The organism is Pseudomonas fluorescens (genome assembly GCF_018614655.1).
In the GTDB taxonomy this organism is placed as follows: domain Bacteria; phylum Pseudomonadota; class Gammaproteobacteria; order Pseudomonadales; family Pseudomonadaceae; genus Aquipseudomonas; species Aquipseudomonas fluorescens_BX.
Map to the genome: position 1 here is coordinate 1 of NZ_JAGGOG010000036.1, position 57,671 is coordinate 57,671.

At 58.5% G+C, this 57,671-nt stretch carries 49 protein-coding genes, 2 tRNA genes and 3 rRNA genes (1 of these 54 running past the window's edge); 25 read left to right on the forward strand and 29 right to left on the reverse strand.

The genetic code is table 11. The annotated features are described in order from the left end of the window. Positions 1-176: 176 nt before the first annotated feature. From rrf to tyrS, 6 genes are all read right to left on the reverse strand, one after another. Positions 177-292 (reverse strand): 5S ribosomal RNA (gene rrf, locus J7E41_RS26785). A gap of 162 nt (positions 293-454) precedes the next feature. Further along, positions 455-3,346, reverse strand: a 23S ribosomal RNA gene (locus J7E41_RS26790). Between the two features lie 249 nt (positions 3,347-3,595). Next, positions 3,596-3,671, reverse strand: a tRNA-Ala gene (locus J7E41_RS26795). 30 nt (positions 3,672-3,701) lie between these two features. Beyond that, positions 3,702-3,778 (reverse strand) — tRNA-Ile (locus tag J7E41_RS26800). Between the two features lie 83 nt (positions 3,779-3,861). Further along, a 16S ribosomal RNA gene (locus tag J7E41_RS26805) occupies positions 3,862-5,398 on the reverse strand. Together the 16S, 23S and 5S rRNA genes with 2 tRNA genes alongside form the textbook arrangement of a ribosomal RNA operon. Positions 5,399-5,950: 552 nt before the next feature. Further along, complete coding sequence (gene tyrS, locus J7E41_RS26810) at positions 5,951-7,150, reverse strand: tyrosine--tRNA ligase (RefSeq protein ID WP_169356626.1); 1,200 nt, start codon at positions 7,148-7,150, stop codon at positions 5,951-5,953. Positions 7,151-7,361: 211 nt separating this feature from the next. Here tyrS and J7E41_RS26815 point away from each other — a divergent pair, with 211 nt between their 5' ends. Continuing rightward, a complete protein-coding gene (locus J7E41_RS26815) occupies positions 7,362-8,780 on the forward strand; it encodes a peptidoglycan DD-metalloendopeptidase family protein (protein ID WP_214997261.1) in 1,419 nt (472 codons plus the stop codon). 3 nt (positions 8,781-8,783) lie between these two features. Next, complete coding sequence (locus tag J7E41_RS26820) at positions 8,784-9,875, forward strand: anhydro-N-acetylmuramic acid kinase (protein WP_214997262.1); 1,092 nt, start codon at positions 8,784-8,786, stop codon at positions 9,873-9,875. Between the two features lie 67 nt (positions 9,876-9,942). Here J7E41_RS26820 and erpA read toward each other — a convergent pair whose 3' ends face one another. Further along, entirely contained in the window at positions 9,943-10,293 is a 351-nt protein-coding gene (gene erpA / locus J7E41_RS26825; protein WP_003176443.1) for an iron-sulfur cluster insertion protein ErpA, read from the reverse strand. Between the two features lie 164 nt (positions 10,294-10,457). Then, positions 10,458-11,492, reverse strand: a complete 1,035-nt coding sequence (gene argC / locus J7E41_RS26830; protein WP_169356629.1) for an N-acetyl-gamma-glutamyl-phosphate reductase — start codon at positions 11,490-11,492, stop codon at positions 10,458-10,460. A 136-nt stretch (positions 11,493-11,628) separates the two neighbouring features. On the opposite strand from argC, the gene hemJ reads away from it, so the two are divergent. The 6 genes from hemJ to coq7 all read left to right on the forward strand — a co-directional run bounded on the left by hemJ (position 11,629) and on the right by coq7 (position 16,137). Then, positions 11,629-12,057, forward strand: a complete 429-nt coding sequence (hemJ, locus tag J7E41_RS26835; RefSeq protein ID WP_214997263.1) for a protoporphyrinogen oxidase HemJ — start codon at positions 11,629-11,631, stop codon at positions 12,055-12,057. 24 nt (positions 12,058-12,081) lie between these two features. Next, the gene (locus tag J7E41_RS26840; RefSeq protein WP_214997264.1) at positions 12,082-13,050 is read left to right on the forward strand and encodes an NAD(P)H-dependent flavin oxidoreductase; all 969 of its coding nucleotides are present in this window, start codon (positions 12,082-12,084) and stop codon (positions 13,048-13,050) included. Positions 13,051-13,136: 86 nt separating this feature from the next. Further along, entirely contained in the window at positions 13,137-14,102 is a 966-nt protein-coding gene (locus J7E41_RS26845; RefSeq protein ID WP_214997265.1) for a DUF805 domain-containing protein, read from the forward strand. Positions 14,103-14,165: 63 nt separating this feature from the next. Continuing rightward, positions 14,166-14,954 carry an SDR family NAD(P)-dependent oxidoreductase gene (locus tag J7E41_RS26850; RefSeq protein ID WP_214997266.1) on the forward strand — a complete coding sequence of 263 codons (789 nt, stop codon included), beginning with the start codon at positions 14,166-14,168 and terminating at the stop codon, positions 14,952-14,954. Positions 14,955-15,033: 79 nt separating this feature from the next. After that, positions 15,034-15,372, forward strand: a complete 339-nt coding sequence (locus J7E41_RS26855) for a histidine triad nucleotide-binding protein (RefSeq protein ID WP_003194682.1) — start codon at positions 15,034-15,036, stop codon at positions 15,370-15,372. A 117-nt stretch (positions 15,373-15,489) separates the two neighbouring features. Then, the gene (gene coq7, locus J7E41_RS26860; protein ID WP_214997267.1) at positions 15,490-16,137 is read left to right on the forward strand and encodes a 2-polyprenyl-3-methyl-6-methoxy-1,4-benzoquinone monooxygenase; all 648 of its coding nucleotides are present in this window, start codon (positions 15,490-15,492) and stop codon (positions 16,135-16,137) included. 84 nt (positions 16,138-16,221) lie between these two features. Here the strand turns inward: coq7 and J7E41_RS26865 are convergent, their stop codons facing one another. Then, positions 16,222-16,644 carry an OsmC family protein gene (locus J7E41_RS26865; RefSeq protein ID WP_003176451.1) on the reverse strand — a complete coding sequence of 141 codons (423 nt, stop codon included), beginning with the start codon at positions 16,642-16,644 and terminating at the stop codon, positions 16,222-16,224. 250 nt (positions 16,645-16,894) lie between these two features. Between J7E41_RS26865 and crp the strand changes: the two genes are divergently transcribed. Further along, entirely contained in the window at positions 16,895-17,539 is a 645-nt protein-coding gene (gene crp, locus J7E41_RS26870; protein WP_214997268.1) for a cAMP-activated global transcriptional regulator CRP, read from the forward strand. Here crp and J7E41_RS26875 read toward each other — a convergent pair. From J7E41_RS26875 to J7E41_RS26890, 4 genes are read right to left on the reverse strand one after another with little or no spacing between them, the layout of a single operon-like run. After that, entirely contained in the window at positions 17,536-18,231 is a 696-nt protein-coding gene (locus tag J7E41_RS26875; RefSeq protein WP_214997269.1) for a lipoate--protein ligase family protein, read from the reverse strand. The two genes, crp and J7E41_RS26875, sit on opposite strands and share 4 nt — an antisense overlap. Positions 18,232-18,233: 2 nt before the next feature. Next, positions 18,234-19,070, reverse strand: a complete 837-nt coding sequence (trpC, locus tag J7E41_RS26880) for an indole-3-glycerol phosphate synthase TrpC (protein ID WP_214997270.1) — start codon at positions 19,068-19,070, stop codon at positions 18,234-18,236. Beyond that, positions 19,067-20,116, reverse strand: a complete 1,050-nt coding sequence (gene trpD / locus J7E41_RS26885) for an anthranilate phosphoribosyltransferase (RefSeq protein ID WP_214997271.1) — start codon at positions 20,114-20,116, stop codon at positions 19,067-19,069. The genes trpC and trpD overlap by 4 nt, the downstream gene beginning before the upstream one ends. 9 nt (positions 20,117-20,125) lie before the next feature. Further along, on the reverse strand, positions 20,126-20,719 hold the full coding sequence (locus J7E41_RS26890) for an aminodeoxychorismate/anthranilate synthase component II (protein WP_214997272.1): 594 nt from the start codon (positions 20,717-20,719) through the stop codon (positions 20,126-20,128). Between the two features lie 425 nt (positions 20,720-21,144). Here J7E41_RS26890 and estP point away from each other — a divergent pair, with 425 nt between their 5' ends. After that, positions 21,145-23,085 (forward strand): esterase EstP, encoded by a 1,941-nt coding sequence (gene estP / locus J7E41_RS26895; RefSeq protein WP_214997273.1) that lies wholly within the window; start codon positions 21,145-21,147, stop codon positions 23,083-23,085. 152 nt (positions 23,086-23,237) lie between these two features. Here the strand turns inward: estP and trpE are convergent, their stop codons facing one another. The 10 genes from trpE to J7E41_RS26945 form a co-directional block, all read right to left on the reverse strand. Next, on the reverse strand, positions 23,238-24,719 hold the full coding sequence (gene trpE / locus J7E41_RS26900) for an anthranilate synthase component I (protein WP_214997274.1): 1,482 nt from the start codon (positions 24,717-24,719) through the stop codon (positions 23,238-23,240). 68 nt (positions 24,720-24,787) lie between these two features. Beyond that, a complete protein-coding gene (locus J7E41_RS26905; RefSeq protein ID WP_214997275.1) occupies positions 24,788-25,606 on the reverse strand; it encodes a phosphoglycolate phosphatase in 819 nt (272 codons plus the stop codon). Further along, positions 25,603-26,277: a ribulose-phosphate 3-epimerase gene (gene rpe, locus J7E41_RS26910; RefSeq protein WP_155584435.1), complete on the reverse strand. Its 675-nt coding sequence runs from the start codon at positions 26,275-26,277 to the stop codon at positions 25,603-25,605. Before rpe ends, J7E41_RS26905 begins: the two co-directional genes overlap by 4 nt. An 83-nt stretch (positions 26,278-26,360) precedes the next feature. After that, complete coding sequence (locus J7E41_RS26915) at positions 26,361-27,509, reverse strand: iron-containing alcohol dehydrogenase (RefSeq protein ID WP_214997276.1); 1,149 nt, start codon at positions 27,507-27,509, stop codon at positions 26,361-26,363. A gap of 224 nt (positions 27,510-27,733) precedes the next feature. After that, entirely contained in the window at positions 27,734-28,558 is an 825-nt protein-coding gene (locus tag J7E41_RS26920) for an ABC transporter permease (RefSeq protein ID WP_214997277.1), read from the reverse strand. Between the two features lie 13 nt (positions 28,559-28,571). Continuing rightward, positions 28,572-29,819 carry an ABC transporter permease gene (locus tag J7E41_RS26925; RefSeq protein WP_214997278.1) on the reverse strand — a complete coding sequence of 416 codons (1,248 nt, stop codon included), beginning with the start codon at positions 29,817-29,819 and terminating at the stop codon, positions 28,572-28,574. 153 nt (positions 29,820-29,972) lie between these two features. Continuing rightward, complete coding sequence (locus J7E41_RS26930) at positions 29,973-31,013, reverse strand: ABC transporter substrate-binding protein (RefSeq protein WP_214997279.1); 1,041 nt, start codon at positions 31,011-31,013, stop codon at positions 29,973-29,975. 43 nt (positions 31,014-31,056) lie between these two features. Then, a complete protein-coding gene (locus J7E41_RS26935) occupies positions 31,057-32,169 on the reverse strand; it encodes an ABC transporter ATP-binding protein (protein ID WP_214997280.1) in 1,113 nt (370 codons plus the stop codon). A 216-nt stretch (positions 32,170-32,385) separates the two neighbouring features. Next, complete coding sequence (locus J7E41_RS26940) at positions 32,386-33,015, reverse strand: response regulator (protein ID WP_214997281.1); 630 nt, start codon at positions 33,013-33,015, stop codon at positions 32,386-32,388. A 24-nt stretch (positions 33,016-33,039) separates the two neighbouring features. Then, the gene (locus J7E41_RS26945) at positions 33,040-35,427 is read right to left on the reverse strand and encodes a PAS domain-containing sensor histidine kinase (RefSeq protein WP_214997282.1); all 2,388 of its coding nucleotides are present in this window, start codon (positions 35,425-35,427) and stop codon (positions 33,040-33,042) included. A gap of 77 nt (positions 35,428-35,504) precedes the next feature. Here J7E41_RS26945 and J7E41_RS26950 point away from each other — a divergent pair, with 77 nt between their 5' ends. Beyond that, positions 35,505-36,539 carry an alpha/beta hydrolase family protein gene (locus J7E41_RS26950; protein WP_214997283.1) on the forward strand — a complete coding sequence of 345 codons (1,035 nt, stop codon included), beginning with the start codon at positions 35,505-35,507 and terminating at the stop codon, positions 36,537-36,539. Here the strand turns inward: J7E41_RS26950 and J7E41_RS26955 are convergent. Genes J7E41_RS26955 through J7E41_RS26965 form a run of 3 tightly spaced genes read right to left on the reverse strand, consistent with a single transcriptional unit; the run spans position 36,503 to position 38,968 of the window. Continuing rightward, positions 36,503-37,270, reverse strand: coding sequence for a GTPase-associated protein 1-related protein (locus J7E41_RS26955; RefSeq protein ID WP_214997284.1), 768 nt, complete (start codon positions 37,268-37,270; stop codon positions 36,503-36,505). The genes J7E41_RS26950 and J7E41_RS26955 overlap by 37 nt on opposite strands. A gap of 1 nt (position 37,271) precedes the next feature. Next, positions 37,272-37,946, reverse strand: coding sequence for an N-acetylmuramate alpha-1-phosphate uridylyltransferase MurU (gene murU, locus J7E41_RS26960; protein ID WP_214997285.1), 675 nt, complete (start codon positions 37,944-37,946; stop codon positions 37,272-37,274). Further along, positions 37,943-38,968 (reverse strand): aminoglycoside phosphotransferase family protein, encoded by a 1,026-nt coding sequence (locus tag J7E41_RS26965; RefSeq protein WP_214997286.1) that lies wholly within the window; start codon positions 38,966-38,968, stop codon positions 37,943-37,945. Before J7E41_RS26965 ends, murU begins: the two co-directional genes overlap by 4 nt. A gap of 130 nt (positions 38,969-39,098) precedes the next feature. Between J7E41_RS26965 and J7E41_RS26970 the strand changes: the two genes are divergently transcribed. From J7E41_RS26970 to J7E41_RS27020, 11 genes are all read left to right on the forward strand, one after another. Continuing rightward, positions 39,099-41,873, forward strand: coding sequence for an LPS-assembly protein LptD (locus J7E41_RS26970; protein ID WP_214997287.1), 2,775 nt, complete (start codon positions 39,099-39,101; stop codon positions 41,871-41,873). After that, positions 41,854-43,188, forward strand: coding sequence for a peptidylprolyl isomerase (locus J7E41_RS26975; protein WP_435304145.1), 1,335 nt, complete (start codon positions 41,854-41,856; stop codon positions 43,186-43,188). The genes J7E41_RS26970 and J7E41_RS26975 overlap by 20 nt, the downstream gene beginning before the upstream one ends. Beyond that, complete coding sequence (gene pdxA, locus J7E41_RS26980; protein ID WP_214997289.1) at positions 43,185-44,174, forward strand: 4-hydroxythreonine-4-phosphate dehydrogenase PdxA; 990 nt, start codon at positions 43,185-43,187, stop codon at positions 44,172-44,174. Before J7E41_RS26975 ends, pdxA begins: the two co-directional genes overlap by 4 nt. Then, positions 44,171-44,983 carry a 16S rRNA (adenine(1518)-N(6)/adenine(1519)-N(6))-dimethyltransferase RsmA gene (rsmA, locus tag J7E41_RS26985; protein WP_214997290.1) on the forward strand — a complete coding sequence of 271 codons (813 nt, stop codon included), beginning with the start codon at positions 44,171-44,173 and terminating at the stop codon, positions 44,981-44,983. The genes pdxA and rsmA overlap by 4 nt, the downstream gene beginning before the upstream one ends. A 106-nt stretch (positions 44,984-45,089) precedes the next feature. After that, on the forward strand, positions 45,090-45,470 hold the full coding sequence (gene apaG, locus J7E41_RS26990; RefSeq protein WP_214997291.1) for a Co2+/Mg2+ efflux protein ApaG: 381 nt from the start codon (positions 45,090-45,092) through the stop codon (positions 45,468-45,470). Then, the gene (locus tag J7E41_RS26995) at positions 45,470-46,321 is read left to right on the forward strand and encodes a symmetrical bis(5'-nucleosyl)-tetraphosphatase (RefSeq protein WP_214997292.1); all 852 of its coding nucleotides are present in this window, start codon (positions 45,470-45,472) and stop codon (positions 46,319-46,321) included. The genes apaG and J7E41_RS26995 overlap by 1 nt, the downstream gene beginning before the upstream one ends. A gap of 33 nt (positions 46,322-46,354) precedes the next feature. Next, the gene (gene glpE, locus J7E41_RS27000; RefSeq protein ID WP_214997293.1) at positions 46,355-46,684 is read left to right on the forward strand and encodes a thiosulfate sulfurtransferase GlpE; all 330 of its coding nucleotides are present in this window, start codon (positions 46,355-46,357) and stop codon (positions 46,682-46,684) included. 285 nt (positions 46,685-46,969) lie between these two features. Then, positions 46,970-48,892 (forward strand): PrkA family serine protein kinase, encoded by a 1,923-nt coding sequence (locus tag J7E41_RS27005; protein ID WP_169356661.1) that lies wholly within the window; start codon positions 46,970-46,972, stop codon positions 48,890-48,892. Between the two features lie 137 nt (positions 48,893-49,029). Next, complete coding sequence (locus tag J7E41_RS27010; protein ID WP_169356662.1) at positions 49,030-50,301, forward strand: YeaH/YhbH family protein; 1,272 nt, start codon at positions 49,030-49,032, stop codon at positions 50,299-50,301. Next, the gene (locus J7E41_RS27015) at positions 50,298-51,860 is read left to right on the forward strand and encodes a SpoVR family protein (RefSeq protein ID WP_214997294.1); all 1,563 of its coding nucleotides are present in this window, start codon (positions 50,298-50,300) and stop codon (positions 51,858-51,860) included. The genes J7E41_RS27010 and J7E41_RS27015 overlap by 4 nt, the downstream gene beginning before the upstream one ends. A gap of 63 nt (positions 51,861-51,923) precedes the next feature. Then, the gene (locus tag J7E41_RS27020; protein WP_214997295.1) at positions 51,924-53,153 is read left to right on the forward strand and encodes a multifunctional CCA addition/repair protein; all 1,230 of its coding nucleotides are present in this window, start codon (positions 51,924-51,926) and stop codon (positions 53,151-53,153) included. An 18-nt stretch (positions 53,154-53,171) separates the two neighbouring features. On the opposite strand, the gene folK is transcribed toward J7E41_RS27020, so the two are convergent. Continuing rightward, positions 53,172-53,690, reverse strand: a complete 519-nt coding sequence (folK, locus tag J7E41_RS27025; RefSeq protein ID WP_214997296.1) for a 2-amino-4-hydroxy-6-hydroxymethyldihydropteridine diphosphokinase — start codon at positions 53,688-53,690, stop codon at positions 53,172-53,174. Then, positions 53,681-54,034, reverse strand: a complete 354-nt coding sequence (gene folB, locus J7E41_RS27030; RefSeq protein ID WP_214997297.1) for a dihydroneopterin aldolase — start codon at positions 54,032-54,034, stop codon at positions 53,681-53,683. Before folB ends, folK begins: the two co-directional genes overlap by 10 nt. Before the next feature lie 74 nt (positions 54,035-54,108). Here folB and plsY point away from each other — a divergent pair, with 74 nt between their 5' ends. Beyond that, positions 54,109-54,678 carry a glycerol-3-phosphate 1-O-acyltransferase PlsY gene (gene plsY, locus J7E41_RS27035; protein WP_214997298.1) on the forward strand — a complete coding sequence of 190 codons (570 nt, stop codon included), beginning with the start codon at positions 54,109-54,111 and terminating at the stop codon, positions 54,676-54,678. Positions 54,679-54,711: 33 nt separating this feature from the next. Here the strand turns inward: plsY and tsaD are convergent, their stop codons facing one another. Further along, positions 54,712-55,737, reverse strand: a complete 1,026-nt coding sequence (tsaD, locus tag J7E41_RS27040; protein ID WP_214997299.1) for a tRNA (adenosine(37)-N6)-threonylcarbamoyltransferase complex transferase subunit TsaD — start codon at positions 55,735-55,737, stop codon at positions 54,712-54,714. A 203-nt stretch (positions 55,738-55,940) separates the two neighbouring features. Between tsaD and rpsU the strand changes: the two genes are divergently transcribed. Continuing rightward, the gene (rpsU, locus tag J7E41_RS27045) at positions 55,941-56,156 is read left to right on the forward strand and encodes a 30S ribosomal protein S21 (protein WP_002551877.1); all 216 of its coding nucleotides are present in this window, start codon (positions 55,941-55,943) and stop codon (positions 56,154-56,156) included. Between the two features lie 460 nt (positions 56,157-56,616). Next, positions 56,617-57,671 carry the 5' portion of a DNA primase gene (dnaG, locus tag J7E41_RS27050; RefSeq protein WP_214997300.1) on the forward strand. Its footprint extends 907 nt past the window's final position, so the window shows 1,055 of its 1,962 coding nt (coding positions 1-1,055); it begins with the start codon at positions 56,617-56,619; its stop codon lies off the right edge, out of view.

The window sequence follows — 57,671 nt, forward strand, 5'->3', positions numbered from 1 at the left end:
AAGTCTCAACAACGTCAGCATGCAGGTCTCGCCTCACAATGAGGCACGCATGATAGCTATGCGCGGGGTCATTGCATAGAAAGCCGGGGCTTTAGACAGACAGGCGCCCCCGGATACTTTTCGATCGCCCAAAACAAAACCCCATCTGCTTTCGCAAATGGGGTTTCGGAATTTAATCTTGACGATGACCTACTCTCACATGGGGAAACCCCACACTACCATCGGCGATGCATCGTTTCACTACTGAGTTCGGGATGGGATCAGGTGGTTCCAATGCTCTATGGTCGTCAAGAAATTCGGGTACCGAGTCGTGACCTGTTGGCCTCGCTTCAGCAAATTGGGTATGTAATAGATTTGTGTGTTATGCAAACTTTCGGTTTGTATCGTCTTCACACACCGCAATCTGGTCTCTTGGGCTTTTCAGCTCAGAGCATGCAAATTGCTTGGGTGTTATATGGTCAAGCCTCACGGGCAATTAGTATTGGTTAGCTCAACGCCTCACAGCGCTTACACACCCAACCTATCAACGTCGTAGTCTTCGACGGCCCTTCAGGGGACTCAAGGTCCCAGTGAGATCTCATCTTGAGGCTAGTTTCCCGCTTAGATGCTTTCAGCGGTTATCTATTCCGAACATAGCTACCCGGCAATGCCACTGGCGTGACAACCGGAACACCAGAGGTTCGTCCACTCCGGTCCTCTCGTACTAGGAGCAGCCCCTCTCAAATCTCAAACGTCCACGGCAGATAGGGACCGAACTGTCTCACGACGTTCTAAACCCAGCTCGCGTACCACTTTAAATGGCGAACAGCCATACCCTTGGGACCGGCTTCAGCCCCAGGATGTGATGAGCCGACATCGAGGTGCCAAACACCGCCGTCGATATGAACTCTTGGGCGGTATCAGCCTGTTATCCCCGGAGTACCTTTTATCCGTTGAGCGATGGCCCTTCCATACAGAACCACCGGATCACTAAGACCTACTTTCGTACCTGCTCGACGTGTCTGTCTCGCAGTCAAGCGCGCTTTTGCCTTTATACTCTACGACCGATTTCCGACCGGTCTGAGCGCACCTTCGTACTCCTCCGTTACTCTTTAGGAGGAGACCGCCCCAGTCAAACTACCCACCATACACTGTCCTCGATCCGGATAACGGACCTGAGTTAGAACCTCAAAGTTGCCAGGGTGGTATTTCAAGGTTGGCTCCACGCGAACTGGCGTCCACGCTTCAAAGCCTCCCACCTATCCTACACAAGCAAATTCAAAGTCCAGTGCAAAGCTATAGTAAAGGTTCACGGGGTCTTTCCGTCTAGCCGCGGATACACTGCATCTTCACAGCGATTTCAATTTCACTGAGTCTCGGGTGGAGACAGCGCCGCCATCGTTACGCCATTCGTGCAGGTCGGAACTTACCCGACAAGGAATTTCGCTACCTTAGGACCGTTATAGTTACGGCCGCCGTTTACCGGGGCTTCGATCAAGAGCTTCGCGTTAGCTAACCCCATCAATTAACCTTCCGGCACCGGGCAGGCGTCACACCCTATACGTCCACTTTCGTGTTTGCAGAGTGCTGTGTTTTTAATAAACAGTCGCAGCGGCCTGGTATCTTCGACCGGCATGAGCTTACGGAGCAAGTCCTTCACCCTCACCGGCGCACCTTCTCCCGAAGTTACGGTGCCATTTTGCCTAGTTCCTTCACCCGAGTTCTCTCAAGCGCCTTGGTATTCTCTACCCAACCACCTGTGTCGGTTTGGGGTACGGTTCCTGGTTACCTGAAGCTTAGAAGCTTTTCTTGGAAGCATGGCATCAACCACTTCGTTACCTAAAAGGTAACTCGTCATCAGCTCTCGGCCTTAGAATCCCGGATTTACCTAAGATTCCAGCCTACCACCTTAAACTTGGACAACCAACGCCAAGCTGGCCTAGCCTTCTCCGTCCCTCCATCGCAATAACCAGAAGTACAGGAATATTAACCTGTTTTCCATCGACTACGCTTTTCAGCCTCGCCTTAGGGACCGACTAACCCTGCGTCGATTAACGTTGCGCAGGAAACCTTGGTCTTTCGGCGTGGGTGTTTTTCACACCCATTGTCGTTACTCATGTCAGCATTCGCACTTCTGATACCTCCAGCAAGCTTCTCAACTCACCTTCACAGGCTTACAGAACGCTCCTCTACCGCATCACTTACGTGATACCCGTAGCTTCGGTGTATGGTTTGAGCCCCGTTACATCTTCCGCGCAGGCCGACTCGACTAGTGAGCTATTACGCTTTCTTTAAAGGGTGGCTGCTTCTAAGCCAACCTCCTAGCTGTCTAAGCCTTCCCACATCGTTTCCCACTTAACCATAACTTTGGGACCTTAGCTGACGGTCTGGGTTGTTTCCCTTTTCACGACGGACGTTAGCACCCGCCGTGTGTCTCCCATGCTCGGCACTTGTAGGTATTCGGAGTTTGCATCGGTTTGGTAAGTCGGGATGACCCCCTAGCCGAAACAGTGCTCTACCCCCTACAGTGATACATGAGGCGCTACCTAAATAGCTTTCGAGGAGAACCAGCTATCTCCGAGCTTGATTAGCCTTTCACTCCGATCCACAGGTCATCCGCTAACTTTTCAACGGTAGTCGGTTCGGTCCTCCAGTTAGTGTTACCCAACCTTCAACCTGCCCATGGATAGATCGCCCGGTTTCGGGTCTATTCCCAGCGACTAGACGCCCTATTAAGACTCGCTTTCGCTACGCCTCCCCTATTCGGTTAAGCTCGCCACTGAAAATAAGTCGCTGACCCATTATACAAAAGGTACGCAGTCACCCAACAAAGTGGGCTCCCACTGCTTGTACGCATACGGTTTCAGGATCTATTTCACTCCCCTCTCCGGGGTTCTTTTCGCCTTTCCCTCACGGTACTAGTTCACTATCGGTCAGTCAGTAGTATTTAGCCTTGGAGGATGGTCCCCCCATATTCAGACAAAGTTTCTCGTGCTCCGTCCTACTCGATTTCATGACTAAGAGATTTTCGCGTACAGGGCTATCACCCACTATGGCCGCACTTTCCAGAGCGTTCCGCTAATCTCAAAGCCACTTAAGGGCTAGTCCCCGTTCGCTCGCCACTACTAAGGGAATCTCGGTTGATTTCTTTTCCTCAGGGTACTTAGATGTTTCAGTTCCCCTGGTTCGCCTCTTACGCCTATGTATTCAGCGTAAGATAACCATCTTATGATGGCTGGGTTCCCCCATTCAGACATCTCCGGATCAAAGTCTGTTTGCCGACTCCCCGAAGCTTTTCGCAGGCTACCACGTCTTTCATCGCCTCTGACTGCCAAGGCATCCACCGTATGCGCTTCTTCACTTGACCATATAACCCCAAGCAATCTGGTTATACTGTGAAGACAACATTCGCCGAAAATTCGCATTCTTACTCATAAAGAGTAACTCACAAATTTTACCTTAGCCTGATCCGTTACCAGTGAAAGTAACGTTCAGTCTATCTTTCTATCACATACCCAAATTTTTAAAGAACGATCTAATCAAAGACTAGAAATCAACATTCACCATCATCACAATGGAATGCTCATTTCTAAGCTTTACCTGACAGAAGCAGTAGTGGTGGAGCCAAACGGGATCGAACCGTTGACCTCCTGCGTGCAAGGCAGGCGCTCTCCCAGCTGAGCTATGGCCCCGTATTTCTACAGGCGTTTCCCACACAAAATTGGTGGGTCTGGGCAGATTCGAACTGCCGACCTCACCCTTATCAGGGGTGCGCTCTAACCAACTGAGCTACAGACCCAATTTCGGGCTGCTTCTTTATCGTCTTCTTCAATGAATCAAGCAATTCGTGTGGGAACTTATGGAGCAGCTGATGTCGTCGATTAAGGAGGTGATCCAGCCGCAGGTTCCCCTACGGCTACCTTGTTACGACTTCACCCCAGTCATGAATCACACCGTGGTAACCGTCCTCCCGAAGGTTAGACTAGCTACTTCTGGTGCAACCCACTCCCATGGTGTGACGGGCGGTGTGTACAAGGCCCGGGAACGTATTCACCGCGACATTCTGATTCGCGATTACTAGCGATTCCGACTTCACGCAGTCGAGTTGCAGACTGCGATCCGGACTACGATCGGTTTTGTGGGATTAGCTCCACCTCGCGGCTTGGCAACCCTCTGTACCGACCATTGTAGCACGTGTGTAGCCCAGGCCGTAAGGGCCATGATGACTTGACGTCATCCCCACCTTCCTCCGGTTTGTCACCGGCAGTCTCCTTAGAGTGCCCACCATAACGTGCTGGTAACTAAGGACAAGGGTTGCGCTCGTTACGGGACTTAACCCAACATCTCACGACACGAGCTGACGACAGCCATGCAGCACCTGTCTCAATGTTCCCGAAGGCACCAATCTATCTCTAGAAAGTTCATTGGATGTCAAGGCCTGGTAAGGTTCTTCGCGTTGCTTCGAATTAAACCACATGCTCCACCGCTTGTGCGGGCCCCCGTCAATTCATTTGAGTTTTAACCTTGCGGCCGTACTCCCCAGGCGGTCAACTTAATGCGTTAGCTGCGCCACTAAGAGCTCAAGGCTCCCAACGGCTAGTTGACATCGTTTACGGCGTGGACTACCAGGGTATCTAATCCTGTTTGCTCCCCACGCTTTCGCACCTCAGTGTCAGTATCAGTCCAGGTGGTCGCCTTCGCCACTGGTGTTCCTTCCTATATCTACGCATTTCACCGCTACACAGGAAATTCCACCACCCTCTACCATACTCTAGCTCGTCAGTTTTGAATGCAGTTCCCAGGTTGAGCCCGGGGATTTCACATCCAACTTAACGAACCACCTACGCGCGCTTTACGCCCAGTAATTCCGATTAACGCTTGCACCCTCTGTATTACCGCGGCTGCTGGCACAGAGTTAGCCGGTGCTTATTCTGTCGGTAACGTCAAAACAGCAAAGTATTAATTTACTGCCCTTCCTCCCAACTTAAAGTGCTTTACAATCCGAAGACCTTCTTCACACACGCGGCATGGCTGGATCAGGCTTTCGCCCATTGTCCAATATTCCCCACTGCTGCCTCCCGTAGGAGTCTGGACCGTGTCTCAGTTCCAGTGTGACTGATCATCCTCTCAGACCAGTTACGGATCGTCGCCTTGGTGAGCCATTACCTCACCAACTAGCTAATCCGACCTAGGCTCATCTGATAGCGCAAGGCCCGAAGGTCCCCTGCTTTCTCCCGTAGGACGTATGCGGTATTAGCGTCCGTTTCCGAACGTTATCCCCCACTACCAGGCAGATTCCTAGGCATTACTCACCCGTCCGCCGCTCTCAAGAGAAGCAAGCTTCTCTCTACCGCTCGACTTGCATGTGTTAGGCCTGCCGCCAGCGTTCAATCTGAGCCATGATCAAACTCTTCAGTTCAAACATCTTTGGGTTTTTAAGAAACCCTAAACTTGGCTCAGCAATCGTTGGTTACATCTTTGATTTCTCGCGGAGTAACTTGTGATGCTGATAATCTTGTTGACTATCAGTCTGACTCCACAAGCACCCACACGAATTGCTTGATTCAGTTGTTAAAGAGCGGTTGGTTAAGATCTTTCGTCTCAACCGAGGCGCGCATTCTACAGCAGCCTCTGTTGCTGTCAAGCGGTTTGTTTAAGAAGTTTTCAAAGTTTCCTTTGTAACTTCAACCACTTGCGCTTCCGATCTCTCGTTAGCGGGAGGCGAATTCTACAGCGTTACACGCTGCTGTCAACACCTCTTTTTCTCCGCTTTCGACCGAGAAGATCGAACCGTTGATAGGGCTAAACAACACCGCCTTATCAACTCCTTCTGGGCTTCGATGATCTGAAGCAGCTCGCTGTCGAAACCTGCATAACTCTTTGTTTACCAAGGAGTTTTCCGTTTCGACTGCGCCGGAAGTGGGGCGAATTATAGACAGATATAAATCGCCGTCAACAGTTAATTTCAGGTTTATTCGGATTTAAGCGTAATACGCGCAAATGCCTTCTTCCCCGCTTGGCAAACATGAGTAGCGCCCAGCTCGTATATAAAGGTGCGATCCACCACCTCACCATCTATACGCACGCCACCGGAACCCAGAAGGTCCCGCGCCACTGCCGAGTTCTTCACCAGGCCCGCCTTATTAAGGACAGCGGCAATCGGCATGGCTTCGGTAGCAGCCAGCTCAATCTCAGGCAGATCATCTGGCAGCTCGCCATCCTTCATACGGTTACCCGCAGCACGGTGAGCATTGGCCGCAGCCTCTTCACCATGGAAGCGCGCAACGATCTCTTCAGCCAACTTGATCTTGACGTCCCGCGGGTTGGCGCCAGCTTCGACATCAGCACGCAACGCATTGATCTCATCCATCGAGCGGAAGCTCAACAGCTCGAAGTAACGCCACATCAACGCATCAGGGATGGAAACCAGCTTGCCGTACATCACACCTGGCGCCTCCTGGATACCCACATAGTTACCCAGGGATTTGGACATCTTCTTGACGCCATCCAACCCTTCCAGCAGCGGCATGGTCAGGATGCACTGAGCCTCCTGCCCATACGCACGCTGCAGCTCACGCCCCATCAAGAGATTGAACTTCTGATCGGTACCGCCCAGCTCGACATCTGCACGCAATGCCACCGAGTCATACCCCTGAACCAATGGGTAGAGGAACTCATGAATAGCGATCGGCTGGTTGGTGGAGTAGCGCTTATCAAAGTCATCGCGCTCGAGCATGCGAGCAACAGTGTATTGGGACGTCAGACGAATGAAATCCGCCGGCCCCATCTGATCCATCCAGGTGGAGTTGAATGCGACCTCGGTCTTGGCCGGATCCAGAATTTTGAACACCTGAGTCTTATAGGTCTCGGCATTATCGAGAACCTGCTCACGAGTCAGCGGCGGGCGCGTAGCACTCTTGCCGCTCGGGTCGCCGATCATCCCAGTGAAGTCACCTATAAGGAAGATCACCTGATGCCCCAGTTCCTGGAACTGGCGCAGCTTATTAATAAGTACCGTATGCCCCAGGTGCAGATCCGGCGCCGTCGGATCGAAGCCGGCCTTAATACGCAGGGGCTGGCCGCGCTTGAGCTTCTCGATCAGCTCGGCCTCGACCAACAGTTCTTCCGCACCACGTTTGATCAGCGCTAGCTGCTCTTCAACCGACTTCATAACAGACCCGCAAGGCTCAGATTCAAAAGGGAACCAACCATACAAGATCGGGGACTAATTACAAGTTTTGCCCTGCATACAGGCACCGTTCAGCAAGCCCAGCGTTCGCAGGCTTGCACCACGGATGATTTGGTTATATTTTATACAGTTATTTCATCTTCATCATGTCATTCATCTTTTCCATTTCATCTTTTCAAAGTCAAAATTACTTATGACCACTGAACCGTCTAAAGCGCCGCCGCTTTACCCGAAGACCCACTTGCTCGCCGCAAGTGGTATCGCCGCCCTTCTCAGCCTGGCACTCCTGGTATTCCCTTCCAGTGACGTAGAAGCCAAACGAACCACCTTAAGCCTTGACCTGGATAGCCCGGTCGAGCAACTGACACAAGATCAAGACGCATCCGACACGCTCCAAGCCACAAATGCTGCAACCGAGTCGCCGTTCGCGCAGATAGAAAACAGCACCGAAGACACCAAGGAAGCCGCCCAGCCACAGCCTGTACCCGTGGTAGAAACCGCCAAAGGCCCTCAGCATCGGGAAGTACTTGTTGCCAAAGGCGACACCCTTTCGACCCTGTTCGAGAAAGTCGGCCTGCCGTCATCCACTGTTAATGAGGTGCTGGCCAGTGATAAACAAGCCAAGCAGTTCACCCAGCTCAAACGCGGCCAGAAGCTTGAGTTCGAACTGACGCCCGATGGCCAGTTGAACAAGCTGCACAGCAATGTCAGCGACCTGGAGAGCATCGCGCTGACCAAAGGTGCCAAGGGGTTTGCCTTCAATCGAGTAACCTCCAAGCCTGTCATGCGCTCGGCCTATATCCACGGCGTAATCAACAGTTCGCTATCACAATCCGCCGCCCGTGCTGGTTTGTCCCACAGCATGACCATGGACATGGCCAGCGTATTTGGCTACGACATCGACTTCGCCCAGGATATTCGCCAAGGTGACGAGTTCGACGTGATCTACGAGCAAAAGGTCGCCAACGGTAAAGTCGTCGGCACCGGCAATATCCTTTCCGCGCGCTTCACCAACCGTGGCAAGACCTACACCGCCGTTCGCTACACCAACAAGCAAGGCAACAGCAGCTACTACACGGCCGACGGCAACAGCATGCGCAAAGCCTTCATCCGCACCCCGGTGGACTTCGCCCGTATTAGCTCGCGTTTCTCGATGGGTCGCAAGCATCCAATTCTGAACAAAATTCGCGCCCATAAAGGCGTGGACTATGCCGCCCCCCGTGGCACGCCGATCAAGGCAGCCGGTGACGGCAAGGTATTGTTGGCCGGTCGCCGCGGCGGTTATGGCAATACTGTGATCATCCAGCACGGCAATACCTACCGTACGCTCTATGGCCACATGCAGGGGTTCGCCAAAGGCGTCAAGACGGGCGGCAACGTCAAACAGGGCCAAGTGATTGGTTACATCGGCACCACCGGCCTGTCCACCGGTCCGCATTTGCACTACGAGTTCCAGGTCAACGGTGTGCACGTCGACCCACTGGGCCAGAAACTGCCAATGGCTGACCCCATCGCCAAGGCAGAGCGCGCGCGCTTCCTGCAGCAGAGCCAACCGCTCATGGCACGCATGGATCAGGAACGGTCCACCCTGCTGGCCTCGGCGAAGCGCTGAGCCATGGCTCTCTATATAGGTGTGATGTCCGGGACCAGCCTTGATGGCCTGGACATTGCACTAATTGAGCAGGATACAGCGATCAAACTGATCGCCACCCACTACATCCCCATGCCTGAATCCCTTCGTACCGAGCTGCTCGGCCTTTGCGCCAGCGGCCCGGACGAGATTGCCCGCTCGGCGATTGCCCAGCAACACTGGGTGACGCTCGCCGCCCAAGGCATTCACGCACTACTCGACCAGCAGAAACTAAAGCCCCAGGACATTCGAGCGATTGGTAGCCACGGGCAAACCATTCGCCACGAGCCTGCACGCGGATTCACGGTACAGATCGGTAACCCGGCGCTGCTTACGGAGTTGACCGACATAACCGTTGTCAGCGACTTCCGCAGCCGCGATGTCGCCGCAGGGGGCCAAGGTGCACCGCTGGTGCCAGCCTTCCATGAAGCACTGTTTGGCGAACACACAGGCAACCGCGCCGTATTGAATGTCGGCGGTTTCAGCAACCTCAGCCTGATTGAGGCCGACAAGCCTGTCGCCGGGTTTGACTGCGGCCCGGGCAATGTCCTGCTGGATGCCTGGATTCACCAGCAACGCGGTGAAAACTTTGACCGCAGTGGCCAGTGGGCTGCCAGCGGACAGGTTGAGCCGGTCTTGCTCAAGGCTTTGCTCAGCGACCCATTCTTCCTGACTCAAGGCCCGAAAAGCACAGGCCGCGAAGTCTTCAACCTGGGATGGCTGGAGCGCCACCTCGACCGGCTGCCAGGCTTCGTCGCCCAGAACGTGCAAGCCACACTGCTGGAGCTGACGGCGCAGACGATCGTCGAGTCCCTGCAAACTGCCCAGCCCCAGACTGAAACCTTGCTGGTCTGCGGAGGCGGCGCTCATAACACCACCTTGATGAACCGCCTGGCCAGCCTACTGCCTACCACCCAAGTCAGCAGCACTGCCACTTACGGCGTAGATCCCGACTGGGTCGAGGCCATGGCCTTCGCCTGGCTGGCCCACTGCTGCCTTGAAGGCATCGCCGCCAATCGCCCCAGCGTCACCGGCGCCCTCGGGCTTCGAGTACTCGGCGCGATCTACCCCGCCTGAACCCCAGACAGCAAAACGCCGCTTGGTCCTATCAAGGCCAAGCGGCGTTTTGCAAACTCGCTGACGATCAGATCGAGAACGAAGACCCGCAACCACAGGTTGTAGTCGCATTTGGGTTCTTGATCACGAAACGCGAACCTTCCAGACCTTCCTGATAATCCACTTCGGCTCCTGCCAAGTACTGGAAGCTCATCGGATCAACAACCAGGCTTACGCCTTCGCGTTCAACGATGGTGTCGTCATCGGCCACATCTTCATCGAAGGTGAAACCGTACTGAAACCCTGAACAACCGCCGCCCGTCACAAATACGCGCAGCTTCAAGCGATCATTACCCTCTTCATCGACCAGGCTCTTCACCTTGTGCGCAGCACCGTGGGTGAATTGCAAAGCCGTGGGGGTGAAGGATTCAACGCTCATGCTGATTATCTCCCGGCGTAGCGCCGCCATATGCGTGATGGTCGGCATTATCCGCTTCTCCTAGAAAAGCGGTCAACTATTGTTACGGTATATCAGTCTGCACAGCCGCCATTAAAAATACAAAAGGCCCGATCAACGGGCCTTTTGCGCATCTGCAGAAAACCTTAAGGCAGCATGCCTGCATGGGACAAGCCCATCTTTTCATCCAGACCAAACAAGATGTTCAGGTTCTGTACCGCCTGGCCCGATGCACCTTTGACCAGGTTATCGATGACCGACAGCACCACCACCAGATCACCATCTTGCGGGCGATGCACAGCAATACGGCACACGTTGGCACCGCGCACGCTACGGGTTTCCGGATGGCTGCCCGCCGGCATCACATCGACGAACGGCTCGTTGGCATAGCGTTTTTCAAACAACGCCTGCAAATCCACCGAGCGATCCACAACGGTCGCGTACAGCGTGGAGTGGATCCCGCGGATCATCGGCGTCAGGTGCGGCACAAAGGTCAAGCCGACGTCCTTGCCAGCGGCGCGACGCAGCCCTTGGCGAATTTCCGGCAGATGGCGATGCCCTTTGACCGCATAGGCCTTCATGCTTTCCGACGTCTCGGAGTACAAAGACCCAACCGCAGCACCACGACCCGCGCCACTGACACCCGACTTGCAGTCGGCGATCAACCGAGAAGTATCAGCCAGCCCCGCCTCCAGCAACGGCAGGAAACCCAGCTGCGTAGCCGTCGGATAGCAACCCGGCACCGCAATCAGACGTGCCTGCTTGATTTGCTCACGATTGACTTCCGGCAGACCATACACCGCCTCTTCAAGCAGCTCGGGAGCACCGTGAGGCTGGCCGTACCACTTGGCCCACTCATCGGCGTCCTGCAAACGGAAGTCCGCCGACAAGTCGATCACCTTGGTGCCGGCAGCCAGCAGTTCACCCGCCAGGGCATGGGCTACACCGTGGGGCGTGGCGAAGAACACCACGTCGCAAGCACCCAGGGTCTTGATGTCCGGAACCGAGAAAGCCAGGCCGTCGTAGTGACCGCGCAGGTTCGGGTACATATCGGCGACGGCCAGTCCGGCCTCGGATCGGGAGGTGATGACCACTACCTCAGCTTGCGGATGCTGAGCCAACAGACGCAGCAATTCGACACCGGTGTAACCCGTGCCGCCGACGATACCGACCTTGACCATAAACCTGCCCTCAACGAACCCACTGGAAAGCCGTCGATAATAGGGGCCGCATCGTCCTGCGACAACCGTCAACGTGACGTGCGGGCGCTTGAGCCACTACTATCTTCAGCTACCGTGAACCTGGGAATAACTAAAAATGCTTTATCTATGGGTCAAAACCTTTCATATCGTCAGCATCGTCTGCTGGTTTGCCGCACTGTTTTACCTGCCGCGCCTGTTCGTCTACCACGCCCAAAGCGAGGACACCATCAGCAAGGAACGCTTCTGCACCATGGAGCGCAAGCTGTACCGCGGCATCATGGGGCCGGCGATGATTGCCACCCTCGTGTTCGGCATCTGGCTGATTGCCCTCAACCCCGGCGTCTTCGCCCAGGGTGCCTGGATGCATGCCAAGCTGACGCTGGTAGTGCTGCTTATTGGCTACCACCATATGTGTGGCGCTCAGGTAAAACGTTTCGCTCGTGGCGAAAACACCCGCAGCCATGTCTTTTATCGCTGGTTCAATGAAGTGCCAGTTCTGATATTGCTGGCTATCGTAATTTTGGTCGTGGTCAAACCGTTCTAACTTCTATTACTCGGGGTACTTCCAATGTCGCTGCCCGCTTTGCTTGAACAACGTCTGCGCCTGCCCGTGGTGGTTGCGCCGATGTTCCTGATCTCCAACCCGCAACTGGTCCTGGCCTGCTGCCGCAACGGGGTGGTCGGCAGCTTTCCGGCGCTCAATCAGCGGGAAAGCAGCGGCTTCAAGGCGTGGCTGGAGGAGATCGAAGCGGGCTTGGCGCTGCTGGACAACCCGGCGCCCTATGCCGTCAATCTGATCGTGCATAACAGCAACCCGCGCGTGGAGGCCGACCTGGCGATTTGCGTCGAGCACAAGGTGCCGATCGTCATCACCAGCCTGGGCGCGGTGAAAGAACTGGTGGATGCCGTGCATAGCTACGGCGGCCTGGTATTCCACGATGTCACCACCCGACGTCATGCCGAGAAAGCCGCTGAAGCCGGCGTCGACGGTCTGATCGCGGTCGCCGCAGGGGCTGGCGGCCATGCTGGCACCTGGAGCCCCTTCTCGCTGATTGCCGAAATTCGTCAGTTCTTCGATAAAACCCTGTTGCTGGCCGGCTGCCTGAACCACGGCCACGAAATCCTCGCAGCCCAACTCCTCGGGGCGGACCTGGCATATTTTGGCACCCGGTTTATCGGCACTACCGAAAGCCACGCACCGGATGCCTATAAAGAGATGCTGCTCACATCCCGCGCCGCCGACATCGTGCACACCCCTGCCGTCTCGGGCGTACCCGCCAGCTTCATGCGCCAGAGCCTGGAAAACGCCGGTTTCGATCTTGCCGCCCTGCAAGGCAAAGGTGAAGTCAACTTCGGTTCCAAGCTCAAGCCCTTGAGCGACGAAGCCAAAGCCTGGAAGACCGTCTGGTCGGCCGGCCAGGGCGTCGGTGAGATTGATGACTTGCCCAGTGTCGATGAGCTCGTTGCCCGTCTGGATGCCGAATACCGCAAGGCACTCGAACATGCAGCTCAGTTGCCAAAACGATGGCCCCGCTGAATAAGTGGCGATGTATGGCCTGCTGAGCGCATCAGGCCTTACACTCCCTGTAACACCTACCTATTTCAAGTGACAAGGATGCCCGCATGAGCGACAACCGCTTCAAGATCGTGTTTGACGGAGCCCTGCGACCGGGTGTCGAACTCACCACCGCCAAACTGAATCTCGCCGAGCTGTTCAAGAGCGACGTGGACGCGGTCGACAAGCTATTCACCGGCCGCCCTGTCGCCCTCAAGCGCGACCTCTCCCACGCCGACGCCGAAACTTACCTGCAAGCCCTGAAAAATACCGGCATCGATGCGCGAATCGAAACCGAGCAGCCGGTAGCCTTCAGCCTCGCCGAGACTCACGAAACAAACGCTGGCAACTCCAGCGATTACAATCGCCCCACCGAATCACCTTACGCCCCGCCTCGAGCTGCTGTTGGCGACAACCTGCCAGAGTTCTCCACCCTCAAAGTCTTTACGATCAACGGGCGTATCGGCCGGCTGCGCTACCTGGCCTGGACACTCGTACTGACCGTGGCAATGCTCGCCATAACCGGCACCCTGTTTGTCGTAGGCCTTGGCATCGCTGCCGTGTCCCCATCGACTGCAACAGTCATTGGTTTGCTGGTGGGTATCGCGGTATTTGTGGCCTTTTTCTGGGTCAGCGTACAGATCACCGTACAACGCCTACACGACCTTGGTTGGTCCGGTTGGCTGTGGTTCCTGCATCTGGTGCCTTTCGTGGGCAGCATCTTCCCGATCCTGCTGGTGGTGTTGCCTGGCAATGCCGGTGCCAACCAGTACGGCGCGCCGCCTCCACCCAACAGCACGGCAGTCAAGGTGCTCTCCACCCTGTGGCTGGCTCTCATTCCGCTGATGATTGTCATCGGTCTGACCCTGGGGATGAACGGCTACCTGGATCAACTCGAAACCGACGCGGACAACACCTACGACAGCAGCTCCATCACCTCCGATGAAGCAGACGATCAGGGCGTCGTCATTGATGAAGAATCCCCGCAAAGTGCTGACGACACTGCCGAACCTGTAGACTCTCCGGAAGAATGAAGAAACGCCAGGCGCCTGTGATGCCTCTGTCACAGGCTCGGCGGCGTTGCGATGGAGAAGCGCATGACCCGTTACGCTCTGATCACCGGTGCCTCCAGCGGCATCGGCCTGGCCCTGGCTGAAGCATTGGCCCGCCGGGGCCGCAGTTTGATTCTGGTGGCCCGCCAGCGTGATCAGTTGGAAAGCATTGCAATCGAATTGACTCAGCGCTTCGGCGTCGAAGTGTTGTTCCGTGCCTGTGACCTCGGCGAGCCCTTGCGGCTTTCCGGGTTTCTGTTGGAACTTGAAGAGGGTGAGCGGCAAATCGACCTGCTGGTCAACTGTGCAGGCATCGGCACCAGCGGCCCATTCCTGGCACAGGACTGGATGACCGAGCAGGACCTGATGGAAGTGAACATTCTGGCACTCACCCGCCTGTGCCACGCCCTCGGCAACTCGATGGCGCTGCTGGGTGGCGGGCAGATTCTCAACGTCGCCTCGGTCGCCGCGTTTCAGCCCGGCCCGTGGATGAGCACCTACTACGCCAGCAAGGCCTATGTGCTGCACTTCTCCGAGGGTCTGCGGGAGGAGTTGAAGACCTGCGGGATAAAGGTCTCGGTACTTTGCCACGGCCCGACGCGCACTGCCTTCTTCGGTACAGCACAGATGGATACTGCCAAACTGGACAGCAGCCAACAGCTGATGAGCCCGGAAGAAGTCGCGCTCTGCGCGGTACGCGCCCTGGAAAAGAACAAAGCCATCATCATCCCCGGTCGCCGCAACCGCTGGCTGGCGTTCAGCCCCCGTTTAAGCCCGCGCTGGCTAACCCGAAAAATCGCCGGAGCCATCAACAAGGCCTACTGCGCGCGTTGACTGCTACCGATACAAAGGCTGGGCGCACACGGGTCGCCTGAGTACACTCAGCCTGCACTTTCACTATGGAGAAACAGCTGTGGATACTCTGTTCACCAAGATCATCAACAGGGAAATACCCGCGAAGATCATCTACGAGGATGACCAGGTCCTGGCCTTCCACGACATCGCCCCACAGGCGCCGGTACATTTTCTGGTTATTCCGAAGAAACCCATTCGTACCCTCAACGACCTCACCGAGGACGACAAGGCCTTGGCTGGACATATTCTGTTCACCGCCCAGCGCCTGGCGGTGGAACAAGGGTGTGAAAAGGGTTTCCGCGTGGTGATGAACTGCAATGAAGACGGCGGACAGACCGTTTATCACATTCATATGCACGTACTGGGTCAGCGCCAAATGAACTGGCCGCCGGGCTGAGCAAGGCTCATAGCAAGGTCGTGGCCCCAGGCTGCGACCTTATGAGCATGACCCAACGCAAACCTTCCTCCACCGATTGCGGTAAACTGGCCACCGAGATTCTTTCCGGAGGTCAGCATGACTACCCAACGTCACTACTCGCCGATTGACCGTCTGTTGCTGCAAGCCGACACGGCGATGCGCACGTTGTTGCCTTTCAGCGGCCAACCGTACCGCCCCTCGCCTGCCATCGTGCAACCCGAAGTACAGATGAGTGAGACCGAGACCCGCCACGTCGCCGGCCTGATGCGAATCAACCATACCGGCGAAGTCTGTGCTCAGGCGCTGTACCAAGGCCAGGCCCTGACCGCCAGGCTGCCGCAAGTGCGCGCCGCCATGGAGCATGCCGCCGAGGAAGAAATCGACCACCTGGCTTGGTGCGAGCAACGCATTCGCCAATTGGGCAGCCACCCTAGTGTGTTGAATCCATTGTTTTATGGTATGTCGTTTGGCATTGGCGCCGTTGCCGGGCTGATCAGCGATAAGGTCAGCCTCGGATTCGTAGCGGCCACCGAGCATCAGGTTTGTAAACACCTGAACGAGCACCTGGAGCAACTGCCGGCAGAAGACGAAAAGTCCCGGGCGATTCTTGAGCAGATGCGCATTGATGAAGAACATCACGCACAAAGCGCATTGGATGCCGGCGGCTTCCGCTTCCCGGCGCCGGTGAAATTTGGCATGAGCCTGTTGGCCAAGGTCATGACCAAGAGCACCTACCGCATCTGATTCATCCTTTGTAGGAGCGAGCAAGCTCGCTCCTACAAAAAGCAGAAAGGGCGCTTAAAAGCGCCCTTTCTTTTTGCCTGGGGATTATCCCAACTCAATGATCTCGTAATCATGAGTGATGGCCACACCTGCGGCGCCGAGCATGATCGAGGCCGAGCAATACTTCTCCGCCGACAACTCAATTGCGCGTTTCACCTGAGCTTCTTTCAGCCCACGCCCCTTGACCACAAAATGCATGTGGATCTTGGTAAACACCTTGGGATCTTCAGTGGCACGCTCGGCTTCCAGGAAGGCTTCGCAACTTTCCACCGCCTGGCGCGACTTCTTCAGGATGCTGACCACATCGAAATTGCTGCAACCGCCTACACCGAGCAGGAGCATTTCCATCGGGCGTACACCCAGGTTACGACCGCCGGCTTCGGGCGGTCCGTCCATGACCACAACATGGCCACTGCCCGACTCACCGAGAAACATGGCTTCGCCCGCCCATTGGATGCGTGCCTTCATCGCCCAGACTCCACTGCTAAAAAAGGGTCGCCAGCTTAGCACAGGGCCTTGAAACCGCAGCGGTCCGGGTGAAAGCGATCAACTGCAGGGCTTGATAGATAAATTCTCTGATCGAGTCAGAATGTGTCTGTTAAGCTGGCGCCAAATCACTGGCGCTTTCCCATCCATTGGATGACGTCGCACAACCTCTGATCGCGCAGGCTAAAAAAACAAGCTCAACCACACCGTGCAGTCTTTTCGGGATACAACCATGGTTGCTATTACTCCCACATCCAAGATCAAGAACCTCGACAAACTATTGATGCATTGTCAGCGCCAGCGCTATCCGGCCAAACACAACATCATTTGTGCTGGCGAGCGCTCCGAAACGCTGTTCTTCATTATCAAAGGCTCCGTCACCATTGTGATCGAGGATGAAGATGGCCGCGAAATGATCATCGCCTACCTCAATACCGGTGATTTCTTCGGCGAGTTGGGGCTGTTTGAGCAGGCAGGGAAAGAACAGGAACGCAGTGCCTGGGTGCGTGCCAAGATCGAGTGCGAAGTCGCCGAGATCAGCTATACGAAATTTCGCGAACTGTCCCAACAGGATCCAGACATTCTGTACGCCCTGAGCGGCCAGATCGCCCAGCGCCTGAGAGATACCACGCGCAAGGTCGGTGACCTGGCGTTCTTCGATGTCACAGGCCGGGTGGCCCGCTGCCTGCTGGAGCTGTGCAAGCAGCCGGACGCCATGACCCATCCGGACGGCATGCAAATCAAGGTCACTCGCCAGGAAATCGGGCGCATCGTTGGCTGTTCACGGGAGATGGTCGGCCGGGTGCTCAAGGACCTGGAAGAACGCAACCTGGTTCACGTCAAAGGCAAGACCATGGTGGTCTTCGGCACCCGTTAAACCGCCACGAAGCTGGCGAGCATCTGCCGGTACAACGTGTCGAGCCGATCAATCGCGTCCGGCGCAGAAAAGGCTTCATGCAGGGCGATATGGCTTTCGGCGCGAACTCGTTGCTCAAGGCCACACGCCTCATTGAAGCGGTTGACCGCAGCAATCAACTCGATGCGATCGTTGTCCAGCAACAACGCACCGTGCACCAGCCCCACCGGACGCCCGCCGCTCTGACGCCAGCGCTGGGCGGTACCGACCATTTTGCGACCATCAAGGTTGACGTTGTAGCGACCGTCGCAGAATGCACCGTCGATCTCACCGAGGGACGGCTCGCCGCCCAATTCCCTGAGCAAATCACAGATGGGTTGGCATAACCGCTGATAACCGGTTTCAATCCGCCCCTGATCGCCTTCGCTACGAGGCGGTGCGTAGACCAGCGCGATATTGACGGTCGCGGCCGACTGCGGCACCGGCTCACCGCCGGTCTCGCGCAACAGCACCGGCCAACCGTGATCGACCGACACTTGGTTTGCCGCCTCAAAAGCCGGAAACCGGCTCAAACGACGCGGCATGACCAGCGCCTGATCACTGGGTTGCCAAAACAACAGGCCAAACGGCAGCTCGCCCGCGCAGACGGCGGCGAGCAAATCCTGCTCGGCCTTGAGACCCGCTTCAACGGTCAGGGAGACGGGCTGGGTCATGATCAATCCAGCGTCGACCCACTCACCGCCACACCCCGTTCCGGGAAGAACAGACGCTGCAGTTCAGCTCCCGGGTTTTCGGCGCGCATGAACGTTTCGCCCACCAGGAACGAATACACACCGCTGATTTCCATCAGTTCCACATCGGCCCGGTTAACGATGCCGCTTTCGGTGATCACCAAGCGATCGCGAGGAATGCGTGGCAACAGGTCGAGGGTGTTTTCCAGGCTGACTTCGAAGGTGTGCAGGTTACGGTTATTGACCCCCACCAGTGGTGTGTCGAGGGTTTTCAGTGCACGCTCCAGCTCATCACCGTCATGAACTTCCACCAGCACATCGAGGCCGACGCTTTTAGCCACGGCGGCCAACTCAGCCATCTTCACGTCGTCCAAGGCGGAGACGATCAGCAGCACGCAATCGGCGCCCAAGGCACGGGCTTCGACGATCTGATAGGGATCGACCATGAAGTCCTTGCGGATCACCGGCAACGAGCACGCTGCGCGCGCTTGCTGAAGGTAGAGATCGGAACCCTGGAAGAAGTCGATATCGGTCAACACGGAAAGACAGATTGCGCCGCCCTTCTCATAACTCTTGGCAATATCTTCAGGAATGAAGATCTCGCGAATGACACCTTTGCTCGGCGACGCCTTTTTGATTTCCGCAATGACGGCCGGCTGTTTTTCCTTGGCCTGCTTGATCAGTGCATTGGCAAAACCGCGTGGCGCATCGGCGGTTTTCGCCAGGCTTTCCAGCTCGGCCAGGCTGACGCGAGCGCGGCGCTCGGCAACTTCTTCAGCCTTGCGGGCCAGGATCTTTTCCAGAACGGTCGGAACACTCATTCTTCATTCTCCATCTTGAATACGGCGGTGAATGCTCCCAGTTCTTCGAGCTTCTCGCGAGCCAGACCCGTGTGCAACGCATCGTGGGCCAAGGCGACACCTTCCTTAAGACTATAGGCATGATCGGCAGCGTAAAGTGCCGCGCCAGCATTAAGAACAATCATCTCGGCGGCTTTTTGGCCGTTTTCGGTCTTACGACGCCCCAGGGCATCGCGAATCAATTCAAGGGAAGCCGCCGGGCTTTCCACCGCCAGGCCGTGCAGGCTCTGGCTCTTCATGCCCAAGTCTTCGGGCTCGACCCAATACTCGGTAATCTGGTCGTTCTTCAGCTCCGCCACGAAGGTCGGTGCCGCCAGACTGAACTCGTCCAGGCCATCTTTCGAATGCACCACCAACACGTGCTTGCTGCCCATGCGCTGCAAGACTTCCGCCAATGGGCGGCACAATGCCTGACTGAATACGCCCACCACCTGATGTTTCACACCGGCCGGATTCGTAAGCGGGCCGAGCATGTTGAACAAGGTGCGCAGGCCGAGGTCCTTGCGCGGACCGGCGGCGTACTTCATCGCACCATGGTGGGACTGAGCGAACATAAAGCCGATACCGACGTTCTCGATACAGCGGGCTACCTGGACCGGCGTCAGGTTCAGGTAGATGCCCGCCGCTTCCAGCAAGTCGGCGCTGCCGCTGTTGCCGGACACGGCACGGTTGCCATGCTTGGCCACGGTGCAACCCGCGGCGGCCACGACAAACGATGAAGCCGTCGATACGTTGAAGATATTCGCACCGTCGCCGCCGGTGCCGACCACGTCAACGACGCCGTCGAGGGTCTTGAGTTCGACCTTGTCCGCCAGTTCACGCATGACCGAAACGGCGCCGACGATTTCGTCGATACTTTCGCTCTTCATGCGCATGGCCATCATGAACGCGCCAATCTGCGCATCGGTGCATTGACCGGTCATGATTTGGCGCATCACATCGCTCATTTCAGCGGTGCTCAGGTCCAGATGGCCGACGATACGGCTCAGGGCAGTCTTGATATCCATGAAAAGTCCTTAGCGCGTGCCGCCGCTCTGCTTGAGAAAGTTGGCGAACAGCTCAAAGCCCTGCTCGGTCAGAATCGACTCAGGGTGAAATTGCACCCCTTCGATGTTCAGTGTCTTGTGACGCAGGCCCATGATCTCGTCGACAGAGCCGTCTTCCAGCTGGGTCCAGGCGGTCAGTTCCAGGCACTCGGGCAGCGTTTCACGCTTGACCACCAAGGAGTGGTAACGGGTGACCGTCACCGGCAGGTTCAACCCATGGAATACGCCCTGATCATTGTGGAATACCGGGCTGGTTTTGCCGTGCATCACCTGACGGGCTCGAACCACGTCGCCACCAAAGGCTTGGCCGATGGACTGGTGGCCCAGGCACACGCCAAGAATCGGCAGTTTACCGGCGAAATACTTGATGGCTTCCAACGACACCCCCGCTTCGGTCGGGGTGCAGGGGCCCGGGGAAACGACGATGCGCTCCGGGTTCAGCGCGGCAATTTGCGCCACGCTCAATTCGTCATTGCGCACCACCTTGACCTCGGCACCGAGTTCGCCCAGGTACTGCACAACGTTGTAGGTAAAGGAGTCGTAGTTATCAATCATCAGCAACATGCGGGTTAAAACCTCTTGAATTCACTGATTTCTAATGACGGCCTTCCAAAAGGGTGACCCGCTGCCAGACGCACGTTCCGGTTGCCAGGGGTGAGCCGGCAAGGGGCGTCAAACAACAGGTGAAGAAGGCAAATCGGTACAGGTCCGGCCGGGCCGGCAGAGAAAAGTTAGGCGCGCCAACGCCAACGGGCGTGTGCCTTGACTACGCGCATCAAGAGTTTGCTGATGATCAACACAGGGAGGGTCTCATTCATACGTTTAGGCACAGTAACGTAGCCTCGTCAGCGGTGCAATATGGAGCAGCAAATACGGGGAAAACAGGCCACGGATTATTTGGCGTCAAACGCGGTAATCCCTGAATAGACCAGAAATAATTTGCTAAGGTTTTGCTGCCTACACACAACAATAATCACATGGACGACCTCATGCTCAGACCACCGTTCTTTGCGCCGCTTGCCGGCTGTCTCTTGTCACTGGCCTGCGCCCAGGCCTTTGCGGCACCGTCACCTTATTCAACCATGGTGGTGTTCGGTGACAGCCTGGCCGATGCAGGCCAATTCCCTGATGCCGGCGGCCCCGCGGGTGCCACGTTGCGGTTTACCAACCGCACCGGTCCGACCTACTTGAGCAACGGAACAGAGCGTTTCTCCCTGGTTTCATCCACGTTGCTGGGATCCAAACTGGGGGTTGCCCCCAACGACTTGAACGCCTCCACGTCTCCGGTTCGCGCCGCACAAGGCTTGCCAGACGGCAGCAACTGGGCGGTGGGCGGCTACCGTACCGATAACATCCTCGACTCCATCACCTCGGTGTCCAACGCGGCGATCCCGCCGGGCAACCCCGGTGGCGGCACCGTGCTGCGCAGTCGCCAGGGTTATCTGCCAGCCAACGGCGGCCGGGCCGATCCCAACGCGTTGTATTTCCTTTCTGGCGGCGGCAATGACTTCCTCCAGGGTTTTGTACAAAGCCCTGGTCAAGCCGTCGCCGCCGGTGGCCGGCTGGCCGACAGCGCCCAAGTCCTGCAACAGGCCGGCGCGCGCTACATCATGGTCTGGATGCTGCCCGACCTGGGGCTGACGCCCGCTATCAATGGCACCCCGAGTCAGGCGGCCAGCAGCGCCCTGAGCAACATCTTCAACCAGGCACTGGTGCAACGCTTATCGCAAATCGATGCTCAAGTTATCCCGCTGAATATCCCACTATTGCTCAAGGAAACCTTCGCCGACCCTGGTCGCTTTGGCCTGGCCACCGGGCAAAACCTCACGGGGACCTGCTTCAGCGGCAATGGCTGCACCGCGAGCCCCACCTACGGCATCGGCGGTACCAACCCGGACCCGACCAAGCTGATCTACAACGACTCGGTCCATCCCACCGAAGCCGGGCAACGGCTGATCGCCGACTACGCCTATTCACTGCTGGCCGCACCTTGGGAAGTCACCTTGCTGCCAGAAATGGCCCAAGGCACGCTGCGTGCGCATCAGGATGAACTGCGCAACCAATGGCAGGCCGACTCAGGTAACTGGCAAGCCGTGGGCCAATGGCGGGCGATCGTTGCGGCCGGTGGCCAGCATCTGGATTTCGATAATCAAAATACTTCGGCCAGTGGTGACGGCAGTGGCTACAACCTGAACATCGGTGGCAGTTACCGTCTCAACGAAGACTGGCGTGTCGGCGTAGCGGCGGGCCTCTATCGTCAGACTCTTGAGGTCGGCGGCAGCGATTCGGACTACAAACTCAACAGCTACATGGGCACCGCCTTCGCTCAGTATCAAGAGGACCACTGGTGGGCTGACGCGGCGCTGACCGGCGGTCAACTGGACTTCGACAGCCTCAAGCGCAAGTTCGCCCTGGGTGTCAGCCAAGGTTCTGAGAAAGGCGATACCGACGGTTGGTTGTGGGCCTTGAGCGCCCGCGTGGGATATGACATCGCGCAGCCGGGCAGCGAATGGCACCTGTCGCCCTTCATCAGCGCCGACTACTCGCGGATCGAAGTGGATGGTTACTCGGAGAAAGACGCCCGCTCCACCGCACAGACCTTTGATGATCAACATCGTGACTCCAAGCGCCTGGGCCTGGGCTTGCAAGCGAACTATCGCATCACGCCGCAAACCCTGTTATTTGGCAAAGTCGCCCACGAGCATGAGTTCGAAAACGACACCCAGCGGGTGAAGATCGCACTCAACAGCGTGCCCGGGATCGATTTCAAACTGGATGGGTACACGCCGCGCAGCAACTCGGATCGCCTGAACCTGGGGGTTAGCCACAAGCTGACGAAGGAGCTGGCGTTGAACGCTGCCTATAACGTGAGGAAAGATGACAGCTTGACCCAGCAAGGGGTCAGTGTGGGGGTGAGCCTGGATTTCTAAGATGGCGCTGAAGCTACACAAATCAAATGTGGGAGCTGGCTTGCCTGCGATTGCATCGCCCCGGTGCTTCTGAAACACCGAGGTGCCTGCATCGCGGGCAAGCCCGGCTCCCACAAAAAAGCCAGCTCCCACATTTTGACCAGCATCTGTCTTTAATTGAGCGGCGTCTGCTCAGCCAGCGCCACCGCCCGGAACATCGCCCGGCGCTTGTTCAGCGTCTCTTCCCATTCCAGCGCCGGCACCGAGTCGGCCACAATCCCGCCACCCGCCTGCACATGCAATTCGCCGTCCTTGATCACCGCTGTGCGGATCGCAATGGCCGTGTCCATATTGCCGTTCCAGGCGAAATAACCCACCGCACCGCCGTAGACGCCGCGCTTGACCGGCTCCAGTTCGTCGATGATTTCCATCGCACGAATCTTCGGCGCGCCCGACAAGGTGCCCGCCGGCAAAATCGCCCGCAACGCATCCATGGCCGTCAGCCCAGCCTTCAACTCACCGGTGACGTTGGAGACGATGTGCATCACGTTGGAGTAACGCTCGATGACCATCTTCTCGGTAAGCTTCACCGAACCGATTTCCGATACGCGCCCGGTGTCATTACGCCCCAGGTCGATCAGCATCAAGTGCTCGGCAATTTCCTTGTCGTCGGACAGCAGGTCCAGCTCCAGTGCCAGGTCCGCCTCTTCGGTCGCACCACGCGGACGGGTACCGGCAATCGGGCGCACAGTGATCAGGTTGTCTTCGACCCGCACCAGCACTTCCGGCGAACTGCCTACTACATGGAAATCGCCAAAGTTGAAGAAGTACATGTACGGCGTCGGGTTGAAGCAACGCAGCGCACGGTACAAGTCGATGGGCGCGGCCTTGAAGTCGATGGACATGCGTTGCGACGGCACCACCTGCATGCAGTCACCGGCGAGGATGTATTCCTTGATGGTGTCGACGGCGCGCTCGTAGTCATCCTGGGTGAAGCTCGAACGGAACACCGGGTCGGCCGCCGGTGGACGGCTGAGGTCCAGGCCGCGACGCGGCGTGATCGGCTGACGCAGTTTTTCAAGCAGGGCCTCCAGGTTGGCCTGGCCTTGCTCGAACGCGTCTTCCTGAGAAGGATCGGCCAGGACAATCGCGTGCATCTTGCCGGCAAGGTTGTCGAACACCACCACGGCGTCGGAAACCATCAGCAGAATGTCCGGCACACCCAGCGGATCCGGGTTCGGAGATTTGCCCAGACGTTTTTCCACATAACGTACGCAGTCGTAGCCGAAGTAGCCCACCAGGCCACCGTTGAAGCGCGGCAAGCCAGCGATGGTCGGCACGTTGTAGCGCGCCTTGAATGCCTCGACGAAGGCCAACGGGTCTTCGACGTCGTGGCTTTCGATCTCTACACCGTCATAAGTGATGCTGACGTGATGGTCGTGCACCCGCATGACCGTGCGGCACGGCAGGCCGATGATCGAATAACGGCCCCATTTCTCGCCGCCCTGCACCGACTCCAACAGATAGGAGTTGGGCTCGTCGGCGAGTTTCAGGTAGATCGACAGCGGTGTGTCGAAGTCGGCCAGGGTTTCGCGGGCCATGGGGATACGGTTGTAGCCGGCAGCGGCCAAACGCAGGAATTCTTCGCGGATCATGAGGTGCCTCGTGGCTTGAGGGTCTAACGGTCAGGTGTGCAAACGTGCCGCAGCGCGGCCAGGATCAGTCAGGCGCGCCAACGCCAGCGGGCCAGGGCCTTGATGACTTTCATCCAGAGTTTGCGAGTGACCACCACGATGGGATTTCCAGAAGGGGATGGAACAGCGTCGGGCAACGTTATCTCAGCGCCCGCTCCCAAGCAACCGGGGATTAGCAGGCGCAGGTCATCAATCACCAACGCCGGGGATTCCTCGGCAATCGGCCGGCCGTGGTTGTAGCCGTAACTCAAGGCCACGCACTTGACACCCGCCGCTTTCGCTGCCAGCACATCACTGCGCGAATCGCCGACAAACAACGATTGGGACGCCGGGATATTGGCCATTTTCATCACGAAAAACAGCGCCGCCGGATCAGGTTTTTTCTGCGGCAGGGTATCGCCACCGATGATCCAGCGGAAATAACGGCCAATTTTCATCTGATCCAACAACGGCGCCACGAAGCGCTCCGGCTTGTTGGTGATGAGGGCCATTTCCACGCCCTGCTTGTGCAGCCATTTCAAGGTGTCGCGCACGCCGGGATAGACCACGGTCAGTTCGTGGCCGTTCTCGTAGGCTGCGTTGAACAGCTCCAGCGCATGCTCAGCCTCGACATCATCGACGCCCTCGGCATCAATGTTGTTGGCCAGAGCCCGGCGCACCAGCATGTGCACACCGTTGCCAACCCACTCGCGCACCGCCTCGACACCCGCCCGCTTACGCCCGAGCTTGAGCAGCATCGCATCCACCGCGACTGCCAGGTCCGGGACCGAATCGATCAAGGTACCGTCCAGATCGAACATCACCAGCCGTGGCAATTTGCCGGGAAACAGCTGCTCAAAGCCGCTCATGGACGCGCCAGCGCCAGTTCTGCACGCATTTTGGCGATCACTTCCTGATAGTCCGGCGCGTTGAAGATCGCGGAACCGGCGACAAAGGTGTCAGCACCGGCGGCGGCGATTTCGCGAATGTTGTTGACGTTGACCCCGCCGTCGATCTCCAGGCGAATATCACGACCCGACGCATCGATCAGCGCCCGCGCTTCACGCAGTTTATCGAGGGTGCCAGGGATGAACTTCTGCCCGCCAAAGCCTGGGTTAACGCTCATCAGCAGGACCATGTCGACCTTGTCCATCACGTACTTGAGCACGTCCAGCGGTGTCGCCGGGTTGAACACCAGGCCGGCCTTGCAGCCGCCCTCGCGGATCAGTTGCAGGGAGCGGTCGACGTGCAGCGTGGCTTCCGGGTGGAAGGTGATGTAGGTCGCACCGGCCTCGATGAAGTCACCGACGATGCGGTCCACCGGGCTGACCATCAGGTGCGCATCGATAGGCGCGGTCACGCCGTACTTGCGCAGGGCGGCGCAGACCATCGGACCAATGGTCAGGTTCGGCACATAGTGATTGTCCATGACATCGAAGTGAACAAAGTCGGCACCCGCGGCCAGCACATTGTCGACTTCCTCGCCCAAGCGGGCGAAGTCGGCGGAGAGGATCGATGGAGCAATAACGAAGGGCTGCATGACGCACCTTTTTGAGCTAAATCACGATGGCGCGCATTGTATACCTCATGCTTTGCCGTGCGCACCGTGACCTCGCTCAATGGTTAGTAGGCGGCCCGGTAAATTTTCTCGATATCCGCGGCGCTGAGCTTGCGCGGATTGTTACGCATCAACCGCTCAATCCCCGCCGCCTCTACCGCCATGGCCGGGATGGCGTCTTCGGGAACATCAAAGCTGCGCAGGCCTGACGGGATTTCCACTGCGGCACACAGTCGCGTCATGGCCTCGACCGCCTGGTCGGCGGCATCGTTCACACTCAACCCAGTGACATTGACGCCCATGGCCTGGGCAATGTCCTGCATGCGCTCGACACACGCCAGCTTGTTCCAGTGCATCACGTAGGGCAGCAGCAAGGCATTGCTGACGCCATGGGCAATGCCGAATCGCCCGCCCAACGGGTACGCCAAGGCATGCACCGCGCCCACGCCCGCATTACCGAACGCCATCCCGGCCATCAGACTGGCGGTGGCCATATCGTCACGGGCTTGCAGGTTGGCGGGATTGGCGTAGGCCTTGGGCAGCGCCTTGGCGATCAGCTTGATCGCACCAATGGCCAGTGAGTCGGTGATCGGCGAGGCATTGAGGGACAGGTAGGACTCGATGGCATGCACCAAGGCATCAACACCACTGGCGGCAGTGACGCTACGCGGACAGGTCAACGTCATCTGCGGGCTGATCAACGCCACGTCGGGCAGCAGATAGTCGCTGACGATGCCTTTTTTCAGTTGCGCGGCCTTGTCCGAAAGGATCGCCACATTGGTCACCTCCGAACCAGTGCCGGCGGTGGTGGGGATGGCGATCAGCGGCGGACCTTTGCGCGGCACCTGATCGACACCGAACAGATCCGCCAGGGCGCCGTGGTAACCGGCGTAAGCCGCAACGCTTTTGGCGATGTCGATGGCGCTGCCACCGCCTACGCCGATGAGCCCGTCATGCCCGCCCTCGCGGTAGACACGCATACAGTCTTCCACGATGGAGATTTCCGGGTCGGGCAGTACACGGTCGAAAATTTCGTAGGGACGATCGCCCAAGTGCTCAAGCGCCAGCGCTACCGTGCCGGACTTGATCAGCGCGGCGTCGGTGACGATCAGCGGGTTGTCGACATCCAGCCGTGTCAATTCAGCGGCCAGTTGCTCGATGGCGCCGGGACCGGTGAGCAATTTGTGGGCGATCTTGAATGAGGAAGTACTCATGTGCGCGGCCTCTTATAACTGTGTGGGGGCTGGCACAAGAGTAGCTGGGGTTTAAAGGTTGTCTTCCATTCATGGGCTGAATAATCAGCGCATCCTGAATGGACACGGTCAAACATGTGGGAGCCGGCTTGCTCGCGAACGTGGTGGATCAGTTAATACATTTGGCGACTGACACACCGCTTTCGCGAGCAAGCCCGCTCCCACATTTGGTCCGGTTCCAACCATCAAACTTGAGCGGTGCGCAGTTTTTCGCTGCGCCCGCGCAGCCACTCCAGGGTCAGCAACAGCACCACCGAGAACGCGATCAATAAGGTCGCGGCCGCCGCAATCGTCGGGCTGAGGTTTTCGCGAATACCGCTGAACATCTGCCGGGGCAAGGTCGCCTGCTCGGGGCCTGCAAGGAACAACGTCACCACTACCTCATCGAACGAGGTGGCGAAAGCAAACAGCGCCCCGCTGATCACCCCCGGCGCGATCAACGGCAAGGTCACTCGCCGAAATGCGGTCAAGGGCGATGCCCCGAGACTGGCCGCCGCCCGCACCAGATTGTGGTTGAAACCTTGCAACGTGGCCGACACGGTGATGATCACAAACGGCACGCCCAACACCGCGTGCACCACGATCAACGAGAAGAAACTGTTACCCAGGCCCAGCGGCGCGAAAAACAGGTAACTGGCCACACCGATAATCACCACCGGCACCACCATCGGCGAAATCACCAGCGCCATCACCAGCGCCTTGCCGGGAAAGTGCCCGCGGGTCAGGCCAATCGCCGCCAGCGTGCCGAAGACCATGGCCAGCACGGTCGCCGCCGGGGCGACGATGATGCTGTTCTTCAGCGCGCGCATCCATTCCGCCGAGGCGAAGAAGTCCTGATACCAGTGCAGCGAAAAGCCTTGCAGCGGATACACCAGAAAACTGCCGGAATTGAACGACAGCGGAATAATCACCAGCACCGGCAGGATCAGGAACAACAGGATCACGCCACAGAGAATCCGCAGGCTGTAGAACCACACCCGCTCAACGGGCGACATGTAAGGACTCAACATCGCAAGGTGCTCCTCAGCTCAGGCGCAGGCGACTGGCGCCCACCAGCCAGTTGTAGATCAGGTACAGCACCACGGTCGCCAGCAGCAACAAGCCGCCCAAGGCCGTGGCCATACCCCAATTGATGCTGGTGTTGGTGTAGAACGCGACGAAGTAGCTGACCATCTGGTCGTTCGGGCTGCCCAGCAGCGCCGGGGTGATGTAGTACCCGATCGCCAGAATGAACACCAACAGACAGCCGGCGCCCACACCGGCGTAAGTTTGCGGGAAGTACACCCGCCAGAAACTGGCGAACGGATGACAGCCCAGGGAAATCGCAGCGCGCATATAAGTGGGCGAGATGCCCTTCATGACGCTGTAGATCGGCAAAATCATGAACGGCAGCAGAATATGCACCATGGAGATGTAGACCCCGAGCCGGTTGAACACCAACTCCACGGGCTTGTCGATCAAGCCCATGCCCACCAGCGCACTGTTGATCAACCCGCCTGACTGCAGCAACACGATCCACGCCGCCACGCGCACCAGTACCGATGTCCAGAATGGCAGCAACACCAGGATCATCAGCAGGTTGCTTTGCCGGGCCGGCAAGTTCGCCAGCAAGTAGGCCAGGGGATAGGCCAGCAGCAGACAGCACACGGTGATCACCAGGCCCATCCAGAAAGTACGGGCGAAGATGTCCAGGTAGATCGCCTGATCCGGTGTTGCAGGCGCCAGTTCGCCGAGGTCGTCGATGCGGTGATCGACAGACGCCAGCAAGTAGTAAGGCGTCAGGGTGCTGGTGTTGCGCCGGATCACTTGCCAATACGCCGGGTCGCCCCAACGTTCATCGAGGTTTTCCAGCGCTTCTTTATAGGAGGCGGGCGTTCCACTGAAGGGTAGTGCCCGCGCGGTTTTGGTCAGCAAGCTGCGATAGCCCGCCAGTTCCATGTTCAAACGCTTGGACAGGTCGCCAAGGGTCGAGTTTTGTCGGGCTTCGCCGAGGTCCTCACTGAGGGCCTGGTATACCGGCTCGCCGGGCAAGCCACGGCCGTCCCAGGCCGTAACCGCAAGCACTGTGCGCGGTAAACCGCCCACGACTTCCGGGTTACCGACGCTTTTGTAGAGCAGCGCGACGATGGGCACCAGGAACACCAGCAGCAAAAACAGCACCAGCGGCGCAATCAAGGCCTGGGCCTTCCAGCGATTGAGCCGCTCGGCACGGGCCAGGCGCTGTTTCAGGGTGGGGCTGGTGACCTCGTTCGAGGGAACGGCGATGGCCATGGCTGACTCCGGAACTTAAAGATGAAACGCCCCCTGTAGGAGCGAGCTTGCTCGCGAAGGTCGTCAACGATAACGCGGCGTACCTGGTTTGACGCGCAGCTCTCAGTATCTTCGCGAGCAAGCTCGCTCCTACAGGGATAACGGATGGCTTTGTTACTTGGCAGCCCAGGAATTGAAGCGTTGCTCCAATTGCTCGCCGTTATCCGCCCAGAAGCTCACATCAATCTGCACCTGGTTCGCGATATTTTCCGGAGTGGTCGGCATGTCCTTGAGCACATCCTTGGCCAGCAGCGGCACGGCTTGGATATTGGCCGGGCCGTAGGCGATGTTTTCCGAATAGATCTTCTGTTGCTGCGGTGCGACCGAGAAGGCGATGAACTTCTTCGCCGCTTCAGCACGATCCTTGGCCAGGCCTTTTGGAATGGCCCAGGCATCAAAGTCGTAGATGCCGCCATTCCACACCACTTTCAGGTTGCTCTCTTTCTGCACGGCGGCGATCCGGCCGTTGTAGGCCGAGCTCATGACCACATCCCCAGAGGCCAGGTATTGCGGCGGTTGGGCGCCCGCCTCCCACCATTGGATGCTGGGCTTGAGTTCATCGAGTTTCTTGAAGGCACGGTCCTGGCCATCCTTGCTGGCCAACACTTTGTAAACATCCTTGGGCGCCACACCGTCGGCCATCAGGGCGAATTCAAGGGTGTATTTGGCGCCTTTGCGCAGGCCACGCTTGCCGGGAAATTTCTTCGTATCCCAGAAATCTGCCCAGCCGCCTGGTGGCGATTTCAGTTTGTCGGCGTTGTAAGCCAGTACGGTGGACCAGACGAAGAAGCCCACGCCGCAAGGCTGAATGGCGCCTTTCACGTAGTCTTCGGCCTTGCCGAACAATTTAGGGTCCAGCGGCTCGAACATGTCCTCGTCACAGCCACGGGACAGCTCCGGCGACTCCACTTCCACCAAGTCCCAGGACACACTCTTGGTGTCGACCATGGCTTTGACCTTGGCCATCTCGCCGTTGTATTCACCTGCGATGATCTTGCCGTTGCCCGCGCTTTCCCACGGGGCGTAGAAGGCCTTGACCTGCGCTGCCTTGTTCGCGCCACCAAAAGACACCACCGTCAGGTCCGGGCCTGCCATGGCCTGTGTCGCGCCCATCAAGCCGATGGCCAGGGCGGAATATTTAAGGGATCTCAACATTGTTGTTCTCTCCACGTGCAGGGTTGGTGAAGCAAGGGGGCGATCAATTCGCCTCTAGAAGTGGGTCGAGTGCGCGAACGTGCTCGACTTGCCAGCCAATCGGTACCACGTCGCCGACCGTCAACGCCGGATCCAGCTCGGCGATCGGTTGTTTCACGAAAAAATCGGACTTGCCGCAGACTTCCAGGCGCACCCGCACGTGGTCGCCCAGGTAGATAAACTCCGCCACCCGTCCGGAGAAGCGGTTGACGCAGCTTTCGCTGGAGCCGTTAAGGCTGACGCGCTCGGGGCGTACCGACAGGGTCACCGGCCCACCCACCTGGCCAACATTCACCGCCAGCGCCTCGACCTTCTCGCCTCGCGCCAGCTCCACCACACAACGCTCGCCGGTGTGGCTGTGCAGGCGGCCGTTGAGGCGGTTGTTCTCACCGATGAAGTTGGCGACAAAGGTGTTTTTTGGCTCTTCGTACAAGGTGCGCGGAGAGGCGATCTGCTGGATTTCGCCTTGGTGAAACACCGCCACCCGATCAGACATGGTCAGCGCTTCGCCCTGGTCGTGAGTCACGTAGACCACCGTCACGCCAAGGCGCTGGTGCAGGTGCTTGATCTCCATCTGCATGTGTTCACGCAGCTGTTTATCGAGGGCGCCTAGGGGTTCGTCCATCAACACCAGTTGCGGCTCGAACACCAATGCCCGGGCCAGGGCCACCCGCTGCTGCTGCCCGCCGGAGAGTTGCGCCGGGTAGCGCTGGGCAAAGGCGTCGAGCTGAACCATGCTCAGCACCCGCTTGACCCGTTCACTGATGTCGGTCTTGCTCAAACCGCGTACCGACAGCGGAAACCCCAGGTTTTCCGAGACTGTCATGTGGGGGAACAAGGCGTAGTTCTGGAACACCATGCCGATGTCACGCTTGTGGGGCGGCACGTTATTGATGGAGCGGCCGGCCAATTGGATTTCACCGGCGGTCGGCGTCTCGAAGCCGGCGAGCATCATCAGGCTGGTGGTCTTGCCCGATCCGGATGGCCCGAGCAGGGTGAGAAACTCGCCCTTGCGAATCTCCAGGTTGAGGTCTTTGACGATCAGGTTCTCGCCGTCGTAGCTCTTCTGCACGCCACGAAAGCTGACCAGCACATCATTTGAATCCACCTCGCTCATACCCACACCTTTTGGTTTTTGGACTGCCGTGGAACAAGCGTAGTCCTGCCGACAGCCCGCGCAAATCGGGGGCCGGGAGAGATTGGCATCAGCACAATGGAAGGTTCAGGGTAGGGATTGCCCTACACGGATGGCGGGGATAGAACAACGCTGCGATCAGCAGCACGCTACAACAGGCATAGCGGTAGTTTTGCCAGGTCGCAAACAGATACGAAGCTACAAAAGCTTGTGCTCCATCGCGTATTTCACCAGCTCGGCCAGGCAGGTGATATTGAGCTTCTGCATCAACCGCGCCTTGTGGGTACTGATGGTCTTGTTACTTAGGGCCAGTTGCTGGGCGATGTCGTTAACGTTGGCGCCCTGGGCCAGACGCTCGAACACCGAGAACTCTCGCTCCGATAACAGAGAGTGCAACGGCCGCGCATCGGTGAGGCCGACTTCGAAGACCATGCGGTCCGCCAAGTCCGGGTCGATATAACGCCCGCCCGCCGCCACTTTGCGAATCGCCGTCAGCAGCAGTGCCGGGTCGCTGTCCTTGGTGGCATAACCGGCTGCGCCGACCTTCAAGGCACGGGCGGCCATTTGTGCTTCGTCGTGCATCGACAGCACCAGGATCGCCGGTGGATTGTTCAACGCGCGGATGCGCGGGATGGCTTCCAGGCCGTTGACGCCGGGCATGGAGATATCCAGCAGCACCACCTCACACGGCACCTGGCGCAGGGTTTCCAGCAACTGCTCGCCATTGCTCGCCTCGCCGACCACCAGCAGGTCCTTGGCCAGGCCGATCAATTGCTTGATGCCTTCACGAACGATGGTGTGGTCTTCAGCTACCAGTACGCGGATCACGGGGGTTTCCTCTTCTTGTGGTTATCAATCCAGCGGCACCGTCACGCTCAGGGTGGTGCCCTCTCCCAACTCGCTGTCCAGGCTCAACTGCCCGCCCATGATCAGCACCCGCTCGCGCATGCCCACCAGGCCAAACGACACGGGACGTTCTTGTGCCTGCACAAACCCGGTGCCGTCATCGCTGATGGTCAGTCGCAGGTGCGGGCCCTCTACCGCCAGGGTCAATTCGACAGTATGCGCCTGGGCATGGCGCATCACATTGGTCAGCGCCTCCTGCAGGATCCGGAACAGGCCGATGGCCTTGGCATCGCTGAGGGCCGGCAGGTTGTCCGGGACCTGCACCAGACAGGGAATCTGTGTGCGCGCCTCAAAGCGCCGCGCCTGCCACTCAATGGCCGAGGCAATCCCGGCGTCGAGAATTGGCGGGCGCAAGGCGGTGGCCACGTCGCGCACCAGTTGGAACAGTTGGGCAATCAGGCGCTTCATGCTGTTCAACCGTTCATGCAAGCCTGGGTCCAGCTGTGCGTAAGCCAGCTCGCACATAGAGGTTTCCAGTTTGAGCACCGTGAGCATCTGCCCCAGTTCGTCGTGTACTTCCCGGGCGATGCGCGCTTTCTCTTCTTCGCGCACAGTCTCCAGGTGGGCCGACAACTCGCGCAATTGTGCGCGGGAAGCGTCCAGCTCCAGCTCGATGCGCTTGCTGTCGGTGATGTCCCAGACAATCCCGTCCCATACCACCACGCCCTCTTCCAGGCGCCGGGTAACCGCCTTGATTTCGGCCCAACGTTGCTCGCCCTGGCGCGTAAGGATCCGGCCTTGCCACGACCAGTTGCTTTCGGTGTCGATGGCCTGATCCTGCGTGCGGTGATAGCTGGCCCGGTCGTCCGGATGCACCAGGCTGCGAATCCCCACATCCCGCTGGCTGAGCACCGCCGGGGCATATCCCACCAAGCGTTGGCTGCCCTCGCTGATATAGGCAAAGTCGAGTTCGTCGCTCAGCGGCAAGCGCTCCAGGCGGAACACCAACCCCGGCACGTTGGCGGCAATCCCCTGCAACCGCGCTTCACTTTCCTGCAAGGCGGCCAAGGCCAGGCGTCGCTCGGTGACGTCATTGAGGTAAACCACCAGGTATTCGCCGTCGGCAAAACGCAGAAAACTCAGGGACACGTCTGCGGGCAACACGCTGCCGTCCGCACGCACGCAGCGGGTAGCGAAGCTTTGCGGGCCGTCCTCGCTGGCTCGGGCACGTTTCCACAGGTTCAGCCAGCGGTCCATGGTCAAGGTCGGATCGAAGGCGATCAGCGGGCGCTCGATCAGCGCTCCGGCGGCATACCCCAGCATGGCCTCGGCGGCATGATTGGCGTAGCGCACGTGGCTGTCCCAATTGACCCAGAGGATGCCGACAGTGCTTTGATCGATGGAAAACTGCGTCAGCCGCAGCGCTTCCGCACCCGCGGCTCGGGCGGCGCTTTCTTCACGAGCTGCCAGCAAGCCCTGCTCCAGCCCACGCAATTGACGTCGCTGCCAAAACACCACGGCAAGGCTGGCCAGCAGTAGCAAACCCAAAAGCAGGCTCAGGTTCTGCCAGAAACCAGGAGACGCCAAGCGCTGTGGATATTTGGGTTGCAGCCAGCGCGCATGCAACTGGTCCAGGTCCCGGGCCGGAATCGCCCGCAAGGCGCTTTCCACGATGCTGGCCAAGGGCGGCCAGTCACGCCGAGTGGCCACTCGCAGTAACTGCGGCAGGCCGATATCACCGACCACTGCCAGCCCGGAGAACTCGGCTTCGCCTGACAAACGACTCAACTGCGCCTCGTCGATAACCGCATACCGAGCCTGCTGGCTCACCAGCAATTGCAGGGCCTGGCGCTCCAGGGGCACGCCTTGCAGGTTCAGGTTGGGGTAGGTGTTACGCAAGTAATCAGCCACGGTACCGGGCATACGCACGGCCACCCGGGATTGCTCGTTTAGTTTTTCCAGGTCCACCGTGCCGCCACCATCGGGGATACCGACGATGTGCTGCGGCACTCGCATGTAAGGGTCGGAGTACAGCCACAGGCGCAATCCGGCGGGGGTTTGCACCAGGCCGGGCGCAAGGTCGATTTCGCCGTCACGCACGGCGGCGTCCAGTTGCTCCTGATTGGGAAAGTTGCGCCAGGTCAGCTCAATGTTCAGCGCCTTGGCCAGCCATTGCATCAACTCGACATTGGCCCCGGACAAACGCTGCAAACGCCGATCGTATTGCGCATAGGGCGCCTGCAATACCAGCCCGACCCGCAAATCCGGGTGTTCGACGAGCCATTCGCGCTGCTCGCCGTTGAGCTGCACCTGGGGCACAACGGCCGCAGGTGCGGCGTCCGCCATCAAGGGAATACACAAACAGCCGATAACCAGCAGATAGCGAAAACCCATGATCCACGTCTCACGTCACTGACAAATACTGACCAACCCATTAGGCTGCCGGAATCACTTCTGGCCGGAAATAGACAATGCCCCTTCTCCACCGCTCGGCACTGCCAGCATTGTGCCTGTCGCTGCTGTTTACCAGTGCCTTTTCCGTGCAGGCCGCCGATACCGCGCCTGCCGCCCAGCCACCCGCCGAAACAAAACCGGCCGAGCGCCAGCCTTTGCTCGAGCGCAGCCAGGAAGAAGCCAGCGCCCTGGAGCGGCAAATCCCACCACAGGAACAGCAACAACTGCAGGCTGGCAGCGACACGTTCCTCGCCCTATGGAAGCCGGCCAACAGCGCCGAACCCGAAGGTGTGGTGATTATTGTCCCAGGCGCCGGGGAAAATGCTGACTGGCCTCAAGCAATCGGACCTTTACGACAAAAGTTGCCGGACGCCAATTGGGGCACGCTCAGTGTGTCGCTGCCTGACCTGAGCCTGGACACCTTGCCGCCCCGCGTTATCGACGCGCCGAAAGCGGCGGTGGACACCAGCAGCAAAGACGCCAGCACCGTCGCCAAACCCGTAGAGCAGGCAGCCAGTGCCGAAGCAGAAGGCACCGACCCTGCGGTGGTACCCGGTGATGATGAGCGAGACAAGACCGACGCCACGCGAATTTTTGCGCGCATCGATGCCGCCCTGGCATTCGCCCAGACCCAAAATGCCCGTAGCGTTGTGCTACTCGGCCACGGCACAGGCGCTTGGTGGGCGGCGAGGTACCTGAGTGAAAAGCAACCTGCTCAAGTACAGAAACTCGTGATGGTCGCGGCGCAGACGCCTGCAGGTCGTCACCCGGACCTGCAACAATTGGCACCGACGCTGAAACTGGCGACGGCAGACGTTTTCTATCAGGACACCGCCCAAGCACGCAAAACTGCCATGGTACGTGCCCAGGCCGCCAAACGCCTGAAGAATGACAAGTACAAACAGATTTCACTGAAAGCCTTGCCCGGCAACAGTGCCGCCGGGCAAGAACAATTGTATCGACGGATTCGCGGCTGGTTGAGCCTACAGAACGTCGGGACGTTGATCGCTGAGCGTCAGCGAAAATCCCGACGTTCGCGAATCAACGCATAGGCGTTATGCAACTCCCGCGTCATTTCAGTCGCCTCGCGCACTTGGATGAGGCTGGCGCCACTGCCGGCAATCTTGTCCGGGTGATGGCGACTGAGCAGCCGCCGGTAGGCCCGCTTGATCACCGTCGGCTCGCTGGTGGCCGTTACCCCGAGGATCCGCAGCGCTTCCTGATAGGCACCGCCGCGGTTGGCCAGTGGTTTGCGCGCGGGCTCGTAATCAGCCGCCAGCGCCTGGATCTGCTGCGTTGTCCACCCCAGCCATTTGCCCCACTGCTCAATCAACTCCCGCTCAGCCGTGCTCGCCTTGCCATCGGCCCAGACCATCCGCCAACAGGCGCGCAACACACCTTCCGACGCATGAGGCTGCGCCCTGAGTACGCGCAAATAGCTGCGTACCCGGTCCGAACCCGACTTGCCTCGGTTGAAGGCCGCAATCGCCCGCCGCTGGGCCGACGCGGTCATGTCCAGTGAGCGCATCTCCTGACGCGCCTGCTGGATATGCCCTTCCACCACCTGGCCGTTGCTTTTGGCCAGACGGCCCAGCAAGACAAACAGCAATTCGTCATTACGCAGCGCCGGCCGACCGCCCAGGCGCTCGCGCACCTGCGCCCAACTCTGCAATTGCAAACGCCGATCCAGCGCCTGCCCCAACAGCGCGCCCAACATGGCCCCCGGAATGCTGGCAATGGCAAAGCCCGCTCCGGCTCCCATCAGAGTCCCTGGCCACAACATCTTACTGCCCCGCTGTCAGCAGGTTTTCGACTTGCGCCAGGCGCTCCAGCGTGCCGACATCAATCCAGCGTCCGTGCATGTGTTCCCCCGTCACCAACCCTTTGGCCATTGCCGTACGTAACAACGGCGCCAGCTTGAAGGCACCAGCGCTGCAACCCGCGAACAGCTTCGGGTCCAGCACTGAAATGCCACTGAACGTCAGGTTATCGGCACCGGGGGCGGCATCATGAAGTGCTCCGTCCTGAATGTAGAAGTCGCCGCCTGAAGGGTGATGAGGCGGATTATCGACCATCACCAAATGTGCCAGGCCGCTCAGCGGTTGCTTGAGGCTGGCGAAGTCGTAGTCGGTCCAGATATCGCCATTGACCACCAGGAACGGTTCGTCCCCCAACAATGGCAACGCCTGGAAAATCCCGCCGCCGGTTTCCAGCGGCTCACCTTCAGCCGAGTACTGGATGCGTACGCCGTACTGCGAGCCGTCCCCCAGATAGCCCTCAATCTGCTGGCCGAGCCAGGCATGGTTGATGACGATCTCGGTAAAGCTAGCCTTGGCCAGCGCCTCCAGGTGATACTCGATCAGGCGTTTGCCGCCCGCCTGGATCAGCGGCTTTGGCGTATGCAAGGTCAGCGGACGCATCCGCTCACCTTTGCCGGCGGCCAGGATCATGGCCTTCATACGACCGCCTCGGCTGGCTGGCGCAGACTTGCCAGCAACTCGCCCAGTGCGGCCAACTCCGGACGATCAGCCAGCACCGCGTCTATATAGGCAAAGAAGCGCGGCACATCGGCGAGGTAGCGTGGCTTGCCATCGCGATGGCAGATGCGAGAGAAAATGCCGATCACCTTGAGGTGACGCTGCACACCCATCAGATCACTGGCCCGCAGGAAATTCTCGAAATCTGCCTGAACCGGGATGCCCAGTTGGCCAGCACGCTCCCAATAACCGCGCTGCCATTCCCGCACACGGGCCTGGGGCCAACTGAGGAAGGCGTCCTTGAACAGGCAGGTGATGTCGTAGGTCACCGGGCCGTAGACCGCATCCTGGAAGTCCAGCACACCTGGGTTCGGCGCGCTGATCATCAGGTTGCGCGGCATGTAGTCGCGGTGCACCAGCACCTTGGGCTGGGCCAGGGCGCTGTCGATCAACAACTCGCTGATATGCTGCCAAAGCGCCACTTGCTGGGCATCAAACTCAATACCCAAGTGCCGGCGTACGTACCATTCGGGAAACAATTCCAGCTCGCGGCGCAACAACGCCACGTCATAGCTGGGCAATGCGGCATCCATCGGCAGTTGTTGGAACGCCAGCAACGCGTCGATGGCATCGCCAAACAATTGATCGGCATTTTCGCCATCAATCACGTCCAGATAGGTTTTTTTTCCCAGGTCATTGAGCAAAAGAAAGCCTCGCGGCAGATCTTCGGCATAAATTTGTGGAACATTTATTCCTGATTTCGCCAATAAATGAGCGATATCGACGAAAGGTTTGCAGTTTTCCTGGGGGGGAGGAGCGTCCATAACGACAAAACTGCGACCCTCGCCTTCCCAGCGGAAGTAACGCCTGAAACTCGCGTCGCTGCTGGCCGCGGTCAACGTAGCCGGGGGTACGGCGCCCCAGCCCTGGGCGTTAAAAAGGATAGGTAGCTGCTCATCAAGCCAGACTTTCAGGTGTTGCAAGCGTAGATCTTGGTGGGGCATTACAAGGGTCTCCGACGGCGCTAGCCGTCAAGCGGGTCATGCTTTATTATCACGCATCTTTTTCAGACCATCGAGAGGCGTGCGGCCCACACCGCGGGCAGATGGCACGCAGGAAGCCCGGACTAATAAGATGGCATTGAAATCCCCCGCGTTTCGTAGAAAATTTCCGTTGCTGGTAACCGGCAGTCTGCTGGCCCTGCAACCCTTCGCCACTTCATTCGTGGTCGCCGCGGAACAGTATGACTGCTCAGTCTCTGCTTCGGGTGCCTGGGATTGCGCGCCGAAAACCGCCGCTGCCCCATTGCCACCGCGTCCGGTGCATGACGGCAGCGCTATCAGCTCGGCCAACGGCACGCCGCAAGGCGAGGTTGCTGCTGCCGATGCCGTGCCGCAAAACAAGCTGGTCACCGAAGCCAAGGGCCGTGGCCTGCGTTCGCGCAGCGCCGACTACAGCCACCTGGACTGGGTCCCTCGCGACAAGCTCACCGCCGCGCAGTTGGCCGAAACCGGCCCTTATTGCTCCGGCGCGTATATCGAGCCGATTCGTCCTGGCATGAACGACAAGACGAACAAGAGCGATGCGCCGACCTTCATCGGCGCCAAGGCTTCTCGCTACGAGCAGGAACAACAGATCGCTTCCCTGGCCGGTGACGTAGTCATGCGCCAGGGCAGCATGCAGGTTGAAGCCGATGAGGCCAACCTGTACCAGGCCGAGAACCGCGGCGAGCTGAACGGCAACGTCCGCCTGCGCGACAACGGCGCGCTGCTGGTAGGCGATCACGCCGAAGTCCAACTGGACACCGGTGCAGCCAAGGTCGACAACGCCGAATACGTGATGCACAAGTCGCGCATTCGCGGTAACGCGCTGTACGCCAAGCGCGCCGAGAACGCGATCATCCGTCTCAAGGACGGTACGTACACCACCTGTGAGCCGAACAGCAACGCCTGGCAGCTCAAGGGCAACAACATCACGTTGAACCCGGCCACCGGCTTCGGTACGGCCACCAACGTGACGTTGCGGGTCAAGGACATTCCGATCCTTTACACGCCGTATATCTACTTCCCGATCGACGATCGTCGTCAGTCCGGCTTCCTGCCGCCGAGCTTCGCCTCGGGTGGCGAGTCGGGCTTTACGCTGACCACACCGTACTACTTCAACCTGGCGCCGAACTACGACGCCACGTTGTACCCGCAATACATGACCAAGCGCGGCATGTTGATGGAAGGCGAATTCCGCTACCTCACCAAGTCCAGCGAAGGTCAGTTCGGTGGGGCGTACCTCAACGATGACAGCGATGAGCGCAGCAAGCAGACCGACTTCGAAAAAACCCGGTACATGCTCAACTGGCAGCATAAGGGTGGGTTGGATTCGCGTGTACTGACCGAAGTCGACTACACCGATATCAGTGACCCGTATTACTTCCAGGACCTGAAAAGCAACCAGATTGGTGTTGAGTCCCAGGACTATATCAACCAGCAAGGTGCTGTCAGCTATCGCGGAGATAGCTACACAGCGCGGTTGAACGTGCAAGCCACCGAACTGGCGACGGTTTCACAGATCACCCCGTATAACAAGTTGCCGCAAATCACCTTTAACGGTGCGCTGCCTTATCATCCGGGCGGGCTGAACTTCGCTTACGAGACGGAAGCGGTACGGTTTGACCGGGATCTGGAAACCGGAAACTTTACGGACAAGGACGGACTCACAAGTCCCCGCCTTGATACGTACGTCACCGGACTTACCCGTGCCAACGGTACTCGCCTGAATGCTGCACCAAGCGTCGAGCTTCCGCTTAACTGGTCCTATGGGTTCATCACACCGAAACTCAAGTACGTTTACACCAAGTACGATCTCGACCTCGACAGTATTGGTAAAAACACTCTTGCGGCAGGTGATAAATTCAAGAGCTCGCAAGACCGTGCCGTTCCTATTGCCAGCGTCGATAGTGGCCTTTTCTTCGACCGCAACACCCAATGGTTCGGCGACAACTACCGTCAAACCCTGGAACCGCGTCTGTTCTATCTCTATGTTCCAGAGAAAGATCAATCTGACATTCCAGTGTTCGACACCAGCGAAAGCACCTTCAGTTATTCCTCGTTGTTCCGTGACAACCGCTTTACCGGTGGCGACCGTATTGGCGACGAGAACAAGCTGTCCTTGGGCGTAACCAGCCGCTGGATTCAAGACAACGGCTTCGAGCGCCAACGTGTCAGCGTCGGACAAGCCTTGTATTTCAAGGACCGTGAAGTTCAACTGCCTGGTATCTTGGCCGCTGACCGCGCGGATGCGCAGTCGAATGTCTCGCCAATCGCTCTGGACTACGAGTTCCGCTTCAACCGCGACTGGCGCGCCACAGCCGACTACAACTGGGACACCGACAGCCGCAGCCCACGCTCCGGCAGTGCGATGTTCCACTATCAGCCGGAAGACGACAAAAACAAGGTTATCAACGTTGGTTATCGCTATCGTAACGACCAGGTGGTCTACAACCAACTGACAGGTAAATGGCAGTTCGGTGGCGATTACAGTGTTCCATCGGATACAGCGAACTACGTGAAGGATTACTACAAAATCCAGCAACACGACTTCTCGATGATGTGGCCAATCGTTCCACAGTGGAACCTGATCACCCGCTGGCAGTATGACTATGCCCGCAACCGTACCTTGGAAGCCTTCGGTGGTTTCGAGTACGACAACTGCTGCTGGAAACTGCGCGTGATCAACCGTTATTGGGTTTCCAACGACGAATACACCCAGATCGCCCCGCTGAACGAAAAAGGCGACCACGGGCTCTTCCTCCAAATTGTTCTGAAGGGACTCGGCGGCCTGACTGGCGCCAAGGTAGAGAGCTTCCTCGACAAAGGCATCCAAGGTTATCGTGAACGTGAAGACCAAGCTTTCTGATTGTCTGCGCCCGCTAGTACTGGGCGCGCTGTTCCTGGGTACCGTATCGGCGCACGCTGCGGTTCAAGAGCTGGATAAGGTTGTGGCTATCGTCGATAACGACGTGATCATGCAGAGCCAACTGGACCAACGGGTCAAGGAAGTTCAGCAAACCATCGCCAAGCGTGGCGGTGGTGTACCGCCTACCAGCGTCCTGGATCAGCAAGTTCTGGAGCGTCTGATCGTCGAAAACCTGCAACTGCAGATCGGCGACCGTTCCGGCATCCGTATCTCTGACGAAGAGTTGAACCAGGCCGTCGGCACCATCGCTCAACGCAACAACATGAGCATTGATCAATTCCGTGCGGCCCTGGCTCATGACGGTCTGTCGTTTGAAGACGCCCGTGACCAGATCCGTCGCGAAATGATCATCAGCCGTGTGCGCCAGCGCCGTGTTGCCGAGCGGGTTCAGGTGTCCGAACAGGAAGTGAAGAACTTCCTGGCCTCGGACCTGGGCAAGATGCAGCTTTCCGAAGAACTGCACCTGGCCAACATCCTGATCCCGACGCCGGACAGCGCCAATGCTGACCAGCTCAATGCAGCGGCTGCGAAAACCCAGGCAGTCTATGATCGCCTCAAGGCCGGCGCTGACTTTGCCCAGATGGCGATTGCCCAATCCGGCAGCGACAACGCCCTCGAAGGCGGTGACATGGGCTGGCGTAAAGCCGCTCAATTGCCACCACCGTTCGACCGTGAGTTGAGCACCATGGAAGTCGGCGGTATCACTCAGCCAGCTCGTACTCCAGGTGGTTTCATCATCCTCAAGTTGCTGGGCAAGCGCGGCGGCGAGACGTCGATGAAGGACGAAGTCCATGTTCGTCACATCCTGGTCAAACCAAGCGAAATTCGTACCGAAGCGCAAACCAAGGAACTGGCTCAGAAGATCTATGACCGCATCGAAAGCGGTGAAGACTTCGCCATCCTGGCCAAAAGCTTCTCGGAAGACCCAGGTTCTGCCCTCAATGGCGGCGACCTGAACTGGATCGACCCAAAAGCCTTGGTGCCCGAGTTCCAGCAAGTGATGGCCGATACCCCGCAAGGCGTACTGTCCAAGCCGTTCAAGACCCAATACGGCTGGCATGTCCTGGAAGTCCTTGGCCGCCGCGCCACCGACAACACCAGCCAGGCCCGCGAGCAACAAGCGCTGACCGTACTGCGTAACCGCAAATACGACGAAGAGCTGCAAACCTGGCTGCGTCAGATCCGTGACGAAGCCTACGTTGAAAACAAGCTGCCTGGCGCCGAGCAAACAGGCACCGACCAGGCAGCTCAGTGAAACCCCAGCGTTTCGCGTTGACACCCGGCGAGCCGGCCGGCATTGGTCCTGACCTGTGCCTGCTGCTCGCCTCGCAACCTCAGCCACACCCCCTGATTGCCATTACCAACCGCGACCTGCTCCTTGAGCGGGCCGCGCAGTTGGGTGTGGCTGTCAACTTGCTGCCGGTGACACCCGGCCACTGGCCAGATCTTCCCGCCCCAGCCAACAGCCTGTATGTGTGGGACACCCCGCTCCAGGCCAAGGTCGTGGCCGGGCAACTAAACAAGGCCAATGCGGCCTTTGTCCTGGAAACTCTGACCCGCGCCGGCCTTGGCTGTATCGACGGCGATTTCGCCGGGATGATTACCGCGCCAGTACACAAGGGCGTGATCAACGAATCGGGTATCGCCTTTTCCGGCCATACCGAGTTCCTCGCCGAGCTGACCCACACCGAACAAGTCGTGATGATGCTGGCAACCCGCGGCTTGCGCGTGGCCCTGGTGACCACTCACCTGCCCCTGCGCGAGATTGCCGACGCAATCACCCCCGAGCGCCTGGAGCGTGTAACACGCATCCTGCACGCCGACCTGCAACAGAAATTCGGCATCGCCCAACCGCGCATCCTGGTGTGTGGCCTCAACCCACACGCCGGCGAAGGCGGCCATTTGGGCCATGAAGAAATCGACATCATCGAACCGACACTAGAGCGTTTGCGCCAAGAAGGTATGGACCTGCGTGGCCCACTGCCTGCCGACACTCTGTTTACCCCCAAATATCTGGAGCACTGCGACGCAGTGCTGGCGATGTACCATGACCAAGGGCTGCCCGTGCTGAAATACAAAGGCTTCGGCGCCGCAGTCAACGTGACACTGGGCCTGCCGATCATCCGCACTTCCGTCGACCATGGCACCGCCCTGGACCTGGCTGGCAGCGGCAAGATCGATACCGGCAGCCTGCACGTGGCCCTGGAAACCGCCTATCAGATGGCCGAGACCCGTATATGACCGAGCATTACCAACACCGGGCGCGCAAGCGCTTCGGGCAAAACTTCCTGCACGACGCTGGCGTGATCGACCGTATCCTGCGCTCCATCCATGCCAAGCCCGAAGACCGTCTGCTGGAAATCGGCCCGGGCCAGGGCGCACTGACCCAAGGCCTGCTCAACAGCGGCGGGCAACTGGACGTGGTTGAACTGGACAAGGACCTGATCCCGATCCTCAACCAACAGTTCGCCGGCATGCCCAACTTCAACCTGCATCAAGGCGATGCGTTGAAGTTCGACTTCACCAGCCTGAACGCCGCACCCAACAGCCTGCGAGTGGTCGGCAACCTGCCGTACAACATCTCCACACCGCTGATTTTCCACCTGCTGAATAACGCCAGCATCATCCGCGACATGCACTTCATGCTGCAAAAGGAAGTGGTCGAGCGTCTGGCGGCCGGCCCTGGCGGTGGTGACTGGGGTCGCCTGTCGATCATGGTTCAGTACCATTGCCGGGTTGAGCATCTGTTCAACGTCGGACCTGGCGCGTTCAACCCGCCGCCGAAGGTCGATTCAGCCATCGTGCGTCTGGTGCCTCATGCCGTCCTGCCGCACCCGGCCAAGGATCACAAGCTGCTGGAACGCGTGGTACGTGAAGCGTTCAACCAGCGTCGCAAGACCCTGCGCAACACCCTCAAGGCCCTGCTCAGCAACGCTGAGATCGAAGCCGCCGGCGTCGATGGCAGCTTGCGTCCCGAGCAGTTGGACCTGGCGGCGTTCGTGCGCCTCGCTGATCAGCTCGCCATTCAGCCTGCACCTGTCGCCCAATAAACCGGAGCCGGGCACAGCCAGACACCATGTCTGGCCTAGTGCCCGCCACTTGGCCTAGACTGACCGGCATCCGCTGTCCCCCGCTTTTGCTTTTAAGGCCTCTTGCATGTCCGATCCTCGCTATCAGATCGACGTCAGCGTCGTCACCCGCTTCCTGGCGGAACAATCCCAGCCCGACCAGAACCGCTTTGCCTTTGCCTACACGGTCACGGTGAAAAACAACGGTTCGGTGCCGGCCAAGTTGCTGTCGCGCCACTGGGTCATCACCGACGGTGACGGCCATGTAGAAGAAGTGCGCGGCGCCGGTGTTGTTGGCCAGCAGCCGCTGATTGATACCGGTGCAAGTCACACCTACAGCAGCGGTACGGTGATGTCGTCCAAAGTCGGCACCATGCAAGGTTCCTATCAGATGAAAGCCACAGACGGCCAACTCTTCGATGCCGTCATCGCGCCCTTCCGCCTTGCGGTACCCGGAGCCCTGCACTGATGGCGACCTACGCTGTCGGCGACCTGCAAGGCTGCCTGGAGCCGCTCAAGTGCCTGCTTGAACGCGTGGCCTTTGACCCGACCAAGGATCGCCTGTGGCTCGTGGGCGACCTGGTCAACCGTGGCCCGCATTCCCTTGCGACCCTGCGCTTCCTTTATGGCCTGCGTGATTCGCTGGTCTGCGTACTGGGCAACCATGACCTGCACTTGCTGGCCGCCGGCAATAACATCGAGCGTCTGAAAAAGGGCGATACCCTGCGGGAAATTCTTGAGGCACCGGATCGAGCCGAGTTGCTTGACTGGTTGCGCCGGCAAAAAATCATGCATTACGACGAGAGCCGCAACATCGCCCTGGTGCATGCCGGTATTCCACCCCAGTGGACGCTGAAAAAAGCCCTCAAATGCGCAAATGAAGTCGAAGTCGCCCTGGCCGATGACAACCTGTTCACGACCTACCTTGACGGTATGTACGGAAACGAGCCGGTGAAGTGGGACAACGATCTCACTGGCATCACACGCCTGCGGGTCATCACCAACTACTTTACCCGCATGCGCTTTTGCACCGCCGAAGGCAAACTCGACCTCAAGAGCAAGGAAGGCGCCGACACCGCGCAGCCCGGTTACAAGCCCTGGTTCAGCCACAAGGACCGCAAGACCCGTGACACGAAGATCATCTTTGGCCACTGGGCAGCCCTCGAAGGCAAGTGCGACGAGCCCGGCGTGTTCGCCCTCGACACCGGCTGCGTCTGGGGCGGCACCATGACCCTGATGAACATCGACACCGGCGAGCGCCTGAGCTGCCAGTGTGAAACCCCCACTTCCGAACCACTGCAGGCCACGGTAAAGCGCTAGACCGCGCCACCCTGAAGGCCCAAGGAGCCCGCCATGAGCGAATTCAAACGTATCCCTCCCGAACAAGCCCAGGCCCTGCGCGAACAAGGCGCAGTGGTTGTCGACATCCGCGACCAGCCGACCTACATCGCCGGCCATATCAGTGGCGCCCAGCATCTGGATAACCACAACATCGCCGATTTCATCCGCGCGGCCGATCTCGATGCGCCAGTGATCGTGGCCTGCTACCACGGCAATTCCAGCCAAAGTGCAGCAGCGTATCTGATCAGCCAGGGCTTCTCCGACGTCTATAGCCTGGACGGCGGCTTCGAGCTGTGGCGTACGACTTACCCAGCAGAAATTGCCTCGGGCGAAGCGCAATAATTTTTTTCACACCCCGCTATCCCGCGTGACGCTTGGGCTGGAACCGTTTCTGACGAACGGTCAGCCCAAACAAATTACGTATCGCCCCTTGAACTCCCGGATTCCGAACTATCCTTAAGCCCAGGCCATCCAAAACAGGGGAGAGCCGGTACACCGGCGTGCGGGTCATCGGTAACGTTTCAGGGTGTTCTGGGGGGAAAACAGCCGTTGGTGTCCACCAATGACTGCCAGCATCGACTGATTGATCCTGCGTCGACTCCACGTATCGAGCGAGGTGACGACGTCATGAGTATCTTTAGCCACTTCCAACAACGCTTCGAGTCCACCCGCCAGGAAGAACTCACGCTTGCTGAGTACCTCGATCTGTGCAAAAAGGACCGCAGCGCCTACGCGTCTGCCGCCGAGCGCCTGCTACTGGCGATTGGTGAGCCGGAGCTTGTGGACACCGCAGCCAATTCGCGCTTGTCGCGAATTTTTTCAAACAAGGTGATCCGCCGCTACCCGGCCTTTGAAGACTTCCACGGAATGGAAGAATGCATTGACCAGATCGTCTCCTACTTCCGCCACGCCGCCCAGGGCCTGGAAGAGAAGAAACAGATCCTCTACCTGCTTGGCCCCGTCGGCGGTGGTAAATCGTCCTTGGCCGAAAAACTCAAACAGTTGATCGAGAAGGTGCCCTTCTACGCCATCAAGGGCTCACCGGTCTTCGAATCACCTTTGGGGCTGTTCAACGCCACGGAAGATGGCGCGATCCTCGAAGAAGACTTCGGCATTCCAAGACGCTACCTCAACACCATCATGTCGCCATGGGCCACCAAGCGCCTGGCCGAGTTCGGCGGCGATATCAGCCAGTTCCGCGTGGTGAAACTTTATCCGTCGATCCTCAACCAGATCGCCGTGGCCAAGACCGAACCCGGTGACGAGAACAACCAGGACATCTCGGCGCTGGTGGGCAAGGTCGATATCCGCAAACTGGAAGAATTCCCACAGAACGACGCCGACGCCTACAGTTACTCGGGAGCACTGTGCCGCGCGAACCAGGGCCTGATGGAGTTCGTGGAGATGTTCAAGGCACCGATCAAGGTGCTGCACCCACTGCTGACCGCCACCCAGGAAGGCAACTACAACAGCACCGAAGGCTTGGGGGCGATTCCGTTTACCGGGATTCTGCTGGCTCACTCCAACGAGTCGGAATGGCACACCTTCCGCAACAACAAGAACAACGAAGCGTTCATCGACCGGATCTACATCGTCAAGGTGCCGTACTGCCTGCGAGTCAGCGATGAAATCAAGATTTACGACAAACTGCTGTTCAACAGCTCTCTGGCCAAGGCTCATTGCGCGCCTGACACCCTGAAAATGCTCGCCCAGTTCACCGTGCTGTCGCGCCTCAAGGAGCCGGAAAACTCCAACATCTACTCGAAGATGCGCGTGTATGACGGGGAAAACCTCAAGGACACCGATCCCAAGGCCAAGTCGATCCAGGAATACCGCGACACGGCGGGTGTCGATGAGGGCATGAACGGGCTGTCGACGCGTTTTGCCTTCAAGATCCTCTCCAAAGTCTTCAACTTCGACCCCCACGAGATCGCTGCCAACCCGGTGCACCTGCTGTACGTGCTGGAACAGCAGATCGAACAGGAGCAGTTCCAGGCTGAAACCCGCGAGCGCTACCTGCGCTTCCTCAAGGAATACTTGGCGCCGCGCTACATCGAGTTCATCGGCAAGGAAATCCAGACCGCCTACCTGGAGTCCTACAGCGAATACGGTCAGAACATCTTCGATCGCTACGTGCTGTACGCCGACTTCTGGATCCAGGACCAGGAATACCGCGATCCGGAAACCGGCGAAATCCTCAACCGCGTGGCCCTCAACGAAGAGCTGGAAAAAATCGAAAAACCGGCCGGCATTAGCAATCCGAAGGATTTCCGCAATGAAATCGTCAACTTCGTGCTGCGCGCCCGTGCCAACAACAACGGCAAGAACCCCACCTGGCTCAGCTACGAGAAGCTGCGGGTGGTTATCGAGAAGAAAATGTTCTCCAACACCGAGGATCTGCTGCCGGTCATCAGCTTCAACGCCAAGGCCAGCAAGGAGGACCAGCAAAAACACAACGACTTCGTCACCCGAATGGTCGAGCGTGGCTACACAGACAAACAGGTACGGCTGCTCTCCGAGTGGTACCTGCGGGTCCGGAAATCGCAGTAAGGCAGCGACGAGCGCAAGGCTACCCGCTTGCGGTGCGCCCACGGGCGCACCCGGAGGTCGGCAAACTGACCGCTTGTCTTTAAGCTTCCAGCTTGCCGCTTGAAGCTTGTAACTTGAAGCTGCCCGGAGGGCTCCCTATGAGCTATGTGATCGACCGACGTCTCAATGGCAAGAACAAGAGCACGGTAAACCGCCAGCGTTTCCTGCGGCGCTACCGTGACCACATCAAAAAGGCCGTCGAAGAGGCCGTCAGTCGCCGCTCCATCACTGACATGGAGCATGGCGAACAGATCAGCATTCCCGGACGCGACATCGATGAGCCGGTGTTGCACCACGGTCGCGGCGGTAAACAGACCGTCGTTCATCCGGGAAACAAGGAATTCACCACCGGCGAACATATCCAGCGCCCCCAAGGCGGCGCTGGCGGCAAAGGGCCAGGCAAGGCCGGTAACTCCGGCGAAGGCATGGATGAGTTCGTCTTCCAGATCACCCAGGAGGAATTCCTCGAATTCATGTTCGAGGACCTGGAGCTGCCCAACCTGGTCAAGCGCAACCTCACCGGCACCGACACCTTCAAGACCGTGCGCGCCGGGATCAGCAACGAAGGCAACCCGTCACGGATCAACATCATCCGCACCCTGCGCTCGGCCCATGCCCGGCGCATCGCCCTGTCTGGCAGCAGCCGCGCCAAGCTGAGGGAGGCGAAAGAGGAGTTGGAACGGTTAAAACGCGAAGAACCAGACAACTTCGGCGATATCCAGGAAACCGAGGCGGAAATAGCCAAACTCAGTGCTCGGATTCATCGCGTGCCGTTCCTCGACACCTTCGACCTGAAATACAACCTGCTGGTCAAGCAACCCAACCCGAGCTCCAAGGCGGTAATGTTCTGCCTGATGGACGTTTCCGGCTCCATGACCCAGGCCACCAAGGACATCGCCAAGCGCTTCTTTATCCTGCTGTACCTGTTTCTCAAGCGTAACTACGACAAGATTGACGTGGTGTTCATCCGTCACCACACCAGCGCCCGGGAAGTCGACGAAGAGGAGTTTTTCTACTCACGGGAAACCGGTGGCACCATTGTTTCCAGCGCGCTGAAGCTGATGCAGGAGATCATGGCCGAACGCTATCCGGCCAACGAATGGAACATCTATGCCGCCCAGGCCTCCGACGGTGACAACTGGAACGACGACTCGCCCATCTGCCGCGACATCCTGATCAACCAGATCATGCCCTTCGTGCAGTACTACACGTATGTGGAGATTACCCCCCGCGAGCACCAGGCCCTGTGGTTCGAATACGAGCGGATCAGCGAAGCCTTCGCTGACACCTTCGCCCAGCAACAACTGGTCTCGGCCGGCGATATCTATCCGGTCTTCCGTGAACTCTTCCAGCGCAGGTTAGTGACATGACCGCCAAAGAGCATAAGCGCCAACCCATTTCCACGGGGTCCGAATGGACCTTTGAACTGATCCAGGCCTATGACCGGGAAATCAGCCGCATTGCGGCGGGCTATGCCCTGGACACCTACCCCAACCAGATCGAAGTGATCACCGCCGAACAGATGATGGACGCTTACGCGTCGGTGGGTATGCCCTTGGGTTATCACCACTGGTCCTACGGCAAACACTTCCTCAGTACCGAAAAATCCTATACCCGTGGGCAGATGGGCCTGGCCTATGAAATCGTCATCAACTCAGACCCGTGCATCGCCTATTTGATGGAAGAAAACACCATCTGCATGCAGGCGCTGGTGGTGGCCCATGCGTGCTACGGGCATAACAGTTTTTTCAAGGGTAACTACCTGTTCCGCACCTGGACGGATGCCAGCTCGATCATTGATTACCTGGTGTTCGCCAAGCAGTACATCATGCAATGCGAGGAGCGCCACGGTATCGATGCCGTGGAGGACCTGCTGGACTCCTGCCACGCCCTGATGAACTACGGGGTCGATCGCTACAAGCGCCCTTACCCGATATCCGCCGAGGAAGAACGGCTGCGCCAGAAGGATCGCGAAGAACATCTGCAAAAGCAGATCAACGACCTGTGGCGCACCATTCCCAAGCGCGCTGGCAAGAACAGCGACAAGGACAATGCACGCTTCCCCGCCGAACCTCAGGAAAACATCCTGTACTTCCTGGAAAAACACGCACCGTTGCTGGAGCCTTGGCAGCGGGAAATCGTGCGAATCGTACGCAAGATAGCCCAGTATTTTTATCCACAGCGCCAGACCCAAGTGATGAACGAAGGCTGGGCAACGTTCTGGCACTACACGCTGATGAACGACCTGTACGACGAAGGACTGGTAACCGACGGCTTCATGATGGAATTCCTGACGTCCCATACCAGCGTGGTCTTCCAACCCGGCTTTGACAGCCCCTACTACAATGGTATCAACCCCTACGCCCTGGGTTTTGCCATGTATCGGGACATTCGCCGCATGTGCGAACACCCCACCGACGAGGACCGCCACTGGTTCCCGGACATCGCCGGCAGCGACTGGTTGTCGACCATCAAGTTCGCCATGAGCAGCTTCAAGGACGAAAGTTTCATCCTGCAGTATCTGTCACCTCAGGTGATTCGTGACCTCAAGCTGTTCAGCATCATGGATGACGACCTCAAGGACGACCTGCTGGTACCGGCCATTCATGACGAACCTGGCTACCGCACCATCCGCGAAACCCTGGCTGCGCAGTACAACCTGGGCAATCGCGAGCCCAACGTGCAGATCTACAGCATCGACGTACGCGGAGATCGCTCGCTGACCTTGCGCCACCAGCAACACGACCGTAAACCCCTGGGCGACTCCACGGACGAGGTCCTCAAGCACCTGCATCGGCTGTGGGGGTTCGATATCCATCTGGAGACGTTGCAAGGCGACCAGATCATGAAAACCCATCATGTGCCGCCCCGTAACGAGCACAGCGATAACGATTACGGCCGCCTGGACCTGGCCGTCGTGCATCTCTGAAACGGCAAAGCCTCCATTGGCGAGGCGCAGGCGTTATCCTGTGCCGCTAATGGAGGCTTTTTCATGCAAATCTACAAAGTTGGTGGTGCGGTGCGTGATCGCCTGCTGGGCATACCCGTTACCGATATCGACCGTGTCGTCGTCGGCGCCACTACTGAAGAAATGCTCGCCCGGGGCTTCAAGCCGGTGGGCTCTGACTTTCCCGTATTCCTGGACCCGAAGAACGGCGACGAGTACGCCCTCGCCCGCACCGAGCGCAAGAGTGGCCGGGGTTACGGAGGCTTTGTCTTTCACGCCAGCCCCGAAGTTACCCTGGAAGAAGACCTGATCCGTCGTGACCTGACCATCAACGCCATGGCCGAAGATGACGACGGTAACTTGACCGACCCGTATCATGGTCAGCGCGACTTGCAAGCTCGCATTCTGCGCCACGTTTCACCGGCGTTTGCCGAAGATCCCCTCCGGGTCTTGCGCGTCGCCCGCTTTGCCGCCCGCTACGCCCGGCTAGGTTTCACCGTCGCTCCCGAGACCCTTGAATTGATGCGCCAACTCAGCGATTCCGGCGAGCTGGAAGCCTTGACGCCGGAACGCAGCTGGAAGGAAATTTCCAGGGCACTCATGGAACATCAACCTCAGGTATTTATTCAGGTGCTGCGCGACTGCGACGCACTGAAAACCCTGATGCCGGAAGTGGACGCTCTGTTTGGCGTACCGCAACCCGAAACTCATCATCCCGAGATCGATACCGGCATCCATACCCTGAGCGTACTGGAACAGGCCGCACGCCACGCTCAACCTCTGACTGTGCGCTGGGCTTGCCTGCTTCACGATCTGGGCAAAGGCCTGACACCTGTGGATAAGTTACCGCAACATATCGCCCACGAACATAGGGGCTTGCGGTTGATCAAGGCGCTCAATGAGCGCTTCAAGGTGCCGAGGGATTGCCAGGAACTGGCGCTGCTAGTAGGCGAGTACCACACCCATGGTCATCGGGCCCTGGAGCTGAAACCCTCGACTTTGCTGGAGTTGCTGCAAAGTTTTGACGTCTATCGCCGTCCGCAACGCTTTGAGGAATTTGTGGTGGCGTGCGAAATGGACGCGCGCGGCCGCAAAGGTTTTGAGCAGAGAAGTTATCCACAGGCGGATTATTTGCGCGGCGCGGCACTGGCAGCACGTGGCGTTGCCGTTGCACCATTGCTGGAGCAGGGTTTCAAAGGCCCAGAGTTGGGTGAGGCGCTCAAGCGCGAACGGCTTAAGGCTTTGAAAACCTACAAAGAGCAAAGGCCCCTGTAGGAGCGAGCTTGCTCGCTCCTACAAGAGCATATCCGGTGTCAGTTGCTGGTCACGCCACTCAAACGCGACTGGCGCCAAGACCTGATCGATGTGCGCATCCCGCCACAGCGAGGCGAACGTCTTGCCCACTTCAGGATGCACGCGATCCGGCGCCATCAGCGACAACGGCCACAGCACAAAGGCGTTTTTCAAAATCTCTGCCCGAGGCAGGATCAGGCCGTCAAAGTTACCGACCCATTCGCCATACAGCAGCACGTCGATGTCCAGCGGCAAACCTTTGCGGTCCGGCGCATAACGACCATTGTCGGCTTCGATGAATTTCAGTCGGCGATCCAGTTCCATCAACGGCAAATCGGTATACGCCGACACCACCATATTGAAAAACGGACCACTCTTGATCCCCACCGGCTGGCTTTCGAATACCGCCGAACAGCGCACATCCGTCAAAAAAACCGCCAGCGCATCAAGGCCGGCGCGTAAATGCGTCTCGCGCTCAATGTTGCTGCCAAGACCGAGGTAAACCTGAGTTAGCGACATCCGCGCTCAATCTCCACGCCCACGCCTCTGGCGGCCGGGACGGCACCGGGCTTGGTCAGTTTGAGGTGCAGCCAGGGAATCTGGAACTCGCTCATCAACACTTCCGCCAAGCGCTCGGCAAAGGTTTCCACCAGTTGGAACTGTGCCTGCTCGGCAAAGGCCTGGATGCGCGAGGAAACACTGGCGTAATCCAGCGCCAGGGTCAGGTCGTCACCCGCCGCCGCCGGGCGGTTATCCCAGGCGAAGCTCAGGTCCAGGCGCAGGCATTGCCGGATGCCGCGCTCCCAGTCGTAGGCCCCGATCACGGTGTCGACTTCCAGGCCTTCGATAAACACTCTGTCCAAGCACTCTTCTCCGCAGCACGACAAGGGCGCAATGCCCCGTTAGAATCAGGGCGTCCTCGCCCGGAATAGTTAGCATGTTTTGGTTACTGGCGACCCTCGCCTACCTGCTCGGCTCTCTGTCCTTCGCCATTTTGCTCAGCCGCCTGACGGGAAATCCCGATCCGCGAATGAGTGGCTCAGGCAATGCCGGTGCCACCAATATGTTGCGCCTGGCCGGCAAGAAACTCGCCGTACTCACATTGTTCGGCGACATCTGCAAAGGTCTGCTGCCGGTGCTGATCGCTGATCTGGCGGGCCTTTCCCTGCAACAACAAGCCTGGATCGGCGTCTGCGCAGTTCTCGGCCACCTGTTTCCTCTGTACTTTCGTTTTCGCGGCGGCAAGGGTGTTGCCACTGCGGCCGGCATGCTGCTGGGGATCTACCCCCCTGCGGCCCTGCTGGCCATTGTCGCCTGGCTGCTGACGTTCTACCTGACCCGCACCAGCTCCCTGGCCGCCTTGATTGCCACACCACTTACCTTGCCATTACTGGCTTGGCAGGAGCCGGCAGCGCTGGTACCGATGAGTGTACTCACACTGCTGATCGTCTGGCGCCATCGCGGCAATTTACGCGACCTGTTTGCCGGGCGCGAACGGCATTTTTAAATACGCCCAATGAACCCGGTTCACGCTCGCTGATTACAACGGCGACAACTGCTCCATGGGCCAGCGCGCCTGCACGCTGATTGCCAGGCTTTCATGCTGCCCCGCCTGCAGGCGCTGACAGCCGGCAAAGGCGATCATTGCACCATTATCGGTGCAGAATTCCGGACGCGCATAAAACACGTCGCCCTTCATATCGCCGAGCATTTTCTCCAGCGAGGTGCGCAATGCCTTGTTGGCGCTGACGCCGCCAGCGATCACCAGACGCTTCATGCCCGCCTGCTTCAGGGCTCGCTTGCACTTGATGGTCAAAGTCTCCACCACGGCCTGCTGGAACGCCAGCGAGATGTCGCAACGGGCTTGCTCGCTGTCGTCTCCGGCGCTGACGCTCTGCTGCCAGGTATTGAGGGCGAATGTTTTCAAGCCACTGAAACTGAACATCAAGCCGGGCCGATCACACATCGGGCGCGGGAAGAGGTAGCGTCCTGCAACGCCCTGCTCAGCCAAGCGAGCGATCTCCGGACCGCCCGGATAGTTGAGGCCCATCATCTTCGCGGTCTTGTCGAAAGCTTCACCGGCAGCATCGTCCAGGGTTTCGCCCAGAAGGGTGTATTGACCGATTCCGTCGACCTGAACCAGCTGCGTATGACCGCCCGAAACCAACAAAGCGACGAACGGGAACTCTGGCGGCTTTTCTTCCAGCATGGGCGCCAGCAAATGGCCTTCCATATGGTGCACACCCAGGGCCGGAATATCCCAGGCAAAAGCCAGCGCCTGAGCGCAAGAGGCCCCAACCAGCAGGGCTCCGACCAATCCAGGACCAGCGGTGTAGGCAATCGCGTCGATCTCGGTCGGCACGCAGCCGGCCTCGTCCAACACTTGGCGAATCAATGGCAACATGCGTTTGACATGGTCACGGCTGGCCAGCTCCGGCACCACGCCTCCATAGGCGCGGTGCAAGTCGATCTGACTGAACAGTGCATCGGCCAACAGCCCGCGTTCACTGTCGTAAAGTGCGACACCGGTTTCGTCGCAAGAGGTTTCTAATCCCAGTACTAGCATGGGTTTGCGCCTTGTAGAGGCTGAATTCGAAGGCGCGCATAATAGTCGCCAGCCCTGCCCCCGACCAGCGGTTTTCGATCAGAGGCTTTGCATTCCAAGCGATGAGGGGTTAACATCCGCAACCCTTAAAAACCGACGACCTCAGCCGCGAATTTTTTGCGACGAGAACGTTGATTCCCGGTAATGAAAGAAGGTAGCTCTGGATGCCAGCCGTCAAAGTAAAAGAGAACGAACCCTTCGACGTAGCTCTGCGTCGTTTCAAGCGCTCCTGCGAAAAAGCCGGTGTTCTGGCTGAAGTTCGTAGCCGCGAATTTTACGAGAAGCCAACTTCTGAGCGTAAGCGTAAAGCAGCAGCCGCTGTTAAGCGTCACGCCAAGAAAGTTCAGCGCGAGCAGCGCCGCGCCGTTCGTCTGTACTAATACACAGACGTTCGTAGCAAGCTTCTGCCAAGCCCGGCCCTCAGCCGGGCTGTTGGCATTTGCGGATATCGCTTGATGCTTCACCGTCAAAGCCGCACACGCGACCGAGACAAACCGCTTCACACGTCAGGACTGGCTCTTTTGCCAGCGGTGCACGTCTCTTCTGACGAGCCTAACAAGGCTACTGACGAGCACACTTATTTCTCAAGCAGACGATCAACAGGGTCGGCTGTGCCCATCAACGAGCTTCCGAGGCCTGCCATTGGCCGAGACCGGACTCCAGGGCAACACTTTCAACTACGTCGAAGACTGATTGGAACTAACGTCAGTGAATGCTCGACAGATACACTTCCTGACAGACCAAGCCGACGATTGATGATCGAGCCGCACGATACGCGCGCCTCGAGCACTTCGACCGCCGCGCGGGGCCCAATTTACGCGCAGTGATGACGAGAACGCCATGGCCGGGCTAATTCCCCAGAGCTTTATTGACGACCTTCTGAACCGCACCGACATCGTCGATGTAGTCAGCTCGCGCCTGCAAATGAAAAAGGCTGGCAAGAATTACACCGCCTGCTGTCCGTTCCACAAAGAAAAGACGCCATCATTCAGCGTCAGCCCCGACAAGCAGTTCTACTACTGCTTCGGCTGTGGCGCAGGTGGCAATGCCCTCGGCTTCATCATGGACCACGACAACCTGGACTTCCCCCAGGCCGTCGAGGAACTGGCGAAAGCCGCCGGCATGGAAATCCCCCGCGAAGAAAGTGGCCGGCCGCACAAACCCCGGCAACCCACCGATTCGCCGCTGTATCCGCTACTGACCGCTGCCGCAGACTTTTACCGTCAGGCGTTGAAGAGTCACCCGCAACGCAAAGCCGCCGTCGACTACCTAAAGGGCCGCGGCCTGACCGGGGAGATTGCCCGCGACTTCGGCCTCGGCTTCGCTCCGCCCGGCTGGGACAACCTTTACAAGCACCTGAGCAGCGACACCCTGCAGCAAAAAGCCATGATCGACGCCGGCCTACTGGTGGAGAACGCCGAAACCGGCAAGCGCTATGACCGCTTCCGTGATCGAGTGATGTTCCCGATCCGTGACAGTCGCGGCCGGATCATCGCCTTTGGCGGACGGGTGCTGGGGGATGACAAACCCAAATACCTGAACTCACCGGAAACACCGGTGTTTCACAAGGGCCAGGAACTGTATGGCCTGTTCGAAGCGCGCAAGAACAACCGCAATCTCGATGAAATCATCGTGGTTGAAGGCTATATGGACGTTATTGCCCTCGCCCAGCAAGGCTTGCGCAACGCGGTGGCCACCCTCGGCACCGCCACCAGCGAAGAGCACTTGAAGCGACTGTTTCGGGTCGTGCCCAACGTATTGTTCTGCTTCGACGGCGACCAAGCTGGCCGTAATGCTGCCTGGCGAGCCCTGGAGTCGACACTTTCGAGCTTGCAGGACGGGCGTCGCGCTCGCTTCCTGTTTCTGCCCGAGGGTGAAGACCCGGATACGCTCGT

Excerpts from the sequence above, each read along its gene's own strand:
- J7E41_RS26850 (WP_214997266.1), top strand. The coding sequence starts at position 14,166 with ATGACCCGTTACGCTCTGATCACCGGTGCCTCCAGCGGCATCGGCCTG.
- trpE (WP_214997274.1), bottom strand. The coding sequence starts at position 24,719 with ATGATCCGCGAAGAATTCCTGCGTTTGGCCGCTGCCGGCTACAACCGT.
- J7E41_RS26815 (WP_214997261.1), top strand. The coding sequence starts at position 7,362 with ATGACCACTGAACCGTCTAAAGCGCCGCCGCTTTACCCGAAGACCCAC.
- J7E41_RS26890 (WP_214997272.1), bottom strand. The coding sequence starts at position 20,719 with ATGTTGCTGATGATTGATAACTACGACTCCTTTACCTACAACGTTGTG.
- J7E41_RS26845 (WP_214997265.1), top strand. The coding sequence starts at position 13,137 with ATGAGCGACAACCGCTTCAAGATCGTGTTTGACGGAGCCCTGCGACCG.
- apaG (WP_214997291.1), top strand. The coding sequence starts at position 45,090 with ATGTCCGATCCTCGCTATCAGATCGACGTCAGCGTCGTCACCCGCTTC.
- J7E41_RS26935 (WP_214997280.1), bottom strand. The coding sequence starts at position 32,169 with ATGAGCGAGGTGGATTCAAATGATGTGCTGGTCAGCTTTCGTGGCGTG.
- J7E41_RS27005 (WP_169356661.1), top strand. The coding sequence starts at position 46,970 with ATGAGTATCTTTAGCCACTTCCAACAACGCTTCGAGTCCACCCGCCAG.
- crp (WP_214997268.1), top strand. The coding sequence starts at position 16,895 with ATGGTTGCTATTACTCCCACATCCAAGATCAAGAACCTCGACAAACTA.
- estP (WP_214997273.1), top strand. The coding sequence starts at position 21,145 with ATGCTCAGACCACCGTTCTTTGCGCCGCTTGCCGGCTGTCTCTTGTCA.
- J7E41_RS26905 (WP_214997275.1), bottom strand. The coding sequence starts at position 25,606 with ATGAGCGGCTTTGAGCAGCTGTTTCCCGGCAAATTGCCACGGCTGGTG.
- tsaD (WP_214997299.1), bottom strand. The coding sequence starts at position 55,737 with ATGCTAGTACTGGGATTAGAAACCTCTTGCGACGAAACCGGTGTCGCA.
- J7E41_RS26865 (WP_003176451.1), bottom strand. The coding sequence starts at position 16,644 with ATGAAGGCACGCATCCAATGGGCGGGCGAAGCCATGTTTCTCGGTGAG.
- J7E41_RS26965 (WP_214997286.1), bottom strand. The coding sequence starts at position 38,968 with ATGCCCCACCAAGATCTACGCTTGCAACACCTGAAAGTCTGGCTTGAT.
- J7E41_RS26995 (WP_214997292.1), top strand. The coding sequence starts at position 45,470 with ATGGCGACCTACGCTGTCGGCGACCTGCAAGGCTGCCTGGAGCCGCTC.
- J7E41_RS26945 (WP_214997282.1), bottom strand. The coding sequence starts at position 35,427 with ATGGGTTTTCGCTATCTGCTGGTTATCGGCTGTTTGTGTATTCCCTTG.
- J7E41_RS26840 (WP_214997264.1), top strand. The coding sequence starts at position 12,082 with ATGTCGCTGCCCGCTTTGCTTGAACAACGTCTGCGCCTGCCCGTGGTG.
- rpsU (WP_002551877.1), top strand. The coding sequence starts at position 55,941 with ATGCCAGCCGTCAAAGTAAAAGAGAACGAACCCTTCGACGTAGCTCTG.
- J7E41_RS27015 (WP_214997294.1), top strand. The coding sequence starts at position 50,298 with ATGACCGCCAAAGAGCATAAGCGCCAACCCATTTCCACGGGGTCCGAA.
- J7E41_RS26955 (WP_214997284.1), bottom strand. The coding sequence starts at position 37,270 with ATGTTGTGGCCAGGGACTCTGATGGGAGCCGGAGCGGGCTTTGCCATT.
- J7E41_RS26915 (WP_214997276.1), bottom strand. The coding sequence starts at position 27,509 with ATGAGTACTTCCTCATTCAAGATCGCCCACAAATTGCTCACCGGTCCC.
- folK (WP_214997296.1), bottom strand. The coding sequence starts at position 53,690 with ATGTCGCTAACTCAGGTTTACCTCGGTCTTGGCAGCAACATTGAGCGC.
- J7E41_RS26930 (WP_214997279.1), bottom strand. The coding sequence starts at position 31,013 with ATGTTGAGATCCCTTAAATATTCCGCCCTGGCCATCGGCTTGATGGGC.
- murU (WP_214997285.1), bottom strand. The coding sequence starts at position 37,946 with ATGAAGGCCATGATCCTGGCCGCCGGCAAAGGTGAGCGGATGCGTCCG.
- rsmA (WP_214997290.1), top strand. The coding sequence starts at position 44,171 with ATGACCGAGCATTACCAACACCGGGCGCGCAAGCGCTTCGGGCAAAAC.
- J7E41_RS26925 (WP_214997278.1), bottom strand. The coding sequence starts at position 29,819 with ATGGCCATCGCCGTTCCCTCGAACGAGGTCACCAGCCCCACCCTGAAA.
- plsY (WP_214997298.1), top strand. The coding sequence starts at position 54,109 with ATGTTTTGGTTACTGGCGACCCTCGCCTACCTGCTCGGCTCTCTGTCC.
- J7E41_RS27010 (WP_169356662.1), top strand. The coding sequence starts at position 49,030 with ATGAGCTATGTGATCGACCGACGTCTCAATGGCAAGAACAAGAGCACG.
- J7E41_RS27020 (WP_214997295.1), top strand. The coding sequence starts at position 51,924 with ATGCAAATCTACAAAGTTGGTGGTGCGGTGCGTGATCGCCTGCTGGGC.
- argC (WP_169356629.1), bottom strand. The coding sequence starts at position 11,492 with ATGGTCAAGGTCGGTATCGTCGGCGGCACGGGTTACACCGGTGTCGAA.
- coq7 (WP_214997267.1), top strand. The coding sequence starts at position 15,490 with ATGACTACCCAACGTCACTACTCGCCGATTGACCGTCTGTTGCTGCAA.
- J7E41_RS26970 (WP_214997287.1), top strand. The coding sequence starts at position 39,099 with ATGGCATTGAAATCCCCCGCGTTTCGTAGAAAATTTCCGTTGCTGGTA.
- J7E41_RS26920 (WP_214997277.1), bottom strand. The coding sequence starts at position 28,558 with ATGTTGAGTCCTTACATGTCGCCCGTTGAGCGGGTGTGGTTCTACAGC.
- J7E41_RS26820 (WP_214997262.1), top strand. The coding sequence starts at position 8,784 with ATGGCTCTCTATATAGGTGTGATGTCCGGGACCAGCCTTGATGGCCTG.
- hemJ (WP_214997263.1), top strand. The coding sequence starts at position 11,629 with ATGCTTTATCTATGGGTCAAAACCTTTCATATCGTCAGCATCGTCTGC.
- trpC (WP_214997270.1), bottom strand. The coding sequence starts at position 19,070 with ATGAGTGTTCCGACCGTTCTGGAAAAGATCCTGGCCCGCAAGGCTGAA.
- erpA (WP_003176443.1), bottom strand. The coding sequence starts at position 10,293 with ATGAGCGTTGAATCCTTCACCCCCACGGCTTTGCAATTCACCCACGGT.
- glpE (WP_214997293.1), top strand. The coding sequence starts at position 46,355 with ATGAGCGAATTCAAACGTATCCCTCCCGAACAAGCCCAGGCCCTGCGC.
- rpe (WP_155584435.1), bottom strand. The coding sequence starts at position 26,277 with ATGCAGCCCTTCGTTATTGCTCCATCGATCCTCTCCGCCGACTTCGCC.
- J7E41_RS26950 (WP_214997283.1), top strand. The coding sequence starts at position 35,505 with ATGCCCCTTCTCCACCGCTCGGCACTGCCAGCATTGTGCCTGTCGCTG.
- trpD (WP_214997271.1), bottom strand. The coding sequence starts at position 20,116 with ATGGATATCAAGACTGCCCTGAGCCGTATCGTCGGCCATCTGGACCTG.
- J7E41_RS26875 (WP_214997269.1), bottom strand. The coding sequence starts at position 18,231 with ATGACCCAGCCCGTCTCCCTGACCGTTGAAGCGGGTCTCAAGGCCGAG.
- tyrS (WP_169356626.1), bottom strand. The coding sequence starts at position 7,150 with ATGAAGTCGGTTGAAGAGCAGCTAGCGCTGATCAAACGTGGTGCGGAA.